Source organism: Sporomusa malonica, from assembly GCF_900176355.1.
Taxonomy (GTDB): domain Bacteria; phylum Bacillota; class Negativicutes; order Sporomusales; family Sporomusaceae; genus Sporomusa; species Sporomusa malonica.
The window spans coordinates 345,020-402,690 of the sequence record NZ_FWXI01000001.1; the positions used below are offsets into that span (position 1 = coordinate 345,020).

At 45.0% G+C, this 57,671-nt stretch carries 58 protein-coding genes (1 of these 58 cut by a window edge); 48 read left to right on the forward strand and 10 right to left on the reverse strand.

What is annotated here, in order from left to right:
* Positions 1 to 326 precede the first annotated feature (326 nt).
* From hutH to B9A22_RS01570, 3 genes are all read left to right on the forward strand, one after another.
* The gene (hutH, locus tag B9A22_RS01560; protein ID WP_084573834.1) at positions 327 to 1,856 is read left to right on the forward strand and encodes a histidine ammonia-lyase; all 1,530 of its coding nucleotides are present in this window, start codon (positions 327 to 329) and stop codon (positions 1,854 to 1,856) included.
* A 136-nt stretch (positions 1,857 to 1,992) separates the two neighbouring features.
* A complete protein-coding gene (locus B9A22_RS01565) occupies positions 1,993 to 2,445 on the forward strand; it encodes a histidine utilization transcription antiterminator HutP (RefSeq protein ID WP_084573835.1) in 453 nt (150 codons plus the stop codon).
* A gap of 152 nt (positions 2,446 to 2,597) precedes the next feature.
* On the forward strand, positions 2,598 to 2,810 hold the full coding sequence (locus B9A22_RS01570; protein WP_245823747.1) for a small, acid-soluble spore protein, alpha/beta type: 213 nt from the start codon (positions 2,598 to 2,600) through the stop codon (positions 2,808 to 2,810).
* A 241-nt stretch (positions 2,811 to 3,051) separates the two neighbouring features.
* On the opposite strand, the gene B9A22_RS24895 is transcribed toward B9A22_RS01570, so the two are convergent.
* Positions 3,052 to 3,597 carry a hypothetical protein gene (locus tag B9A22_RS24895; protein ID WP_139796120.1) on the reverse strand — a complete coding sequence of 182 codons (546 nt, stop codon included), beginning with the start codon at positions 3,595 to 3,597 and terminating at the stop codon, positions 3,052 to 3,054.
* A 781-nt stretch (positions 3,598 to 4,378) separates the two neighbouring features.
* Between B9A22_RS24895 and B9A22_RS25780 the strand changes: the two genes are divergently transcribed.
* The 6 genes from B9A22_RS25780 (at position 4,379) to B9A22_RS01600 (ending at position 10,239) form a co-directional block, all read left to right on the forward strand.
* Positions 4,379 to 5,551 carry a helix-turn-helix transcriptional regulator gene (locus B9A22_RS25780; RefSeq protein ID WP_217805846.1) on the forward strand — a complete coding sequence of 391 codons (1,173 nt, stop codon included), beginning with the start codon at positions 4,379 to 4,381 and terminating at the stop codon, positions 5,549 to 5,551.
* 278 nt (positions 5,552 to 5,829) lie between these two features.
* Complete coding sequence (locus tag B9A22_RS01585; protein WP_084573837.1) at positions 5,830 to 6,906, forward strand: hypothetical protein; 1,077 nt, start codon at positions 5,830 to 5,832, stop codon at positions 6,904 to 6,906.
* 20 nt (positions 6,907 to 6,926) lie between these two features.
* Positions 6,927 to 7,523, forward strand: a complete 597-nt coding sequence (locus B9A22_RS01590) for a hypothetical protein (protein WP_084573838.1) — start codon at positions 6,927 to 6,929, stop codon at positions 7,521 to 7,523.
* Positions 7,520 to 9,145, forward strand: coding sequence for a hypothetical protein (locus tag B9A22_RS01595; RefSeq protein WP_084573839.1), 1,626 nt, complete (start codon positions 7,520 to 7,522; stop codon positions 9,143 to 9,145). Before B9A22_RS01590 ends, B9A22_RS01595 begins: the two co-directional genes overlap by 4 nt.
* 17 nt (positions 9,146 to 9,162) lie before the next feature.
* Positions 9,163 to 9,387, forward strand: a complete 225-nt coding sequence (locus tag B9A22_RS24900) for a hypothetical protein (protein WP_139796121.1) — start codon at positions 9,163 to 9,165, stop codon at positions 9,385 to 9,387.
* A gap of 102 nt (positions 9,388 to 9,489) precedes the next feature.
* Positions 9,490 to 10,239: a BatD family protein gene (locus B9A22_RS01600; RefSeq protein ID WP_084573840.1), complete on the forward strand. Its 750-nt coding sequence runs from the start codon at positions 9,490 to 9,492 to the stop codon at positions 10,237 to 10,239.
* Between the two features lie 244 nt (positions 10,240 to 10,483).
* On the opposite strand, the gene B9A22_RS01605 is transcribed toward B9A22_RS01600, so the two are convergent.
* Positions 10,484 to 10,933, reverse strand: coding sequence for a MarR family winged helix-turn-helix transcriptional regulator (locus tag B9A22_RS01605; protein ID WP_176215342.1), 450 nt, complete (start codon positions 10,931 to 10,933; stop codon positions 10,484 to 10,486).
* A gap of 393 nt (positions 10,934 to 11,326) precedes the next feature.
* On the opposite strand from B9A22_RS01605, the gene B9A22_RS01610 reads away from it, so the two are divergent.
* The 4 genes from B9A22_RS01610 (at position 11,327) to B9A22_RS01625 (ending at position 13,270) form a co-directional block, all read left to right on the forward strand.
* On the forward strand, positions 11,327 to 11,506 hold the full coding sequence (locus tag B9A22_RS01610) for a hypothetical protein (RefSeq protein ID WP_084573842.1): 180 nt from the start codon (positions 11,327 to 11,329) through the stop codon (positions 11,504 to 11,506).
* A gap of 28 nt (positions 11,507 to 11,534) precedes the next feature.
* Entirely contained in the window at positions 11,535 to 11,930 is a 396-nt protein-coding gene (locus B9A22_RS01615; RefSeq protein WP_084573843.1) for an efflux RND transporter periplasmic adaptor subunit, read from the forward strand.
* Positions 11,931 to 12,072: 142 nt separating this feature from the next.
* Positions 12,073 to 12,684 carry an efflux RND transporter permease subunit gene (locus tag B9A22_RS01620; protein WP_084573844.1) on the forward strand — a complete coding sequence of 204 codons (612 nt, stop codon included), beginning with the start codon at positions 12,073 to 12,075 and terminating at the stop codon, positions 12,682 to 12,684.
* A gap of 64 nt (positions 12,685 to 12,748) precedes the next feature.
* Positions 12,749 to 13,270, forward strand: a complete 522-nt coding sequence (locus tag B9A22_RS01625) for an MFS transporter (RefSeq protein ID WP_084573845.1) — start codon at positions 12,749 to 12,751, stop codon at positions 13,268 to 13,270.
* 162 nt (positions 13,271 to 13,432) lie between these two features.
* Here the strand turns inward: B9A22_RS01625 and B9A22_RS01630 are convergent, their stop codons facing one another.
* The 3 genes from B9A22_RS01630 to B9A22_RS01640 form a co-directional block, all read right to left on the reverse strand.
* Positions 13,433 to 14,281 (reverse strand): lipase family protein, encoded by an 849-nt coding sequence (locus B9A22_RS01630; RefSeq protein ID WP_084573846.1) that lies wholly within the window; start codon positions 14,279 to 14,281, stop codon positions 13,433 to 13,435.
* A gap of 34 nt (positions 14,282 to 14,315) precedes the next feature.
* Positions 14,316 to 15,149, reverse strand: coding sequence for a lipase family protein (locus B9A22_RS01635; RefSeq protein WP_084573847.1), 834 nt, complete (start codon positions 15,147 to 15,149; stop codon positions 14,316 to 14,318).
* A gap of 83 nt (positions 15,150 to 15,232) precedes the next feature.
* On the reverse strand, positions 15,233 to 15,505 hold the full coding sequence (locus tag B9A22_RS01640) for a hypothetical protein (RefSeq protein WP_139796122.1): 273 nt from the start codon (positions 15,503 to 15,505) through the stop codon (positions 15,233 to 15,235).
* Between the two features lie 159 nt (positions 15,506 to 15,664).
* On the opposite strand from B9A22_RS01640, the gene B9A22_RS01645 reads away from it, so the two are divergent.
* The 10 genes from B9A22_RS01645 (at position 15,665) to B9A22_RS01690 (ending at position 27,440) form a co-directional block, all read left to right on the forward strand.
* Positions 15,665 to 17,203 carry an MDR family MFS transporter gene (locus B9A22_RS01645; protein ID WP_084573849.1) on the forward strand — a complete coding sequence of 513 codons (1,539 nt, stop codon included), beginning with the start codon at positions 15,665 to 15,667 and terminating at the stop codon, positions 17,201 to 17,203.
* Positions 17,188 to 17,760: a PadR family transcriptional regulator gene (locus tag B9A22_RS01650; RefSeq protein WP_084573850.1), complete on the forward strand. Its 573-nt coding sequence runs from the start codon at positions 17,188 to 17,190 to the stop codon at positions 17,758 to 17,760. The genes B9A22_RS01645 and B9A22_RS01650 overlap by 16 nt, the downstream gene beginning before the upstream one ends.
* Positions 17,761 to 18,071: 311 nt before the next feature.
* Positions 18,072 to 18,488, forward strand: a complete 417-nt coding sequence (locus B9A22_RS25180) for a hypothetical protein (protein ID WP_176215343.1) — start codon at positions 18,072 to 18,074, stop codon at positions 18,486 to 18,488.
* 788 nt (positions 18,489 to 19,276) lie between these two features.
* Entirely contained in the window at positions 19,277 to 22,267 is a 2,991-nt protein-coding gene (gene fdnG / locus B9A22_RS01660; protein ID WP_084573852.1) for a formate dehydrogenase-N subunit alpha, read from the forward strand.
* A 1-nt stretch (position 22,268) separates the two neighbouring features.
* On the forward strand, positions 22,269 to 23,087 hold the full coding sequence (locus B9A22_RS01665) for a 4Fe-4S dicluster domain-containing protein (RefSeq protein ID WP_084573853.1): 819 nt from the start codon (positions 22,269 to 22,271) through the stop codon (positions 23,085 to 23,087).
* Positions 23,038 to 23,799, forward strand: coding sequence for a formate dehydrogenase subunit gamma (locus tag B9A22_RS01670; protein ID WP_342747803.1), 762 nt, complete (start codon positions 23,038 to 23,040; stop codon positions 23,797 to 23,799). The genes B9A22_RS01665 and B9A22_RS01670 overlap by 50 nt, the downstream gene beginning before the upstream one ends.
* 36 nt (positions 23,800 to 23,835) lie before the next feature.
* A complete protein-coding gene (locus B9A22_RS01675; protein WP_176215344.1) occupies positions 23,836 to 24,564 on the forward strand; it encodes a formate dehydrogenase accessory protein FdhE in 729 nt (242 codons plus the stop codon).
* A gap of 228 nt (positions 24,565 to 24,792) precedes the next feature.
* Entirely contained in the window at positions 24,793 to 25,824 is a 1,032-nt protein-coding gene (locus B9A22_RS01680) for an ROK family protein (RefSeq protein WP_084573856.1), read from the forward strand.
* Positions 25,825 to 25,838: 14 nt separating this feature from the next.
* Positions 25,839 to 26,990, forward strand: a complete 1,152-nt coding sequence (locus B9A22_RS01685; protein ID WP_084573857.1) for an MFS transporter — start codon at positions 25,839 to 25,841, stop codon at positions 26,988 to 26,990.
* Positions 26,991 to 27,050: 60 nt separating this feature from the next.
* The gene (locus B9A22_RS01690) at positions 27,051 to 27,440 is read left to right on the forward strand and encodes a YkvA family protein (protein WP_084573858.1); all 390 of its coding nucleotides are present in this window, start codon (positions 27,051 to 27,053) and stop codon (positions 27,438 to 27,440) included.
* Positions 27,441 to 27,574: 134 nt separating this feature from the next.
* Here the strand turns inward: B9A22_RS01690 and B9A22_RS01695 are convergent, their stop codons facing one another.
* Positions 27,575 to 28,351: a DUF169 domain-containing protein gene (locus B9A22_RS01695; protein WP_084573859.1), complete on the reverse strand. Its 777-nt coding sequence runs from the start codon at positions 28,349 to 28,351 to the stop codon at positions 27,575 to 27,577.
* Positions 28,348 to 28,800 (reverse strand): MarR family winged helix-turn-helix transcriptional regulator, encoded by a 453-nt coding sequence (locus B9A22_RS01700; protein ID WP_217805849.1) that lies wholly within the window; start codon positions 28,798 to 28,800, stop codon positions 28,348 to 28,350. The genes B9A22_RS01695 and B9A22_RS01700 overlap by 4 nt, the downstream gene beginning before the upstream one ends.
* 223 nt (positions 28,801 to 29,023) lie before the next feature.
* Between B9A22_RS01700 and fliB the strand changes: the two genes are divergently transcribed.
* Complete coding sequence (fliB, locus tag B9A22_RS01705; RefSeq protein ID WP_084573860.1) at positions 29,024 to 29,941, forward strand: flagellin lysine-N-methylase; 918 nt, start codon at positions 29,024 to 29,026, stop codon at positions 29,939 to 29,941.
* A gap of 127 nt (positions 29,942 to 30,068) precedes the next feature.
* On the opposite strand, the gene B9A22_RS01710 is transcribed toward fliB, so the two are convergent.
* A complete protein-coding gene (locus B9A22_RS01710; RefSeq protein WP_084573861.1) occupies positions 30,069 to 31,298 on the reverse strand; it encodes a hypothetical protein in 1,230 nt (409 codons plus the stop codon).
* A gap of 294 nt (positions 31,299 to 31,592) precedes the next feature.
* On the opposite strand from B9A22_RS01710, the gene B9A22_RS01715 reads away from it, so the two are divergent.
* Positions 31,593 to 31,919: a DUF1904 family protein gene (locus tag B9A22_RS01715; RefSeq protein WP_084573862.1), complete on the forward strand. Its 327-nt coding sequence runs from the start codon at positions 31,593 to 31,595 to the stop codon at positions 31,917 to 31,919.
* Between the two features lie 281 nt (positions 31,920 to 32,200).
* Complete coding sequence (locus B9A22_RS01720) at positions 32,201 to 34,186, forward strand: LTA synthase family protein (RefSeq protein WP_084573863.1); 1,986 nt, start codon at positions 32,201 to 32,203, stop codon at positions 34,184 to 34,186.
* A gap of 2 nt (positions 34,187 to 34,188) precedes the next feature.
* Here the strand turns inward: B9A22_RS01720 and B9A22_RS01725 are convergent, their stop codons facing one another.
* The gene (locus B9A22_RS01725; protein WP_084573864.1) at positions 34,189 to 34,593 is read right to left on the reverse strand and encodes a hypothetical protein; all 405 of its coding nucleotides are present in this window, start codon (positions 34,591 to 34,593) and stop codon (positions 34,189 to 34,191) included.
* A gap of 145 nt (positions 34,594 to 34,738) precedes the next feature.
* On the opposite strand from B9A22_RS01725, the gene B9A22_RS01730 reads away from it, so the two are divergent.
* The 7 genes from B9A22_RS01730 to B9A22_RS01760 all read left to right on the forward strand — a co-directional run bounded on the left by B9A22_RS01730 (position 34,739) and on the right by B9A22_RS01760 (position 40,480).
* Positions 34,739 to 35,347: a peptidylprolyl isomerase gene (locus tag B9A22_RS01730; protein ID WP_084573865.1), complete on the forward strand. Its 609-nt coding sequence runs from the start codon at positions 34,739 to 34,741 to the stop codon at positions 35,345 to 35,347.
* 137 nt (positions 35,348 to 35,484) lie between these two features.
* Positions 35,485 to 36,006, forward strand: a complete 522-nt coding sequence (locus B9A22_RS01735) for a V4R domain-containing protein (RefSeq protein WP_084573866.1) — start codon at positions 35,485 to 35,487, stop codon at positions 36,004 to 36,006.
* A 17-nt stretch (positions 36,007 to 36,023) separates the two neighbouring features.
* The gene (locus B9A22_RS01740) at positions 36,024 to 37,319 is read left to right on the forward strand and encodes a diguanylate cyclase (RefSeq protein ID WP_084573867.1); all 1,296 of its coding nucleotides are present in this window, start codon (positions 36,024 to 36,026) and stop codon (positions 37,317 to 37,319) included.
* Positions 37,320 to 37,342: 23 nt separating this feature from the next.
* Complete coding sequence (locus tag B9A22_RS01745; RefSeq protein WP_084573868.1) at positions 37,343 to 38,107, forward strand: epoxyqueuosine reductase; 765 nt, start codon at positions 37,343 to 37,345, stop codon at positions 38,105 to 38,107.
* A 172-nt stretch (positions 38,108 to 38,279) separates the two neighbouring features.
* Complete coding sequence (locus B9A22_RS01750) at positions 38,280 to 39,044, forward strand: amino acid ABC transporter substrate-binding protein (RefSeq protein WP_084573869.1); 765 nt, start codon at positions 38,280 to 38,282, stop codon at positions 39,042 to 39,044.
* Positions 39,045 to 39,055: 11 nt separating this feature from the next.
* The gene (locus B9A22_RS01755) at positions 39,056 to 39,709 is read left to right on the forward strand and encodes an amino acid ABC transporter permease (protein WP_084573870.1); all 654 of its coding nucleotides are present in this window, start codon (positions 39,056 to 39,058) and stop codon (positions 39,707 to 39,709) included.
* Between the two features lie 12 nt (positions 39,710 to 39,721).
* The gene (locus tag B9A22_RS01760; protein WP_084573871.1) at positions 39,722 to 40,480 is read left to right on the forward strand and encodes an amino acid ABC transporter ATP-binding protein; all 759 of its coding nucleotides are present in this window, start codon (positions 39,722 to 39,724) and stop codon (positions 40,478 to 40,480) included.
* Positions 40,481 to 40,543: 63 nt separating this feature from the next.
* Here B9A22_RS01760 and putP read toward each other — a convergent pair whose 3' ends face one another.
* A complete protein-coding gene (gene putP, locus B9A22_RS01765) occupies positions 40,544 to 42,025 on the reverse strand; it encodes a sodium/proline symporter PutP (RefSeq protein WP_084573872.1) in 1,482 nt (493 codons plus the stop codon).
* A gap of 204 nt (positions 42,026 to 42,229) precedes the next feature.
* On the opposite strand from putP, the gene B9A22_RS01770 reads away from it, so the two are divergent.
* The 15 genes from B9A22_RS01770 to B9A22_RS01840 form a co-directional block, all read left to right on the forward strand.
* Positions 42,230 to 43,786, forward strand: a complete 1,557-nt coding sequence (locus B9A22_RS01770) for an ABC-F family ATP-binding cassette domain-containing protein (protein WP_084573873.1) — start codon at positions 42,230 to 42,232, stop codon at positions 43,784 to 43,786.
* Between the two features lie 138 nt (positions 43,787 to 43,924).
* Entirely contained in the window at positions 43,925 to 44,692 is a 768-nt protein-coding gene (locus B9A22_RS01775) for a formate/nitrite transporter family protein (RefSeq protein ID WP_084573874.1), read from the forward strand.
* Positions 44,693 to 44,902: 210 nt separating this feature from the next.
* Positions 44,903 to 45,706: an FAD binding domain-containing protein gene (locus B9A22_RS01780; protein WP_084573875.1), complete on the forward strand. Its 804-nt coding sequence runs from the start codon at positions 44,903 to 44,905 to the stop codon at positions 45,704 to 45,706.
* Positions 45,697 to 46,149 carry a (2Fe-2S)-binding protein gene (locus tag B9A22_RS01785; protein WP_084573876.1) on the forward strand — a complete coding sequence of 151 codons (453 nt, stop codon included), beginning with the start codon at positions 45,697 to 45,699 and terminating at the stop codon, positions 46,147 to 46,149. Before B9A22_RS01780 ends, B9A22_RS01785 begins: the two co-directional genes overlap by 10 nt.
* Positions 46,149 to 48,425 carry a xanthine dehydrogenase family protein molybdopterin-binding subunit gene (locus B9A22_RS01790; RefSeq protein WP_084573877.1) on the forward strand — a complete coding sequence of 759 codons (2,277 nt, stop codon included), beginning with the start codon at positions 46,149 to 46,151 and terminating at the stop codon, positions 48,423 to 48,425. Before B9A22_RS01785 ends, B9A22_RS01790 begins: the two co-directional genes overlap by 1 nt.
* A gap of 64 nt (positions 48,426 to 48,489) precedes the next feature.
* Positions 48,490 to 49,794, forward strand: coding sequence for a nucleobase:cation symporter-2 family protein (locus B9A22_RS01795; protein WP_084573925.1), 1,305 nt, complete (start codon positions 48,490 to 48,492; stop codon positions 49,792 to 49,794).
* 140 nt (positions 49,795 to 49,934) lie between these two features.
* Positions 49,935 to 50,744, forward strand: coding sequence for a selenium-dependent molybdenum cofactor biosynthesis protein YqeB (yqeB, locus tag B9A22_RS01800; RefSeq protein WP_084573878.1), 810 nt, complete (start codon positions 49,935 to 49,937; stop codon positions 50,742 to 50,744).
* A 26-nt stretch (positions 50,745 to 50,770) separates the two neighbouring features.
* Positions 50,771 to 51,526 (forward strand): selenium cofactor biosynthesis protein YqeC, encoded by a 756-nt coding sequence (yqeC, locus tag B9A22_RS01805; protein ID WP_084573879.1) that lies wholly within the window; start codon positions 50,771 to 50,773, stop codon positions 51,524 to 51,526.
* On the forward strand, positions 51,523 to 52,128 hold the full coding sequence (locus tag B9A22_RS01810; protein ID WP_084573880.1) for a nucleotidyltransferase family protein: 606 nt from the start codon (positions 51,523 to 51,525) through the stop codon (positions 52,126 to 52,128). Before yqeC ends, B9A22_RS01810 begins: the two co-directional genes overlap by 4 nt.
* Positions 52,129 to 52,262: 134 nt before the next feature.
* Positions 52,263 to 53,264 carry an anaerobic sulfite reductase subunit AsrA gene (asrA, locus tag B9A22_RS01815; protein ID WP_084573881.1) on the forward strand — a complete coding sequence of 334 codons (1,002 nt, stop codon included), beginning with the start codon at positions 52,263 to 52,265 and terminating at the stop codon, positions 53,262 to 53,264.
* The gene (asrB, locus tag B9A22_RS01820; protein ID WP_084573882.1) at positions 53,261 to 54,055 is read left to right on the forward strand and encodes an anaerobic sulfite reductase subunit AsrB; all 795 of its coding nucleotides are present in this window, start codon (positions 53,261 to 53,263) and stop codon (positions 54,053 to 54,055) included. The genes asrA and asrB overlap by 4 nt, the downstream gene beginning before the upstream one ends.
* A 13-nt stretch (positions 54,056 to 54,068) precedes the next feature.
* Positions 54,069 to 55,016, forward strand: a complete 948-nt coding sequence (gene asrC / locus B9A22_RS01825; protein ID WP_084573883.1) for a sulfite reductase subunit C — start codon at positions 54,069 to 54,071, stop codon at positions 55,014 to 55,016.
* Positions 55,017 to 55,092: 76 nt separating this feature from the next.
* On the forward strand, positions 55,093 to 56,040 hold the full coding sequence (locus B9A22_RS01830) for a hypothetical protein (RefSeq protein ID WP_139796124.1): 948 nt from the start codon (positions 55,093 to 55,095) through the stop codon (positions 56,038 to 56,040).
* 33 nt (positions 56,041 to 56,073) lie between these two features.
* Positions 56,074 to 57,351 carry a 4Fe-4S dicluster domain-containing protein gene (locus B9A22_RS01835; protein ID WP_084573885.1) on the forward strand — a complete coding sequence of 426 codons (1,278 nt, stop codon included), beginning with the start codon at positions 56,074 to 56,076 and terminating at the stop codon, positions 57,349 to 57,351.
* A gap of 105 nt (positions 57,352 to 57,456) precedes the next feature.
* Positions 57,457 to 57,671, forward strand: partial view of a radical SAM protein gene (locus tag B9A22_RS01840; RefSeq protein WP_084573886.1) — the start only. Its footprint extends 679 nt past the window's final position; 215 of the gene's 894 nt are visible here — the first part of the coding sequence; it begins with the start codon at positions 57,457 to 57,459; its stop codon lies off the right edge, out of view.

Consider the following 57,671-nt stretch of genomic DNA (forward strand, 5'->3'; position numbering starts at 1 on the left):
ATATTTCAGAACGGGTTACTCCCCTGTGAAATGAGTAAATAAGCATGAACGAATTTATTGCAAAAAAATAAAAAAGCAGCTAAATAATATTAGGCTTGACTTTAGCAGTTTTGTCAACTATTATGAATATAAGTTGCCTTCCTTAGATGCGAGAGATGAGAGTGTGGCAGGCAAGCTGGTTCGATATAAAGTAGTTTTACCGGTTTGTATGAGGATGCAATTTTTACTTGAATAGCTTGCCCATAGTTATGAGATATTAGGGGGTAAACTCATTAATGAGTGTTATCCTCTTTTTTATTTTCCAAAAAAAATGGAGGTATAGAGTTATGATATTATTAGACGGATATGCTTTAACTTTAGAGGATGTTGTAAAAGTAGCCAGAGAATATGAGGAAGCAGGCTTAAGTGATCAAGGCCGTAAACAGATTGTGGATAGCCGTGCAATCGTGGATAAAATCTTGGATGCCGAGAGTCCGGTATATGGCATTTCCACAGGTTTTGGTGATTTCAGCCAAATCTTTATTTCTAAAGAGAAAAGAGAAAAATTGCAAAAGAATCTAATTCTTAGCCATGCTACCGGCGTGGGCGAGCATCTGCCGGAAGATGTTGTTCGTTCAGCTATGCTGCTGAGGGCTAACTCATTGGCTAAAGGATACTCGGGGATTAAGCTCTCGACGGTGGAGATGCTGCTGAACCTGTTGAATCGGCGCATATGTCCGGCTATTCCGGCGAAAGGCTCGGTAGGAGCCAGCGGTGATTTGGCGCCTCTTTCTCATATGGTGTTAGTCATGCTGGGAGAAGGGCAGGCATATGTCAACGGTAAGTTAATGAGTGGGGCTGAAGCGCTAGCGGTGAGTGGGCTAGAACCGATAGCCTTGGGAGGTAAAGAAGGACTAGCCTTAATCAATGGTACCCAAATAATGACTGCTGTCGGATGTATGGTCTGGCAGGATGCCGTGAATCTAATGAAGAGCGCCGATGTTGCAGCTGCTTTGTGTATCGAAGCCTTGAGGGGGACCCGCACTGCTTTTGATCCGCGCATTAGTCAGGTTAGACCTCATATCGGTCAGGTGGCTACCACTGAAAATATGCTGCGATTAACGGAAAACAGTCCCATTATTGAGTCACATGTCAATTGTTCCAAAGTACAGGATGCTTATTCTTTGCGCTGTGTTCCTCAAGTACATGGCGCTTCCAAAGATGCTTTACGGCGCGTGGAAGAAACCCTTACCATCGAGATCAACGCCGCCACCGATAATCCGTTAATTATGCCAGATACAGGTGAAGCCATTTCTGGCGGTAATTTTCATGGACAGCCGATTGCACTGGTGATGGATTATTTGAAATTGGCCTTAGCTGAAATTGGTAACATTTCTGAACGGCGCACCAATCGCTTGCTGGATGCACATTTGAGTGAACTGCCGCCGTTCTTGACTGCCTATCCGGGAGAAGATTCAGGGTTAATGATTACTCAGTATACGGCAGCTTCTTTAGTATCAGAGAATAAAGTACTGGTCCACCCGGCAAGTGCTGATTCGATTCCTACCTCGGCCAATCAGGAAGATCATGTCAGCATGGGAACGATAGCGGCCCGTCAAGCGCGGGAAATTCTGGAGAATGTCCGCTATATTCTTGCGATTGAGTGTTTGGCAGCTGCGCAGGGTATTGACTTCTTAGCCCCGCTAACCCCAGGTGTTGGTACAGGTGCAGCACATAAAGCCATCCGCCAAGCGGTACCACACTTGGACGAAGACCGGATACCGGCACCAGATATCCAGAGTATATATCAGTTAATCGCCGATGGCTCCCTGATTAAAGGTGTAGAGACTGCTATTGGTCCCATGAAAATCTATTAAGCGATTACGCATGCTATAATACTAGGAACAGGAGCAACTCCTGTTCCTAGTTTAGTTGATTATATACAAGGATTTAGAAAGAAACTGTTATTATGAGTTTCTTCAGGTAAGATGGTGAGAGAAAGGTGGATGAGCTATGTTTAGTATAGAAAAAAACGGTAGCCTGGGAAAATTGGCAATTCTAACGATCATGTCTTCTGGTGAGGATGAAGCGGACTTGAAAAGACAAGGGGAGAAGTTTGGCTATCGGCTGTATAAGGGTAAAGTAGGGTCAATGGATTCTGCCAAAATTTTTGCGGCAGTAGAGACGGCAGCCAAGAAAGAAGGTTTAATTGACGAGCGTTACCGGGAAGAGCATGCCCTCTATCATTCTGTATTTGAAGCCTATAACGGCATGTGCCGAGGACAGATCGGGCTTGGCACCGTGTTGCGCAGTGCCGGCTTATTGTTTTGTATTGTTCGCGGCACTAAATTGCCGGGAAATAATAATGATGGTGAGTGGATCGCGGTGGCTTTATACGGTAATATGGGGGCGCCGATTAAGGGTTATGAACATGAAGTACTAGGCCTGGGAATTAACCCAATTTAAAGTCTCAGAGAAAAGCTAAGTTAGGTTTTACTATTCAATCCAGCTCAAGTCCGTGAAACACCTATTTCCATTACTGTTGCTAACTCTTATAGAATCTTTTTTGATATTATAGCAAATAATATACTTAGGTTCGCCTTCAAATAAATAGGGAGGTGCTTCTATTGGGAAAAGGTGTAATGTCGGAGAAATTGAAATATGAATTAGCCCATGACTTAGGTTTTGCTGAGAAGGTCGAGGATAGAGACTGGAGCGACGTTACGACGGGGGAAGTTGGTTCCATGGTTCGTGAAGCCATTAAGCGAGGAGAACAGGCGATGGCCGAGGAAGCCAGGGCCAGTGGCATAGTGCACCAAAACGCACAGTAAATAAGGACGTGAAGCCGAAAGTTTTAATCCAGACTTTCGGCTTCTTTTTTAGAAATAGATTAGGTAAGAGAATTACTGAAAAATGCAAAAGGATATATTTCCCCTTTTGCCAAAGAAATTTAGTCTTTCCCATAAAAAATAAGCAGGAGCTATATGCCATTGTTGTAACATGACAACAATATCTTGAGGAATAGCAATTGCAACAAAAAAGCCGCTTTAAATGCGGCGGCAATCGAATAGTCTATTCACTTTTTTCATTATCTTGATCTTCGGGTAATGGCTTGGTTGCTGCTGGTTGTAAATTTGAAGAATAGCTAGCTGATTTGATTTCGGAACGTGCGAAGATTCCCTCTTGCCACATTTGATAGCCATATGCTAAAACACCATCGAAAGTAACAATTAACGCGTTTTGTAAAGGAGTAATACCGACCTCGTGAAAAAGCCCTCTACTGCCAAGAAAATAGACATGAAATAAATATATGAATCCAAAGTTTAGTACTGTATCTATTATAATATATCGCCAAAATCGACCATATAAAAAATTGAACAACCACATAGTAATGACGATATTTAATCCGAAAATAATATATGAAGGTGTTCTTAGTGGATAAGCAGTTTCTCCATAAATAAACCACCCAAGATTTTCTCCTAACTCTACTGCTAATACACTAGTAAGTGCAGAGAATAAAGCGATAGGCATCCACCTTTTGATATTTTCTTTCGGCATAAAGAATAAAGTTAACCAAGGTAAAATCAACATCGACCATAAAAGTACTTGATTACTCATTATGTAGTCCCCCGGATTTTCAGTATAATATATTATTTCTAGGCATGAGCCCATTTATTCTTTTGGTAATATTTCCAGTAGACTTCAAGGCATCCAAGACCATGCCCGAAATTGATACTTTGTTAATATTCATTTGTTGATTGGTATTATATGGCCCCCCAATAGCTTTCGCAGTAAAATTGGTCGCAACACGTATTCTAAATCAATTTTTCTTCCTGGTTTTGCAAATATTATAAAAATCGTTTCATGGCAGGTGAGGCATGATGGATATTCTTTAATACAACACCAAGCTTTCGAAAAGCGGGGGTGCTCAATTCTTTTTTTACGATATTATAGGGGGTACGGTGTAATACAAGCTCTGGCCTTGATGTGAAGCAAAGGGACGTTCATTTTGCTTCACACAGCAGATTATGATCAAATAAATCAAATAAATCAAATAAGAAGGAAAAGGATAGCCAAAACCCGAAGTACACTGAATTACAAAAAAGTGAGGATTGCGATGCGAATCGAATTAACAGGATTGAAGGGTAGGCTTAGTCAACAAAATCTGTCTGTACTGTGTTTTTCCCTGTTTTTCGGGTGGTTGCTTGCTTTTCCATTTGAAGGACCGGTATTATATGCATTATCTGCGGAACGGCAGATCAATGCAGTTGGTTTGAATTTGACATCTGTGTTTTCCCATTTTATAGGCTTGATAACAGCTGGGCTGTTTGTAAATAGTCTTTATCGGGCAAAGCTGGTGCAGAGACTGGTTTGCATAATATGCTTTGCAGGTACCATAATGTTCATATTGTTGCCAGAACTGTTTTGGCTGCCGGTGTTGACGGTGATTTCCTTTTTTTCCGGTTGGGTAGTAGCAGCTTGGGGCTATTATGCAAAATATCTTTTCCAAGGCTTTGACAAGGTCCGGCTGTTTTCTGATATCTTGATTTATTCCAATATATTTTTAGTAGTGGCGGGGATGCTGGCAAGAAATGTTTCAGCATTCGCCGGCATGACCTTCATCCTGATGGGATTGCTGGTTTGTTTCACTTTTGCCCGCTGGCTTGTTGACAAGCCTTCTGATTCACCTGAGACGATATCGCTGACTATCAATCGATTTGGTCTGCCTTTTCTGTTGTTATGCATGTTCGTATTTGTCATTACGATCAATTCCGGTATTATGTATCAAGTTGTTTATCCAGCTTATGTAGGTTTTGATTTATTGATAAGTTTTTACCAAGTAATTCCGTATATTGTTGCAATCTGGCTATTGCGTCTGCATGCGACTAAAATTCGACAGTTCCATATTCTCTATATCGGCTTGGCTTTATTGGGGTTAGCATATGCTTTTTTTATCCTGCTTGACCGCTCGCTAGGCAGTTTTTTAGTTGTTGACACACTGATGCTGGCCGCCTGCGGCGTGAATGACCTGTTCTGGTGGGGCATCTTAGGCGCTATGTTGAATTATGCCTCTAACCCAGCGCAGATATTAGGAATCGGTCTATCGATGAATGTTCTTGGTGTTTGGTGCGGCGGTTTGTTGGGTACACACATTATGGCTACTCAAAAGGGGCATCTTGTTGCTGCTGGTATTGCATTAGTCATTATCTTTATTGCCATGTTCATCATTCCTGTGCTCAATAAAAAATTGCTCCACTTACTTAAGGAGCATGTCTTTTTAATGCGCTTAGCTGTGATGATTGAAGGCGAACAAGATATGATGTTTGACAATTTAAAAATAGATAAACGTTTAACAGACCGGGAGATGGAGATTATCCAGTTGCTGTTGAAAGGGTATACCTATAAGGTTATGGCAAAACAATTATTTATTAGTGAAAATACATTGAAGACCCATATAAAGAATATTTATGTAAAACTAGAGATTCACTCACGGATGGAGCTGATCCAAATATTAGAGGGTGAATTGCCGAAAGCGGAAGTCGGGGCGACTCGAGAGCGCCCCTCACTGTAACCGGCGCAATTCGATAATCACGACTTTCAGCATAAACAATCAAACCAGCCGGCAATTTTGCCGGCTGGTTTTTTTGACTACCAAAATGTAACCTTCGAAGATAATGTATTTCCACAAGGCCACAGAGGTTGCCCGAGGACTGAGAGGGAGGGCATATTACGGCAAAATCCTGTTTTTGAGGCAAAATCACCCGAAAAAGGTGATGGGTTATGCCGTGAATCGCCTTTATAATAATAAAGTAAAGAGAAAATTAGGCCGAATAAAAAAGGGGGATGGTAATGATCCCGGGAATTGGCTGCAAGCTGATGCGAATATTTATTACTCTGCTTGGCGCGGCGTTTATGCTACAGGCCGTAGGTAGTGTTGTGCTGGGGTTATCAGGTGAGCGAACACTGGCGGTGATCACTGCTATCAGGCGAGAGCTTGGCGAACGCGGCGAAAGTGTTCCCAACCGGTATACCTATATAATTAGCTATACGTTTACAACGCCGGACGGTCAGGTTGTGGACGCTTCCACCCGTCGCATCGGCAGTTCGGTTTATGTTAAAGCAACCGGCCAACAGCAGGTTCCGGTCAGATATTTTCAGCAACTCCCTGTGTTTAACCAATTGGAGCAAGATACCCGATTGTCCTGGGGGTCTGCCATCTTGTTGGCGGCAGGTGTCTTTCTTGTTGTTGCCATGAATAGGCCATGTGGCAGCGAGAAGTTTGCCTCCGCTAAAGTCTGCAGGAAACACGGCACTGCACCGGCCATGCCGCAGCCTGGCAAACCTACAGGCGGTTTGATTGGGTTTTCACCCAAAATCAATGATCCGGCGTTTGTCCGCTATGTGAACGATACAAGCCGCTGGGCGTTTCTGTTTTCATTTATTCTCGCAGTTATTGTTATTGCCGTGTTCTATATTTATGGTGAAACCAGCCGGGAAATGAGCAATCCGGAGGCACTGTACATCGGGTTTGGTATTGGCGGCATGTTTATCGCTATCGCGGCCCTGCAAGAGACTGGCAGACAGAGAACCAAGAACTGGGACGGGGTGGTGGTTAACAAAAAGATCGAGCAAAAACAGCGCAAGCGTGACTATGGCAATAACGACTATGTTTGGGAAGCGTATACCCTGTACGCGGTTGCCATTCGCAGCGACGCCGGCGAGACATACACCATCAGTGCGGAGGATGACGTCACACGCTATCAGTATTATCAGATCGGCGACAGGGTGAGGTATCATAAAGGGCTAAACTCGCATGAAAAATACGACAAATCAAAGGACAACATTATTTTTTGCAATGCCTGTGCCAGCCTAAATGACATCCAGGACGACGTTTGCTTTCGCTGTAAGTGTCCGCTATTGAAGTAAATTTGTGGAGGGCGAGACTCATGCCTAATAATATGACGCGAGAGCTTAACAAAACTGAGTGGGAAATTTCTGTGCCAATTTTTTGCAACCCCATCATTTTGCGCCAGCTGGCAATCGCAATAGGCCTGCCGTTCGGTTTTTTGGTTGTTTTGCTGATTTCTTCCAGCAAAAATCCATTCACCGCAGATTCGTTATATGCCCTGGGACTAATTGGTGCTTTGTTGTTATTAACATATATCTTCATTATGACCGTGTATGGCGGGAATTACGCTGCAGCGTTCGTGATCGACGACAAAGGCATACGCTGTTATACACAGAAGAAACAGGCTAAAACAAACCGGATCATAAACGGGCTGACTGTTATACTAGGATTGCTGTCCCGTAATCCTGCCGCCGCCGGCGCTGGACTGTTGGCCCAGTCACGGCAGTCGGTCTTTCTAAAATGGAGCAGCATTCAAAAGGTGGACTATCAGCCCAAACGGCACATCATCATGGTAAGAGGTAATGTTGCCGAATCGATAGCGGTCTTTTGTACGCAGGACAACTATGGGGAAGTGGCGGCACTGATATGCCAGCAAGCCCGGACAAAAAATAGTGGAATGGAGGGATCAACATGATCCGGTTTTTTTTCAGTCAGACCTTCCGGCGTCGCGCCAGCATCTTGACGATTCTTGCGCTGGCAATATCCAGCCTGTTTTTTATGTCTCCTGCCAATGCCGCGGAAGTGCTTTACTTCTCAGCAGGTGATGGGAAATCGTTCATCCAATACTCCACCCGCCTGGACCTGACACGTGATTTCTACAGCATGAACATTGGGGGCGGCATACGGCCCTATTCATTCAGCATGACCAAGCCGATTGTGACCATAACGCCATTTTATCCGGGGGCGCAAGTGGCCTTTAAAGTGATTCCCAAGTCGGTTGGCACCACCATACTCACCATTAAAGACACGAAAGGAAATTCTATTAACCGCGAACTCGTGGTGTATGACCCAGGCGCACAGCCGCTTAGTCTCGGTGCGCTACCGAACGCAACCAACCCGGTGGCTGTGGGTCAGGGGCGTGGGTTTGGTGTGTTAGGCGGCAAAGCACCGTATAAAGTTGTGTCTGCTAATCCTGGCATTGCCCGTGTTGAACCCAGCGGTGTCATCTACGCGGTCTGGGGAGTGGCATCCGGGATGACCCAGATTACCGTCACTGATGCGGCTGGTGCAAAGATACAAGGCACCGTGTACGTCGGCATGATCAAATCTCTCGTTATATCAGCAGACTCCACACTGTTGCCGGCAGGTAAAGGTGAGCTCACCATCAGCAGCGGCAATCCGCCGTACACGGTTACAACCAGTTCAAATCTGAACGCAACCTTAAAGGGCAATGACTCCTATGGACGTACCATCTATACTCTCACCGCCAAGTCAGCCGGGGCGGGAACGGTGACTGTCAAAGACAGTAAAGGGCTAACCGCAAGCCGGGCAGTTACTGTCAAAGAATGGATCAGCCTGTCGTTTCCCCAGTTGACTGGAGATCTGCGAACCATAGATGTGGGACAAACGACGAAACTGGTCGTCACAGGCGGAACTGCCCCGTATACCGTGACTGCCGATAAACCAACCGCCGTGACTATCCAGCAGCAGGGAAGCGGACAGTATACCGTTACCGGCTGTCAGGCTGGGGTTGTTAGCATTACCGCCAAGGATGGCAGCGGCGCAACCCGCAGTCTCTCGCTCACTGTGCGCGCTCTTCCAACACTGACGCTGGCCGCACCAGATACGCTGCTGATCGGCACTACTGGCAATCTGACACTGGTTGGCGGCGCAAGTCCGTTTAACGTATCAATATCCGGCAATCAGGTCGTACTGACTAAAGTAGCTGATAAGAAATACACACTTACTCCTAAACTGCCCGGCAAGACGGCGATCACGGTAAAAGACAGCAGAGGCACAATGGTGCAAAAAAACATCACCGTTACCGCCCAGGTGTTAAAGTTAGAAGGCTCTACAAGCCCGCTGGAAGTCGGCTCTACCCGCCCCTTTGACATTAAAGGCGGCGTCGGGCCGTATACTCTAACCTTGACCAATGCAAACGCTAAGGCAGTGCTGTATACGACAACCACGGCATATACCCGATACAATATTAGCGGCGTTACTCCTGGCATGGTGGATCTTATTGTCAAGGACAGCCAGGGGGCAACAGCAACTGCCAAACTGACCATACAGGCGCAACAGCCAGCCAAAGCATAACTGTGCAAGTGCCAGCAGTGAATCCGTTACGTGTCCAACTGTCAGAGAACACTTTGCGACGTGGCCAGAATCTAGAAGTCCGTCTAATAGGCGGAACCGGTCCCTACCGGCTGCAGCAAGAGAGCAGACCACCGTTGCAGCTTCGTCAAACCAGCGCTGCTAATGTGTTTTTGGCTTCAAGTATTTATTCAGGCCTGTCTGCATCCGGGCGATTGTCGCGAGGGGACAGTATGCAACGGTAAATTTTGTTATCACGAATTAAGTGAAACCTCTCTGTTCTTTCAAAGATTCATGAGACGGCCAAGGGAAGAAGATCACTTGCCGACGAGAAAGGAAGGATTGTAATGATGAAAAAAGGTCCTCTGGTTCTGTACCTGTTCAGCATGCTGCTGGCAACGACTCTGCTGCTGGGAACATTTACCGCTCCCGCCTACGCCCAAACATCTGATTTGCGATTAGAACGCCATTCGTTCCGACCAGGCGAAGAAATCAAGGTTCATTTTGTCGCTTCAACGAACTATCCCGCCAACGCTTGGGTGGGCATCGTTCCCAGCCATATTCCTCACGGCGACGAGAAGGTAAATGATCAGCATGATATATCCTATCAGTATTTGCATAAGCGTACCCAAGGAACACTAATATTCCGTGCCCCCGCTAAACCTGGAGGCTATGATTTCCGTATGCATAACACGGACAATATGGGGAAAGAGATCTGCTTTGTCGGGTTCCGGGTGGAAGCTGGCATGGGTCAGGGTACCCCGGATCCCCAAAAATCCGGTTTATATCAAGGTGCTACTGGCATAACGTTGCCCAAGAACACGTTTAAATCAGGAGAAAAAATCACGCTAAGATTCCAGGCGCCGGCGGGTCTGGCAGATAATGCGTGGATTGGGATTATCCCCTCGCGTATCTCGCATGGCAGTGAAGCGGTAAACGACAAGCATGATATTTCCTATGAGTATATTAACGGCCGGAGAAGCGGCACGATGACCTTTAACGCGCCAAGTAGCCCCGGTTCCTATGATTTCCGGATGCATGACACCGACAATAACGGCAAGGAACTTGACTATATCAAATTCGAAGTCAGGCGCTAGCGCTTCGAGATTAGCTGAACAGATGAATAGTTGGCCGTACCGGCTAACTATTCATCTGTTTTTTTATCCTGTTAGAAAGTATAACTTTCTTCTGGATAAGGGCAACATCGACTTCCGCTTTCGCCAGAGGCTCGGCGCAAGCCGTGTTTTCTTTATGATCGTGAGACCAGGGTGTCATTGTTGGAGATGTTTCTGGTTCTTTGCTTACTGCTTGCCAAACTGAAGGTTCTTCCTACTGTTATCCCTATTTAGTATTTTGCTCAAATTGATTTGTTTTGCTAAGAATGTTAGACCCAACTTTTTCAATCAATTTTAATAATGTTTCTCTTTCTTTGCGATCAATATTCTCTAACATTATTTCATTCCAAGAATCTAAAATTCCAAACAAAATGTTTTTAATAGATTCCGCCTTGTCGGTAGCATATAGATTATAAGCACGTTTATCGTTCTCGCTTATCTTCCTAATGACATAATTTTCGTTTACTAGCTTTGCAACAGCTCTAGCCGTTGTAGCTTTATCGATTTTTACGATATCTGATAGTTGCTCCTGACTGATGCCATTATTTTTAAATAAACTAATAAGAAAAATATATTGACCGCTACCTAGATTATATTTTTTTAATTCTGAGTTGAAAAATATTTGACTGTACCTATAAATCAAAGAAATATGTTTTCCAAATCTGTCTTTTTGCAAAATAGCTACCTCCAAATTTTTATATATTTACAATTTTCCGTAATGGATTTATTCATAATGCCCCTACGCCTAATCTGGCTCCGGTCATGCCCGTGATCAATGTGATTAATAGTTTTAAAGAAGGTTTCATTTGCAACTATATTGGAATTATATAAGTAATTTCTAACATAGTAAAGAAAAATTCATTCAAAGTAGCTGTGTTAGCAACTACTTTGCGCTATGATTTTAGTTGAGCGTGCAACTTATTGCTCATAATTTCTTTAATCTAATTCTAATCTTTGATTAATGATGGTTAACTTAGTGCGGATATTCTTTTAGTATTATCGGTAGTTTTTTCCATATATCTTGATGCTATTAATTGAGAAAAAGAATTTTTTTTACAGGAGGTTTAGTATGAACAAATGCCAGCAATATTTCGTAATCATTATCCCGATTATCATGCTCATGACTGCAGTACAGCCGGTGCTTGCTGCGGTGGAACTGTCGGTAGAAGATTGTACTGCTTTGGCTTTAAAGAATAACTATGAAGAACACCTGAAGCAAAACTGGAACAGGCCATGGGTTTGCCGGTGAAATAGAGGGTAAGCAGGAGGAATGATAATTGGATATCAAGGGTTCGAAGAAACTGTATGTTGGTTTGATTTTTGTAGTTGCTTTGTTTGGCATTGTTGTTATCCGCAGCGGAATGTTGTCCAAAACTCAGATAAGTAATGCCAACCAGGCCGTAGCGGTAAAGGCTATGCAGGTAGTAACGAGGGATACGCCTATCAACAGTGAATTTGTGGGACAGGTAAAAGCAAAAAGTGAAGTAAAAGTCATGTCAAAGGTATCTGGTAATGTTGTGGCTAAAATGGCAAATGGCGGCGATAATGTCTATAAAGGTCAGCCATTGTTTCAAATTGACAATAAACAATATCGGTCAGCGATTAATTCGGCCAGAGCTACACTGAATAAGTCGCAGGCTTACCGAAACAGTAAGTGCTCAGCCCGGGGTTAAAAATACCATGTTGATGCCAAGCCGGGATATACTGGGTGGAGGCTCAAAGCCTAATGCCGGAGCCATATCTATTTCTCTGGATTCTTGGGATAAGCGGCAATAACCCGAATTACAGTTAAAAGACGAAATAAAACAGACAATCATGAACGGAGCTCAGTATCCGGAAGGCACAGTAATTGCATTTGCTCCCCCGAGCTTACCGGGATTGGGATCGGTTGGCGGCTTTACCCTGATGTTGCAAGATCGGAGTGGTGGTTCACTGAATGATTTGGACAGCATGGCCCCAAAATTCGCGGCGGCCGCCAAAGAACGTCCGGAGATTGCTACGATATCGTCTAATTTTAAAGCTAATACGCCAGGTTATGAATTTGAGGTAGACCGTGAAAAGGCTGAACAACTGGGAGTGGCTGTTGATGATGTATTTATGGCATTACAAGTATTCCTTGGTGGCAGCCAGGTTAACGATTTTAACAAATTTGGTCGATCCTATAAAGTTATCGTGCAAGCAGAAAACAAATTCCGTGGTGATGTGGATGCAACCCGTTTTCTTTATGTAAAAAGTTCCAATAACGTGATGGTTCCGTTAAACACACTACTTAAACCCAAGAAGATTAATGCGCCAACGATTATTACCCGGTTTAATGGGGTTAAGGCTGTTCAAATCAACGGCAGACAGGCAGACGGATACAGCTCCGGCCAAGCTATGGCTGCACTCGAAGAGGTGGCACAGCAAACTTTATCTGATGTCAAATGAGAAACATAAGGGAATTTTAGAAAAAAAGGTGTTTTCTTATGCATTACTCGTGTTTTTTTAATCTTTGCTTTATAGTGGTATTCTCTCATTCATAGTATTATTTGCTAAGGAAATCAGTATAGAAAACTCAGAGGTGTATTTCCTTGCCAACGCTTTAACCTTGATTGTCAGTAGACCATATGCGGGAAGAATTTTAGATAAAAAAGGGCCGGTAGATATTATGTGTATCGGATTCCTCACCTTATTTGCTGCCTTTATATGTTTGTTTTTTGCTGAAGGCTACATACTGTTCATATTGTCTGCTTTGTTCTTAGGAATAGGGTTTGGTATTATCCATTCAACAGCAATAACTTTGGCAATTAACAAAGTCGATGCGTCCAGGCGCGGAGTAGTCAACGGAACGATATTAACAGCTTTTGACTTGGGTTTTGGGATTGGTTCAATGCTGCTGGGCGTCTTGGCAAATTATGCAGGGCTGAAAATTATGTATCTGGCAAGTGGGTTTATGGTTCTTATACCGTTTAGTATTTTTTACATAACACATATGATAAAAAACAAGGAAATAGAGGCTATAAATAATTTTTGATAGAGTAGACTTAGCTTCAGATGGGGTTTTAACCCCACCTGAAGGTTAGTCATCGGATAAATTGGTGCAGTGCTTCGAAACGCTAAAAAAATAATTATGCCCGGAACAGCAATGTTCCGGGCATAATTATTTGAAAAAGTTTGGTCAATTATTGGAGCCAAATTACTTATCTGAACTATTTTCACTGCATATTCCTTTAAACGGAACACATAATTCCGTATCGGGACAAAACCCCGGATTTTCATAGCATAATGCTTTGGAAAAATCAGGATTTATGTGACTAAGGTTATTAAAATAGCAGCTAATATAATGATTACGGGCTAAACTATTCAGTTGAAAAGAGATCGGATACTTAATGCTTACATGTCGATAATATAAGCCTTCCTCAGTAAACGGAGGTGGATACGCTTGAGCTGGTAAGGTAGGAATGATGTCATGGACATTGAAAATACGAATGCTATTTTTTACTATTTGGTTGAATCGGGAAACAAAGTCAGGGTCGCCGGTACGCGGAGAGCCATAAGTATACACGATAGGATTCTTAAACCCGGTGTTCACTGCAACATCTAAAGCCGCTAACACTGCCAAAGGTCCTCCTAAACTGTAACCGGCAATTAATAGTCTTTTCGTTGTAGAAATTTTGATTAATTTTCTGATCAACATGTCTCTTGTTGATTGATAAATACATGTAAATCCACGATGAGTTTTCCCCACATTTCTGACAAAAGGATATGGTACTTGATATAAGTCTTGGTCCGACTCATTGTCCCTAAATGAATCGGTTCCTCTAAAAGCTATAACTATTTCATTGCGTGACTCTGCGACAAAACCGAATGCTTCTACTACTGGATCTTCAACGCCGGCAAGAGCGCGAACGATATATCGAAGCTTAAAGTCTTTTGGTAAGACTAGCTCTTCCTGTTCAAAAAGCAGATTTGCCTGATGACACATTGCCGCAAGTAATATTGCATCTTCACTATTAAAAATATGCTCTACGCCTAAGGTATCCATTAATGCAGCTCCTCTCTTATATACAAGGCATCGGTCACTTGCATGTTCCTTGGAATGGAAAACACATTTCTGTATCGGGACAAAAATCTGGATTTTTATAGCATAATGCCTTGACAAAATTAGGATTCATTTGGCTGAGATTTTTAAAATAGCAGCCAATCGCATCATTACGCGGGGTATTATTCAGTTGGAAAGTGAGCGGATATTTTGTTTTCACATGTTGATAATATAATCCCTCCTTTGTAAAAGGAGGCGGATACTCTTGAGCTGGGAAAGTAGGAAAAGAGTCATGAATATTAACAATTCGCATACTGTTTTTTACTACTTGGTTGAAGCGGAAAGCAAAGTCGGGATCTCCAACACGTGGACTACCATAGGTATAAATGATAGGGTTTTCAAACCCGGTGTTCACCGCAATATCCAAGGCAGCCAGCATTGCCAAAGCTCCTCCGTAGTTGTGACCAGTAACAAGCAGCCTTTTTGTTGTGGATAGTTTGTTTAACTCCCTGATTAATTTGTTTCTTGTTGATTGATAAATACATGTAAATCCACGTGAGGTTTTGCCCCCATTCCTAACAAAAGGATATGGGACTTGAAGTATATCATACGCTGAAATAAGGTCGGCAGGATATGAAGCGTATCCCCTAAACGCTATAATGATTTTATCTTTTGACTCTGCAATGAAACCAAATATTTCTTCCTTTGGATTCTCTACGTTGGCAAAAGCACGAATGGTATATCGAAGTTCAAAACCTTTTGGTAAGACAAGCTCTCCCATTAGAAATAATGGATATGTCTGATAGCTCATGGCTGCAAGCAATATCGCATCTTTACTATTAAAAATATTCTTTGTGCCAGGGATAACCATATATAATAACTCCTTTCTTATAGGATAATAATATGCTTTTGTTAATAATGAAGATTAGTTTTAAGTGCCAGTAATGAGGTTTTTTAACACTGCCCTTCACACACGTGAACAATCCGTGACATACCAATGACTTCGCCAAAATAATTCAATGAAGGATCTTCTTCGGTATTGCCTGCATTTGCAAATTCAGAAAGATATGATTCCTGGCCCCATCCAACCAATTGATTTCTGTTAAATAATAAAAATGGTAATGTTAAAAATTGGTTGTTTAGTAAAATATATTTAATTAATCCCAAAATTGTTACACCTTGGGGCCGAAAATCTTCGCCAGCTTCTTGTGCTCCGTCCCACTGCACTGATGGAAGTAAGATAAAGAACTGTTGGGCAAAATATTATTAAATGAGCCTGCCGGGAGGCTGGATACCGGACTCATTACGCTCCCCGTCTTGACTTGATAGTCAAATTTTACTATCATAGTACTTAGTAAAATTTGACTATCAGCGGGGGAATGTTTTATGACTCATGATGACACTCGAAAGTCTGTGATTGGAGGATTGTTACTAGGAATATTAATGACCTCCATGGATAATACCATAGTAGCCACGGCAATAGGCAAAGTCGTGGCGGATTTAGGCGGGCTGGATCAGATTATTTGGATAACTTCGGCTTATCTGATAGCCAGCATTCCCAGTATGCTGATTTTCGGTCGGTTATCAGATATGTATGGACGAAAGCTTTTCTATATTACCGGGTTGACCTTATTTATCATTGGTTCTCTACTGTGCGGAACGGCCCAAAACATGTTACAGCTTAGTATTTATCGCGCCATTCAGGGACTCGGGGGCGGTTCGATCATGCCTATTGCCTTTACTATCATTTTTGATAGTTTCCCGCCAGAGCAGCGTGGTAAAATGTCCGCATTGTTTGGGGCAGTATTTGGTTTGTCAAGTATTTTGGGTCCTCTCATCGGAGCTCTTTTTGCCGATTATTTAAACTGGCGGTGGATTTTTTACATTAACTTACCTTTGGGAATAGGTTCTATGATTCTCATATATAAATTTTATTTTGAGTCTTTTGAACATAAAAAACAAAAGGTTGACTGGTGGGGAGCCTTATGTATGGTTATTTCACTTGTCAGCTTGTTGTTTGTGCTTGAACTGGGCGGGAAAAAATTCCCTTGGGATTCTGCGCTCATTTTAGGATTACTGGTTTTATCTGTTGTATCCTTTATTGTATTTATTGCCATAGAGCGGAAGGTTTCATCACCGATCATTCCGTTGGATCTGTTTAAAAACAAGCTGTTTTCAGCTACTCAGGCTGCTGGCTTTTTCTATGGTTGTGTATTTATTCTGCCAATCGTATATATTCCCATATATGCGCTTGGTACATTTGGCGGTTCGGCAACCAATGCCGGAATGATACTTATGCCCATGATGCTAAGTTCTGTGATCGGAAGCCAAGTCGGGGGATTTTCCCTACGAACTCAATCCTATCGTAATCTTATGCTGCTATCGGTGAGCGTATTATTCAGCGGGATATTTTTACTCAGTACGTTAAAGGCGACCACATCTATATTCATAGTTGCCGCATATATGTCGATTACCGGACTGGGTATTGGCATCTCATTTCCTGTGTTGACTACAGCCGCTATTCATGGATTGGACATTCGTCAACGTGGTTCGGCCAATTCGCTGGTTGTTTTCTTTCGAATTATCGGTATGACAATTGGACTTACGCTGTTAGGCAGCGCGCAAAACATAGAGATGCATGAAAAATTAGCTAAGCTTGTGCCTCCAGACTTTTCATACTTAAATCAATTTGATGAAATCCGCACGCTTTTGCAGCCGGAGACACGACTGAACCTGCCTCCGGAGATTTTGAATAGCATGTTAGCTGTGTTGACGGAATCAGTTGTTCATATATTTTTCTGGGCACTTATTTTTATACTGTTCGCTGCAGCATGTATTATGTTAATGGGTAATTCTAAGATTACTGATTCGCAGTTTCCTGTAGAGGCACGCAAGGAGGCCAACGAAGCATGTCAATCAAACTAATTGTTCTGGGCATCTTGATGGAAGGTCAAAAGCATCCTTATGACATGCAGCAGATTATGATCAAGCGAAATATGTCAAGGTACATTAAATTACAAAAAGGATCCTTATATTATGCCGTAGAACAATTAACAAAAAATGGTCTGACCGAAGTTGTCGACATTGTGAAAGACAGTTCACATCCCTATAAGACAATTTATCGTATTACAGAAGCAGGCGTAGAAGAATTTCATAAATTATTACTGGAACAGTTTTTAAACCGTGATAAAATCTATAATCCATTACATGCTGGTTTAGCATTTGCCTATCAGGGAAATCAGTCTCGAATAGCAGAAATGCTCGAAAACAGAATTGAAAAATTGGAATCAAATCTAGTGCTGATGCAACAGGAATATGCGAATAAGGTCCCGTTTGTCCCACGGAGTGCTCTTTACATCATTGCCAGTGCCATTGAGCACGGGAAAACAGAATTGAAATTATTGTACAACTTACTTGATGATGCCCGGAATAATCGGTTAGGTGAAATTGGTCAACCGTTTACTTTTGGTATCCAGGAATAAACAGAAAAAGTATGAGACAGGTCCAATATTATTTAGGGTTTACATGGTGCTGGGAAATATATTAAAGACACTTGGGGATGTTCCTTATTTGGCATATCGTTTGAACTGAAAGCACTAGTACGTCTTTTTGATTCTTTGTTTAATCCCTCACCTTTTAAAGGGCGAACCCTAAGAGATAAGGGGATGGTAGTTGAGTCAAAAAGACATTACCATCGTCCCCTTGTCCGCATGACCTTCATATATCAAATGAGTAAAGTGCAACATGAATAGTGACCCGAAGTTCTTTGTGACTTCGGGTTAGTTTCTCTTGCTTGGGAGTATATAACGTTTCGGAATTAAAAGAAGATGACTTTGAATTATTGCAAAAGTTTTCAGGAATTAACTCCATACGTTTATACCGGATAGATCCTGTTCATGCCAGTTATACGTCCAATGTTGTTAGCGTTATCTATCCCAAGGAGACGCCAGTCCTAGATATTATGGATTTACTACCAAAAATGAGTAGGTGGCTTGACGGAACGCCGCAAAATATGGGAAACTGGATATCTAAAGAATGGCTTATACAAGAACTGACGGCTATACAGAATCAACCAGTTCCAGTTTCAAAAGGAGGTATTCCACTGGAACTTGCGAATACGGTGTTACAGAATAACCGGGAACTAATCGTAGTCGGTTTTGATATATTACAAGTACCAAAATATAAAATGACAATTCGCATTAAATTTTAGGTGTCGAGCTAAATAAAAAAATTTATGAAAAGAAACTAGCCCGCTTTAACTATGCTGTGGCTAGTTCTTTTTTTTATCTTAAACTATTAAGAATTTCTTTCGTTCCCTGTCGAGTTATCAATCGCCTCTACAGCTTTGTTAGAAAATGTTAACTCATCATTCAACGTCAGTATTTTAATGTTCTCCGAAGCACTTACAGATTACAGGCTATATAAAAAAACATTCTAAAAATCACGCAAAGTTTTTTGAATGGATATTCGATTTTTATTAGCATAATGCTTGGTAAGTGTGTAATCAATATTAGCACATTATGTCGATTTTTATTAAATATGTAAAATGGACAGTTCAGTAAGGCCATGTGCCGGTTCAGAGGGAAAATTTTGATTATTTTTAATAGTCGAAGGTATAATTTAGCCAGCAGGCGATTGGAATCTATTGGATGGAGTATGTTGCTGAAAAAAAGTGGTGCAGCATATACAGTGATTCGATTTAACGTGAATAGTACGATGTTCTAACAAACAATGAGCGCAGAATGAAAGGAGATTAACATACCTTCATAGTGAAAAAAAGTAACTATATTGGCAGTTAATTTCACTAGTATTGGTATGTCAGTTTGCTATCATTTTGTGGCTTCGGCTTCGCACTTCACATAAAAGCAAGTTTCAGAATGTGGAGTGCTATACAAAATGAAAGAGCGAATTATGAAGGAGGGAGAAAAATCTAGTCAGTGTATCGACAATGTAGAAATTAGAATGATTCGATTTAATGATGAAGGAGGGAATTGCGAAATGACTTTATCCAGACGTCAGTTTATCAAATTATCAGTTTCAACAGTTACTGTGCTTTCAGCTAGCTTGCCTTTTGAAGCAGAAAAGGCTCGTGCAGCCGGTTATGACCTCAAGCTTCGCGATGCGAAAGAAAACCCTAGTATCTGCCACTTCTGTGCAGGGGGCTGTGGACTGATCGTACATGTTCGTGACGGAAAAGTAATTAATATTGAGGGTGACCCCGACAACCCGACAAATAAAGGAAGTTTATGTCCTAAAGCCTTGGCTTGCATACAAGTGCGTGAGAACCCAGTTCGTCCCCTCAAACCTCTCTATCGTGCCCCAGGGGCCAAAGAATGGCAGCCGATTTCCTGGGATGAGGCTATTGAGAGAATCGCCCAAAAGATTAAAGAGGTTCGTGACACTACATGGATAAACGACGGGACTAACCGTACTGATGCCTTAGGGATGTTAGGCTCAGCGGAGGTAGATAATGAGGAAAGTTATCTGCTGACTAAGTTTATGCGTACAATGGGTAGCACCTACATTGAACACCAGGCCCGTATCTGACACGGTCCTACGGTGACAAGTTTGTCACCTACATTTGGTCGCGGTGCCATGACAAATTCATGGCCAGATATGGAAAATTCGGATTGGTTTTTAATTGCGGGTTCCAATTGCGCCGAAAATCATCCAATTGCCATGAAATATGTACTCCGGGCGCAGGCTAAGGGCGCAAAGGTTATCGTAGTGGATCCACGTTTCACGCGGACAGCATCGAAAGCTGATCTCTTTGCCCAAATTAGACCTGGTACTGATATCGCGTATTTAGGTGCCATCATCAACTATATCCTGCAAAACAATCTTTACAATAAGGATTATTTACTTAATTTTACGAATGCGACCTGCAAAATTAAGCCGGAATATAGCTTTAAAGATGGACTCTTTACAGGCTTTGACAGTGCCAAGAAAAGCTATGATAACAGCAGTTGGGGATATGTTCTGGACGAAAGTAACCAACCGGTTAAGGCTGAATTTCTTGAAGAGGACGGAACCGTATTCTCTATCTTAAAAAAACACTATAGTCGTTACACCCTTGAAATGGCAGCAGCCGTTACCGGCATTCCGGCAGCAACAATCAAGCAAATTGCCGATACAATGGCCAAAGGCGGCACTGGCTCCATACTATATGCATTAGGCATGACACAGAAAACTACAGCCTCACAAGGAATTCGCTGTTATGGCATTATTCAGTTTCTACTTGGTAATATCGGTAAGGCCGGCGGGGGCGTCAATGCGTTAAGGGGTGAGCCCAACGTACAAGCCTCAAGTGATATGGCTAATCTTTCCGATATTATGCCCGGATATATTCCTACGCCGATTGATGCTGATACTACCACTGCAGCATATGGGAAACGAAATGGTGCCTTTAATCAAAAGCATTTGATCTCTATATTAAAAGCTTGGTTTGGTGACAAGGCTACTGCCGAAAATGATTATTGCTACAACTATCTGCCACGGAGGCAGACTGGTAAAGACACAAGATATATTTCGATGCTTGAAGATATGGTTCGCGGTCAATTCAAGCTACTGCTCAATGTGGCCATCAATCCGCTGGTCAGTATTCCTAACAATCAGGTTGTGGCCGCTGCGTTGGCCAAATTAGAGATGATGGTTAATGTCGATATTTTCCAAACCGAAACAGCCAATTTTTGGAATGCGCCTGGGGTAAAGCCTGAGGACATCAAAACAGAGGTCATTATGCTGCCAGCCGCTTATCTTTACGAGAAAGCCGGCAGCATGACCAATAGCAGTCGTTGGATACAATGGAAGACGGCAGCCGTTAATCCTGAGGGAGAAACACTTCCAGACCTGGATATTCTTGATTTGCTCTTTAAGAAAGTAAGGGAACTTTATGCCGGCAGCTCCAACCCTAAAGATGCTCCTATCCTGAATGCTGTATGGGATTATGGCCATGAACCTGATCCTGAAAAAGTGTTGCAGGAGATTAATGGCTATAATATGAAAACCGGTAAATTGAATGCAACGCTAGGTGAATATCTGGCTGCGCCAGTAGGTGAAGTTTCGTCCGGATGCTGGATTTATGCCGGCGTATTTGGAAACGGCAACCTGGCAAAACGGCGGGGCACCAAAGATCCAAGCGGCTTAGGGATGTTCCATGATTGGTCATATGCTTGGCCGGCTAATATACGTATCCTGTATAATCGTGCGTCCTGTAATGCGCAAGGCCAGCCGGTGGATGAAAAACGCAAGCTTATCTGGTGGGATGCTTTCAAGGGACAATGGGGAGGCAACGATATACCTGACGTTATCGACCGTACCAAGGGACCTGATACACCGGAAGGAAAGCCGGCTTTCCGCATGAATGCCGAGCGAATGGGCCGCTTGTTTCTTGCTCCGTTTGCGAATAGACCAGTAGGTGCGGAGATTCCGACCGCTGTCTCAGCGATGCTCCCCGATGGGCCTCTGCCTGAACACTTTGAACCTGTTGAAAGTCCTACCGGCAACGTCCTGCATCCAAATACATCCGCCAACCCGTGCGCGCCAGTGCGTGAAGTTTTAAAAGGTAAACAAGATATCGGCACTAGTGATAAATATCCTTATGTATTAACAACCTACGGTGGTGGTACCGAGCAATTTTGTTCCGGATCACTCACCCGGAATCTACCTTGGCTGAATGAACTTAGGCCGGAGACTTTTGTGGAAATGGGTGCTGCCCTGGCCAAAAAATTGGATATCAAATACGGCGAGATAGTGGAAGTGTATTCGGCGAGAGGTTCTATTAAAATTAAGGCGTTAGTGACCGAGCGAATTCAGCCGCTGAAGATTAACGGCAAAGAAGTTCACACGTTAGGCATCCCGTTCGGTTGGGGACACATAGGAATAGCAACCGGGCCGGGGGCTAATGCATTGACTCATGGTGCAGGTGACCCTGCCGCAGGAACACCTGAATACAAGGCCACGCAGGTTAATGTAAGGAAGGTGAAATAAGATGGCTGATAAGATGAGCGCTTTATTTGACGCATCCAAATGTACCGGCTGCCAGGCTTGTTCAGTTGCCTGCAAGCAGTGGAACGAACTGCCGGCAGAGAAGACGACCCATACCGGCAGCTATCAGACCCATCAAAACTTCACTCCAAAAACCTGGAGTTTTATTACCTTTAATGAAGTATGGGAAAATAATAAGATGGAGTGGCTGTTTCTTAAGAAACAGTGTATGCACTGCGCTGACGCTGCTTGCGAAAAAGCTTGTAACAATGGTGCTATTTCCCATACTGACAAGGGCTTTGTTGTCATTGATAAGCAAAAATGTATTGGCTGTGGCTATTGTGTGGCCAACTGTCCCTTTAATGTGCCGTGTGTTGATCCAAAAACCAACAAGTCCACTAAGTGCACCGGTTGTCCTGAGCGGGTATCCAATGGTCTTCGGCCTGCTTGTGTTCAAGCTTGCCAGCCTGAAGCACTAACATTTGGATCCAGGGATGAAATCATGGGAATGGCTAAAAAACGTCTTGACCAAATTAAGCCGAAACATCCCCAGGCCATGATCTATAATGCTCCTAAACTAGAGGGAATCAATTTTACATATATTCTCCTCAGAGATCCTAAGTATTACGACTTGCCGAATGATCCAACAGTATCGTCAGCAATTAGCATATGGAAAGATATTATCCGTCCGGCCGGACAACTCATGAACATCGGTGCAATTGCCGGTTTTGCCGCTATATTTGCAGTAAGCAAAGTCATCGGAAGCAAACATAATGATCATCATGAACATCAGGGAGGCGGAAAAGCCGATGCTAATAGATAATAATTATGTTCATCGTCATGAGAAAGGCTTTATTATCTGCCACTGGATGAACGCAATTTCGTTCATTATGCTGTTTGTGACTGCCCTGCCGCTGTATACAGATACGTTTAAGTTCCTGTATGATGTTTTTGGCGCATATAATCTTCAGATAATGCATCGTGTATTTGCTGTGATTTTTATCGTGACACCTTTTTTAGGTTTTTTCATTGCCCGCAAAGGCTTTTCACTTTGGGCAAAAGAGATTTTAACGGTCAATCCTGCTGAGGATATGGCATTTATGAGTAAATTCCCATTGGAATTGATCGGCCTTCATCCGGAAGGAGTACCGAAACAAGGTTTCTACAATTCTGGTGAAAGAATGAATTCAGCGCTGCAGATAGGTATATGGCTTCTGCTTGTTGCTTCCGGTCTGGCTCTCTGGGTCGGTAACTCCTATTTGTCACGAGAAACTATGGCTTGGATGGGCCCGTTACACAGTGCTGCTGCAGGTTTGGGCTTTGCCGCATTCCTGGCACATCTTTATCTGGCAGCGGTTGCTAACCCTGATTCCTTACGCGGCATGAGAAAAGGTAACATCCATGTACGCTACGCCAAAGCACATCATGAAAAATGGTATGAAGATCTGATTGCCCGCGGCGAATTTACTCGTGAAGAAGCGGAAAAAGCAATAAAGGCCGATGCAATGGGCAAAAGCGCCTCTGGTTCCATGTAAATGGTAGCGGAAAGTGAAGCAAGAGGAGAAATTACAATGATAACTCGCACGGAATTTGCTGATATTTTAAAGTTGCTTAAACAGAAAATTACTCTTATTAATCTAGATTATTATGGTGATTTAATACATAAACTTTGGCACGAGCGAGTAGTAAAGAGTGAACCTGCTTTGTCAGAAACTGAGTTTCCCGTCAAAGCCGCAGCTCAACTAGTAGTCGAAGTTATCAGCAATCGCGAAAATCATGTGTTATCAAGTATTCAGGCCGAAGAATTAGTGCAGCAATATTTAGCCCAACAGTCTATTCATGTATACTGGCAGCAAACTGGTATTGTTCCTGAACACGGCGATATGTATATACATTTATCCTGTAAAATTGCAGTAGAGAAACTGGCTGATTTAGTAACAGGTATTATCTCATTAGAAAATTGGGATAAAAATGTATGTCCGGTTTGTGGCGATGTCCCTGGGTTTGGCTGTTATGACAAACCGGAAGGAAAGCGTTTATTAGTGTGCGGGGCTTGTTTGACGAAGTGGCGCTATAAGCGTATTGGCTGTGCTTTTTGCCAAGAGGAAGAACCCAAGCAATTAAAAGTTGCAACTGCTGATGAATTTCCCGGGTGGATAGCTGCGGTATGTCAGACATGCAACGGCTATCTTAAAACAGCAGACTTACGTATGTTGGCGTCTGAGCCTAATTGGTATGAGGCGGTAATGGAAACGCTACCTCTTGATTATGCTTTGACACGCGACAGCAAAAGTATGTAGAACTCTACAAAAATATGGTAGGCCACCCCTTAGTAGACAGGAAGTATGATTAAACGTACAACTTGTTACTAAGGGGGTTTTTTATATGCCCAGATCCTCAGTGAGGGTATAGATGTTGGATATTTCTTGTAATATAATTGTTGACAAAAAACAAAACGACGTGGTATCTTAATAATAAATACAACACTTTTTATAAGTATTATAAAAAGTGTTAGGGAGGGGGACAATATGCTTCCAATAGCTAACAATACGATTAGAGTTAAGCAGATCAATGTTGAGCTTGTCAAAACTGCTTTGAAGGCTTTGACAGTTGGAACTAAATTAACTATAGCAAATGCAACAGGGTTAAGTGTAGCAACGTGCGGCAACATTCTAAATGAGCTATTAGAACGTGGAGAGGTTATTGAAGCTGATTTAGAGCAGCCTAATGGTGGCCGTCCGGCCCAGCGTTTTATGTATAATGCAAATTATTCTTATATTGCTTGTATCTTTGTGAGTAATGAAAAAGGAGTCTATAGAACTATTCATGCAGTTACCAATTTAACAGGTGAGATTATTGAGGAAAATTCGGCTGAGGTAGAAATCATCAACTATGAAGTCATAGATAATCTGATTGAAAAACTGATTTACAATTACGAGAATATCAAGGCTGTCGGAATTGGCATACCAGGGATTATTCATAGAGGCGTAATTGGTGCTGGCGATATTGAAGAGCTGGTAAATCTTCCATTAGCTACCCGGTTAAAAGCTAAATATAATCTAAAAATTACAGTTGAAAATGATATGAATCTAACCGCATATGGCTTTTATAAAAAACAGAATTATGATGAAGACAAAACGATTGCGGTTGTAACTTTTCCTCAGGATAATTGTTCCGGTGCAGGGATAATTGTTGATGGGCATATTATTAAAGGCAATACTAACTTTGCAGGAGAAGTGTCCTATTTGCCTTTTGATCATTCACGAGAAGAGCAAATAAAGCAGATAAATAGTGCAGATGTTTTTTTCCCTTTAATGGTGAAAACAATTGCATCAATTATAGCAATTATTAATCCTGAAACCATTGTAGTAACAGGAGGCTTAATCCGGTCAGATATGCTTGAAGAGCTTTCTGATGCTTGCCGGAAAATAATACCTCATGAGCATATGTCACAGATAATTATACAAGAGAATATGCAGGATGATTATATAAATGGCTTGGTTTCTATTACCTTAGAGAGTCTGACTTGTGATATTCAACTAATAGAAAAAAGAATGTAAGGAATTGCAACATAATGAGAATTAGGCATTCTGAATGTCCCGTACCAGGTTTTTGGGAACAACTTTCCACACGGGTAGCATTTTTTATTGCTGGATTTGGGATCGCAGCATGGGCACCTCTTGTTCCCTACGCTAAGAATCGCCTTGGTATTGATGAGGGTGTTCTGGGACTTCTTTTGCTGTGCCTGGGTGCAGGATCTATTATTACCATGCCCCTCGCTGGCGCACTTGCAGCGCGCTTTGGTTGCCGTATGATGATTTGGGTTGCTAGTTTGCTTATCTGTGTTTCTTTACCACTGCTTGCCATGGTCGCAAGCGTTCCGGCACTCATCATTACACTGCTGATCTTCGGTGCTGCGATTGGTGCGGTCGATGTGGTAGTCAATATCCAAGCCGTGATTGTTGAGAAAGCCAGTGGTAGAGCAATGATGTCCGGGTTTCACGGGTTATGGAGTGTTGGAGGTTTCGTTGGCGCAGGTATTGTTAGTGGCCTTCTCGGGGCAGGCGCATCACCGCTGGCAGCAGTGTTTTGTGTCATAGTGGTGATTGTAGGACTTTTATTAACTTTCGGAAAGCACTTGCTGCCCTATGGGAGTGAAGAAAAGGACGCGCCGTTGTTTGTTCTTCCTAAAGGAATTGTCCTTTTCATTGGAGTTTTGTGCTTCATTGTTTTTCTTGCGGAAGGATCGATGCTGGATTGGAGCGCCGTATTTTTGTCTTCGCAGAGAGGGGTTGATTTTTCTCATGCAGGACTTGGCTATTCCCTGTTTTCAGTTGCGATGACGATAGGCAGGTTGAGTGGTGATCGTGTTGTTCAGGCATTTGGCGGAAAAAAGATACTTATCTTCGGGGGGATATGTGCGGCGTTAGGATTTACCATTACTATATTCATTCCAACTTGGATAGCCTCGCTTATTGGCTTTGGGCTGGTCGGGTTAGGCGCTTCCAATATTGTGCCGGTATTGTATTCGGTACTGGGCCGACAGAAAGTCATGCCGGCAAACTTGGCGGTCTCAGCTGTTACGACCCTTGGTTATTCAGGCATTCTGGCGGGTCCGGCACTCATTGGTTTTATTGCTCATACAACGAGCCTCTCCTTCGCTTTTTTATGTGTCGCCGCAATGCTGCTGATTGTAGCAGTTAGTGCTCGTGTCGCAACTGAATAGTCTAGGCGACTGTAATTTCGTAGTTCACATTAGAATAAAACCATTAGGTTGGTGATAAACATGGTAAAAGGAGCCCAGATTTTCCGGTTTGGGGCTTGGCTGAAACTCTTGCGGGATAATGCGGTAATTTTATATTATGCATGGCGTCATCCGTTAACCCCTCAATATGTAAAAGGCTTACTGGCAGCGCTGCTTGTCTATTTGGTCAGCCCGATTGATCTACTGCCAGATTATCTGCCATTTTTGGGAATTGCAGATGATGCTGCGCTTGTCACTGGGGCTATGATGTATTTGACTCATTTGTTGCCTAGTTCAGTACTTGATGAAAGTAAACGCCAGAGCGAGAAATGGGGCAGGCGGCTGCCTTATATTTTCGGTATGCTGGCGGTAGCGGCAGTGGCCTGGATTGTGTTGGTTATAGCTATATTTAAGAAAGTTTTTTTTGAATAAACATGGGGTGCATTAGATTTCTATCGCCCATAGCTTGATTTCTTTGACAAAAAAAGGATCGTCAAAAGCCACCTATTGGCTTTGGGCGATCCTTTTACTTGCTGGCAATCGATTGAAGAGCTATTCTGTCAGTATTAATTCCTGTCTCGAATTTTCAGCCACTCATCTCTTGTCAGGAAACTCTCTTCCACATTGCCTTCCATTTCAAGATACATTGTGTAAGGGACACTGAATGAAAGGATATCCTTATCTACTTGTTTACGGGCAGAAACATCGATAAGTCCGACGACCGCTTTCGGCTTAGCCGATTTCCCCTCATGCAAGGGAAGGATGCAGAGGCTATGGCAGCCGGCGCCCCAAGGGATGATAACATTATCACCGCCATGTCTGGCATAGTTTGCCAGCACTGTCAAGGCAGAAAGCTGATCAGGTGTAGTAAGAAAAACTACCACTTCAGGTTTTTCTTCAGGCAGAAGATTCTCCAGCGGTTTAAAAATTACGTATTCAGTAGGCACATCGTAATAGGGGAGGGCATCGGCAAAGGACTTGGCGAATTCAGGTGTTTTCTTGTATGCTTCACCGTGGCTTAGGGCAGGCCAATTTTTTACTATGTTTTTACCCAGCTCGCTTTCGCAGAATTCTCTATTGCCCGAAGACAGGAAATATTCTATACCCCCCGGCATACCGATGTAAGTATTACCAAAGCCGAGCCCAGCACCGCCGCCGATACAGCCAAATGTTTTGCGGTCGAAAACCGCTGTCCGTCCCTTGGCAGCTGCATTCAGCATGGACACTACACAGCCCCAGCGGCCTTCTTTGAACTGTAAAGCTTCTGCGGGTTTTTCTGCAGCGAATATAATGGCTACGGGAGAATACCTTAGATTAACGGCTGCCGCGATCTTACTTGTCATTGTGATCCACCTCTCATTTTTTTTAGTAGAATTACTAAAGATTCTTTTTCTTGTGCAGAGAGATTCGAAGCTATTTCGGTATTAGCCTTGAGCGATAAACAGGAAACACTGTGCTCTAACCTCCGGCCTGCTTCTGTCAGGCTTATCATGAAAACCCGTCTGTCTTCCGGATGGGGCGCGCGGTTAACCAATCCCTGGTTTTCAAGACGATCAATGATGCCGCTGATGGTCGTGCGGTCCATTTCCATAGCTGTTCCCAACTGGATTTGTGACTGTTCGTCTTTTTTCCAGAGAAAAGCCAACATTGAGAACTGAGGTGGTGTGAGATTATGAGATGAGAGTTTCTCGCGAAAGATTTGAAAGGCTCGTTGGTGACACTTAGAAAGAAGAAAACCAAGGCTTTCTTCGATGTCATAGCCACCAGTTTTATTACTGTTCAATGTATTCAATTGACCTCCTTTCCTTATTTTGGTTAAATTATATCACTGTTATGATTGTTTGTATACTGATTATTTTTTCTGGATTGACTTAGATATACACATCCATTTCTCTGTAGCCTGCTACAACGGTCAGCAGACTACAGAATTTTATATAGCAGGCAGGAGGAGTTTTATCAGCGGCAGATAACTCTTTATAAGAATATAGTAAACTAGAGTGGGGATGGATTAAGTCGTGTATATTTATACTGATATAGTTGGACAGTTTTCCTGTCAAATGTGTGGAACCTGCTGCCGCAATCACTGGCAGGTCACTATGGACGAAGCCAGTTACCGCCGCAATGAGGCGCTGTTTACAGCCGGCGGCCGTAAGGCCGAGTTTGCTCAGGCATTTATTGCTTTTGACGGTCAGGGCGGTTATGGCGAATACGCCTACATCGCCAAACAAGCTGGAGGTGGCTGCTGGTTTCTGGACGAAAGCAACAGCTGCCTGTTGCACAAAGAGGCCGATCATAGCCACCTTGACGCTGTTTGCCAGACCTTTCCACGATACCCCATGAGTACAGCACGGGGAATTGAACTGACGTTAAGTTTTAGCTGTCCAGCAGTATTGAAGCTGGCTGACCGAACTGAACCGCTTGCTATTATCAAATCTGACAGGCAGCCGATTGATTTAGTTGATAATAATTATGCGGCTGAAGTTTATCCTGCGCAGCAGTCATTAAGGAAACCGCTTCATTACTATTTTGAATTGGAGACACATTTTATTGATATTTTGCAGTGCCGGACTATGCCGCTTAGCCAGCGCTTAGCTTTTCTTGCCGAGACAGTCAAGGCGGTAAACAGTCTAGTTCAGGATGAGACAATCGCGCGAGAGCTAACTGCATTATTTAATCGCAATTATGATTGGTTGGACGAACTGGCTGTTGCTGCTGTAGCGCAGCCTGTATCTAGCTTCGGCACAGGATTACTTGAAAACTTTTTTGTAAGCTTTGTCTTCAAAAAGCCTTTTTATCTATATGGATTTGAAAAAACACTGAATTTGTTTGATCATATGTGGGAACAAATCGTCAATGCAGACGACATTGCTAAAGCCATTATGAAACTTGAGTTTCAATATGGTCATGACCGCCAGTCTCTGTGGCGGAAGTAAGGTGATTCCCAAATGGTATGAAAAATGAGATTGCTTCACATACATTCGCAATGACTAAAAGGGATAATCCTTCCTGGTCATTGCGAACAATAGTGTGGCAATCTCATTTCACACAACTGTTTTTTTACTACCGCTTTACAACAGTATATGTGCTGAGTGTAGTACCATTTTGGTCAACAAACTTAATGTGAATAGGGTCATCGAAGTTTAAGGCTAAGCGGTCGATGGGAATTACATCATTGGTTTTAGTCAGTGAGAGTCTGTGGTTCTCCAGCGGGCTTTTGGTCCTGATGGTGACGGTCAGGTCATTGCCTGTCTGGACAACCTTTTCAATACCAATGCCATAGCCTCGTTCAGTTACTGAACCGATATGAGCATAGAGGACTACCTGACGGCCAAAATCAATTGAGTCAACCTTATCGACAATGATGCCAGGGAGGTCTGCGGCAGCGGCCGATTGAGGCTTGGACAGCAGGACACCGAGTTTCATATCTGCCGGATAGGTACTTTGATTCCAGGTCCAGCCAGCAAACGAATCGTTGGTGTAAAGTACCCGTTCGTTGGCAGTGACCACTGGACCGGTAGCAGCGCCTAATGTTCGATAACCATATAGGCTGGCTGGACGATAGGTAGCCGGGTAATTACCATTACCGATGCCACGGATGGTGGTAATAACCCACTTTCCACCGCTTCGCTCTAAATCAACCTTGAATTTTTGACCACTGGTTTTTACTTCGACAATAGCTTTGCCACCAGTAACCGATAATAGGGTAAATGTGTCATTGTATGCATCAAAGCCAAATGTGCCAGCATTGTCTCTCACAACATCAACAGGGTCGCCACCATGAATAACGCCGCCGCTATCACCGCCGGTAATGATTTCTTTTACGCTATCGATTTTCCAGCTGTCATTGTCCTTGGTTAAACGGACTCTAAAGGTTTTGCCATTGTCTGTACGAACGGAGACAACTGCCTCGGTCGAACTTTGCCATTGTAGCGAAAAGCTGTCATGCCGGTCAAAACCATATGCTGCTGCAGCTGCTTTGACGGCGGCAACCGGTGAAGATGAAACAGTTTGATTTTCATTAGGGCGGTTTTTATCCTCATCTGTGTTGCGGTCAGGGGTACGGTCTTTGGTAGTTTCCGCAGCGGGGACATTGGTGGGCGTTGTCTGGTCAGGAGAAGCCGCTTCGGTGATCGGGGCTGGGGAGGCCACCACAGTATTTTCAGCAGCATGAACCTTGGAGATGGGGAGACCAGGCAGCAGAGCCGAGGTTACAACGGCGGCGCCAGCAAGGGCAGCCACTAGGTGCTTGTATCTGCGTTTGGCATTTTTTCTACGGCTGTTGTGCTTCATGTTATTCTCCTTTCGTTACCAAGGTTTTTGATCCTGTAAGAAAGTGTAACTTTCCGTCTGGATAAGGGCAACATCGGCTTCCGCTTTCGCTAAGGCTCGGCGCAAGCCGTGTTTACTTTATATCCTGATAGAAAGTTTATTTAGTTTTTTGTTAGTGTCTTCTAAAATAAGCGCCAGCAACCGAGTTAGTTTATGGTGGATTAGCCAAGTCTGCGCGTTATTTGCTTTTATTGACAGACAAGGATACGAGTGCTAACCTAGGATAAAATGGGAAGAAAAAAATCGGAGGGTACTATGCCGCAGATTATTATTAAAGGAATGGAACTAGATAAGATCAAAGATATAAGTAAACCACTTGTTGACGAGCTTCACGTTATTATTGGCTGTCCACGCGATTATTTTACTTTAGAAGCCGTGAACAGTGTTTTTATTATGGACGGCAGGCAGCAAGAGATTACTCCTCTTGTGCAGGTAAACTGGTTTGACCGTGGGCAGGAAGTGCAGGATCAGGTGGCTGCTGCCATCTATCGGCATGTTTTAAGTGCGGGGTACTGTCATGTTGAAACTTTTTTCGTAGTCTTACAGGAAAATAGGTATTACGAAAATCAGAATCATTATTAGAGCATTTAGGCGTAAAAGAGTTTTTGGGTATACTGTTGTGGCGTGAACAGTACAGCTGAAGCTACAGAGCCTGTTCTCTTGTCTCCTTTTTGGAGACCGGAGAACAGGCTCTGTGTTTTTATTTTTTCCTCTGGTGTAAGATCTTTGCCGAGCAAAGCAGGAATTTAGCAAAAAAAGTAGAATATGACCGAAGTTTTGAATAGTGTACACTATTGGATTTATGTCCTTGTTAGATATATAGCTAATAGTGCCCTAGTTTCTTTACTGTAGGAAGGGTTGGGTTGATTATCAGGCTGGTTAATTGGGACGAATTTTATAGTGAATTGCAGCAGGATTGCAAACTGTTCATTTTTATTTTGGGAGTATTTTGCCTATTTCGCGTTGGGTTTATTGCAGTCATGCACTCTTTTCTGAGTGAGGCCGCAACAATAAGCGACATTGCTGCTGCGCTATATTATGGTTTTCGCATTAGTTTAAAAAGCGCCGGGTTAATGGTGCTTATGCCGCTAGTTTGCTGCACTGGTCTCAGACTTTTTCTTCCTTGGAAGAGGCTGAGTCATATTCGGCTTTACCTGGGGGCAGTATATGTTACCTTACTCAGTTTTTTATTTCATGCACGCATTCCCTATTATCAAGAGTTTCGTATGGCGTTTAATCAACTGTTGTTTAATACGCTAAATGACGATGTATCGGCCATTGTCCATACTGTTATTGAGCAGTATAACCTGCCTGTCAGGGTGCTGCTGGCTTCGGCTACGGCGTTTTTGCTGTGCAGATTGCTTAGGCGTTGGTTGGCATCCAAAACATATTCGTTTCCCCGGTTGTCTAAATGGTATCACAATATTGCTCTGCGCGCCGCGCTGCTTGTTGCCATTTACTATCTCACAATTTTTATCCGTTTTGGCGGCAGTATGACCTTTGCCCATAACATTGATTGGGAGAACTCGGGGATAACCAAAGACCAACTGCTGAATGAAGCCATCTTAGATGATGTGCAGGCCTTGTACCGGGCCTATATTTTGCATGAGCGGGTGTCGGCCTCCACCGGGCTGGATATGGATCCAGGTCGATTGGCTGACTATGGCGGTTATATGGCCGGGCATACGGTCAAGTCGGCTAACTTAGATGATTTTTTACGTAAAACAGTGGTAGGTGGGACAGACGCACCGCCCAGGCAGGTATTCTTAATTATTGCCGAAAGCTATGCCAACTGGCCGCTGCTGCCACAGTACAGCAATCTCAATATTGCCAACGGACTCAAGGGAATCATTGCCCAAGACGAGGCTGCCTATGTCCCAAACTTTTTACCTAATGGTATGAGCACCATCTCTGGTGTTATGGGGGTAGTTACTGGTTTGGCTGAGGCCAACCTGTACCTGAATTATTTGCCTGAATCGTACAAGGAGCCGTATGCCACTGCCTTAGCACCGCAGATGAAACGCCTGGGGTACTCGGCCGACTTCTGGTATGCTGGTCCTAATTCCTGGGAAAAAGTAAGAGATTTCACGCTGGCCCAAGGATTTGATTCATTTTACGGTATGGGTGATTATGACAGCACAGGCGGTAATGTCTGGGGTTGTGACGACTATTATCTCTATGAGGCTGTGCTTGGTCATGTAAAAAGTGACAGGCCTGGTTTTCACGTTATTCTTACCGTGTCCAACCATTCACCTTACACAGTCGATCTTGCCCGGGAGGGGTTTGACCCGGGTATTGTTGCGGCTGGACTGCCAGAGAAGCTTAGGAATGATCCGGAATTTATCAAGAAACTGGGGCATTTCTGGTATGCCGACAAAATGCTGGCCCAATTTGTCAAAGAGGCCCGTAGGCAATATCCGGACAGTTTGTTTGTCATTGTCGGCGATCACGCTGACCGGGTCAATATCGAGACAAATCCTCCCCTGTTTGAGCGCTATGCTATCCCTTTTGTCGTTTACGGCAAAGGCATCAGCAAAGAATCTTTACCTGAGCAAACCGCCGGCAGTCATATCAATGTCACGCCCACTTTGCTGGAACTTGTTGCCCCCAGTGGTTTTGAGTATTATTCGCTAGGACACAGCCTGACTAAAGGCAATGACTTTGGCATGAATTATGGTTTCTGGATTTCGCCAGGCCATATCGGCAAAGCTGAGAGCGAGTATAGCGAGAACCACTTGACTAAAAGCGGTCTGATACCACCTGCTCAGGATAAAATCCGCCAGGAGATTGATTCAGCCAGAGCTATATCCTGGTGGCGGATTAAATATGGGAAGCAGCTAAAGCTATGAACTTAGTTAAATCTGCCGCCAAAGGAAAAGTAAAATTTTCTATCTGTGGCGACATCTTTTTCGTAGATTCTTTTATATAAGGCTGTCTCATGATCCCTGGTAACATATTGCAAGCCAATATTGGCCTGAGACAAAAATGCATCATACCTAGTCCCCTCAAACATGATATCAGAAAAGGCCAGGAGTTGTGGGGTGATAGGATAGTCAAATTTACGGGAGAAGCTGAAAGTAAAATTGGAGTAATCGTCAACAAAGCTTATCTGCAGCTTTGAGCGGGTAGAGTTGAAGTTAGTATCCAGCCTATGCTGAACATATTTATTAACAATGTCGGTTGCCGTAGTCTCTTCACAAATGGCAGGCAGGGGTAATAAAGTCAGGGTAAACACCGCGGCAGCAAACAGAAACATTACCTGGTTAACCTCCTAGTAATTATGTCACCTTGTATTCGTGATGAGGGGTAATTTATCCTTCACTGCTGTCGAGTGAGTTTCGTTTTATCTACCGGTGTGATATACTAATATTTGGATAAAAAACAGGAAGAGAGTGAGACTTATGAAAAAATATCTAGTTGCTTTTATTGCAATGGTAACACTTTTAGTACTCTTGACTGCCGGGTGTGCTGGCAGCAATGTTACTTTGCCCAATCAGACTGAAACAACTCCCAAGCAAACGCAAACTGAAGGTACAAGCAAGAAGAATAGTGTAGCATTATTTGAAACATCAAAAGGAATTTTCCGCATTGAGTTGTCTGAGGATAAAGCGCCGCTGACTACCAAAAATTTTATTACACTTGCCAATAAAGGGTTTTATAACGGGCTGATTTTTCACCGGGTCATTGAGAATTTCATGATTCAGGGCGGTGACCCTAAGGGGAATGGCACAGGCGGTCCAGGCTATACCATCCCTGATGAATTTCACCGTGACCTCAAGCATAACGAAGGCGTAATTTCCATGGCGAATGCTGGCCCGAATACTGGCGGGTCACAGTTCTTTATTACATTGAAAGCTACACCTTGGCTTGATACCAAACACGCTGTGTTTGGTAAGGTAATTGAAGGCATGGATGTTGTTCACGCCATTGGTAAAGTCAAGACAGGGGCGCAGGATAAGCCGTCAGAGGATGTTGTCATTAAGAAGATTACAATTGAACAAGCCAAGTAATTGTAAAAGGCCGGAGAATAGTCCGGCCTTTCTAAATGTCTAAGGAGTGTCAATAAATCTAACGACAATTAGAGGGAAATAGAGTTTTTGGGTAGAATGTTGCAAAGAGTAATCATTCTGAGGGGGAGGGATGTGTCATGCCAGTAGAACGCCGCTATCCTTTTTCCTGGCGGTTGTTGGGTGACATTCCTTTAGGCAGGCCTAATCTAGGGGTTAATACGCGCCTGGAGGTGTACCGGCTGATGCAGTTTGCTCTACGTGATGTGCTGGAGCGGCAAGTAGGCATTGAGCAGACTGATAGAATTTTTTACGAGGCGGGATACTTCGCAGGTAACGAATTTTACCGTCACTTTATTGGTGAGGTCAAAGATTTCCATGAATTTATCAGACAGGCGCAGATTGCTTTGCGCGATATGGGAATAGGCATCTTGCGGGTCGAGAAGGCTGATTTGGAGCAGTCGAAGTTTATCTTGACTGTTGGGGAAGACTTAGAGTGCTCAGGGATGCCTGAGCTTAATTATGAAGTTTGTGTCTACGATGAGGGCTTTATTGCCGCGTTGATGGAGAGTTTTAGTGGTAACAAATTCAAGGTAAAAGAGGTTGACTGCTGGTGCACTGGTGAGCGGGTATGCCGCTTTAGTGCTGAATTGGAAAAATGAGAAGAGTGAAATAGATAATGAGCAAGCAGGATAGTGACAAATTCCAGTTACTCGACATGGCAGTGAAGTCCTTGCGCGAAAGTGTATTTGAGGGCCGGGCAGCGTGTGAGATTACGGAAGAGCTCAAAAGGCACGAGGGATTTAGGAAACTCCATGATGACTTGACTCATCTACAGCAATTTGTGCTACTTATGGCTAACGGCGATTTGTCCAAAGATATTTATATTAAAGGCTATTTAGCGGGGGCACTTAAGACACTGCAAGCTAATTTGCGCCACCTGACCTGGCAGGCTCAGATGATTGCCGAGGGAGATTTAACACAGCGGGTAGACTTCATGGGTGATTTTTCCTCAGCCTTCAATGCCATGGTGGAATCTTTAGCAGAGATTATTGGTGAAAACAAAAAAGTTGAACAGGGACTAAGAAGTAGTGAGGAGAGCCTTAGAAATCTCTTTGAATCAGCGCCGTTTCCTATGATTGTTACCTCATTTGCGACTGGGCAGATCCTGTTTGTAAATAAACCGGCTGTTGAGTTTTACGAGTTAGATTACCAAGCGGTATCGACAGTAAAGACGACGGATCTTTATGTTGATAGTACTGCAAGACAGCAGATGCTGGCGACACTGCTGGGCGAGGGACAGTTTAACGGGTTTGAGACGCAAATACGAACAAGGAAAACAGGGCAGTTGAAGTGGGCCTTGATTTCGGCCAGATTCACCCAGTTTTGGGAGGAAAATTGCCTAATCAGTACGCATATAGATATTACTGAGCGCAAGCAAATAGAGGAAGATCTCACCCGTTTGGCGGCTATTGATGAATTGACAGGTATTTATAATCGGCGCTACTTTCTGCAATTGGCAGCAACGGAATGGGAACGGGCCTGCCGGTACAAACGGGATATCGTGGTGCTTGTTTTAGATATTGATCATTTTAAAGTAGTTAATGATACCTATGGACATCCTGGTGGTGATCAGGTATTGCGCGCATTGGCAGACAGTTTTAGTCAGATGCTTAGGCAGCAGGATGTTTTTGGACGGATTGGCGGCGAAGAATTTGCGGTGCTCTTGCCAGAGACCGGAGTGGATGCTGCCCTGCAGGTGGCTGAACGTTTGCGGGTGGCTTTGCAGCAGCAGACAATTCAGCTTGAGGACGGCCAGTCTCTCAGCATTACTATAAGTATCGGCGTGGCCGCGACCAAGGATACTGACAAAAACTTTGGCGATATGCTGACTAGAGCTGATAAAGGTTTGTACTTAGCGAAAGGATCAGGACGCAACTGCGTGAAACAGTATAATGATGAGGCAATTGCGTGAAGTGACAACAGGGAGGCGAAACCGTGGAATTACAAACAATTGAACAAGCGGTTGGCGAGTTTATTGCCAGAACGCCGCTTAATGCTGCGGCTGAAATCGGACTGGCGAAAATCTATGACAAGCCGCTCATTGGCATAGCCAGTGCTGAAGATGTCTTATTTGATAAACTAAAAGACGAGAATATTGTCGGTCCTAACCATATGTCGCCGCGTGAGTGGCTGCCAGCTGCCCGGTCAGTGATAGCATACTTTCTGCCATTTACCCAGGCTGTGCGTGAAGCAAACAGACAAGGGCAACTGCCTGCTGCTGAATGGCTGTATGCGCGGATTGAAGGCGAAATGGTCAACAATGCATTACGCACATTTCTTGTAGAATGGGTTACTCAGGCTGGCTATCAGGCCGTGTCGCCAGGGCTGGATGCGCGGTTTGGGGTAGTTAGCCGCAAGAGCAACTGGTCAGAACGGCATGCAGCTTATGTGGCTGGTTTGGGAACCTTCAGCCTTAACCGATCATTGATTACCAAAGCGGGGGCAGCCGGGCGACTGGGAAGCGTCATAGTTACAGCCGTCACTCAACCAACGCCCCGCAGTTATCAAACCTATGACGAGTATTGCAGCAAATGCGGTGTCTGTATCAAGCGCTGTCCGCCTAAGGCCATCGACGATAATGGCAAAGACAATGAGATTTGTGCTAAGTTTTTGGACGGTACAGCAGAGCGGTTTAAGCCCCGGTATGGCTGTGGAAAATGTCAGACGTCCGTACCGTGTGAAGCAGCCTCACCTGTTTAGGTGATTTTGTCTTCACTTAAAGAACAAAACAGTGCGATTAACGCCGTAAATACGAGATTTTTACTACAAAACACCAAGCCGTTTGCTAAAACGGCTCTTTTTATTACTTCCAAACTTTAACGTGTTAAAGTAGAATAGAGATAGATTTTGAGGGAGAGTGGAGGAATAAAGAGTGAAAAAATTAATAGCAGCTATGTTAGTGTTACTGCTCGCAGGGTTGTTGGTGGCCGGGTGCGGTGGAGCCGACAAGAAAAAAATTGTGGTTGGCCTTGACGACAATTTCCCGCCCATGGGTTTCCGTGATGATAAAAATAACATTGTAGGTTTTGACGTGGATATGGCCAAAGAAGCCGCCAAACGGTTGGGTATGGAAGTGGAGTTCAAGCCCATTGACTGGAACAGCAAAGAAGCCGAGCTGAGTGGTAAGCGGGTTGACATGCTGTGGAATGGCCTGACAATTACTGAAAAGCGCAAAGAGAATATTCTCTTTACCAAAGCATATATGGAGAATCGCCAAATTATCGTTGTGGCTGCTAATTCGCCGATTAAGACAAAGACTGACCTGGCAGGTAAAGTAGTTGGCGGTCAAGAAGGCAGCAGCAGTATTGAAGCCATCGAAAAAGATGCGGCAACCATGAAATCCTTTAAAGAACTTAAGAAGTTCGGCGACAACGTGGCTGCGCTCATGGATTTAAAGACAGGACGCCTTGATGCTGTTGTTGTAGACGAAATCGTCGGCCGCTATTACATAGCTAAAAAACCAGGCGAATACACGATTATCGCTGATAACTTCGGTTCAGAAGAATATGGTGTAGGGCTGCGCAAAGAAGATAAAGAACTCTTAGCTAAACTGCAAAAAGCCATGGATGAAATGAAAAAAGATGGTACTTCGGCTAAAATTTCCAAGCAGTGGTTTGGCGACGATATTGTAAAGTAAGGAAGAAATAAATGGACTACGTAATCGGAATATTGCCGCCCCTGCTGGAGGGGACGGCAGTAACCCTGCAAATGTTTTTTTCCACTATCGTGCTCTCACTGCCGCTCGGGCTGCTGCTGGCTCTGGCCCGTATTTCCCGGTTCAAGGCACTGAGCGGCGCAGTCGGGGTGTATATCTGGCTGTTTAGAGGGACACCCCTTATGCTGCAGCTGCTGTTTATCTATTTTGGCCTGCCGTTTTTGCCCTATATCGGCATTAGGCTGCCTGATTTTCCGGCTGCATTACTGGCGTTTGTACTAAACTATGCTGCTTATTTTGCTGAAATATTCCGGGCTGGCATCCAGTCGATTGATCGTGGGCAGTATGAAGGGGCCAAGGTATTAGGCATGACCTATGTGCAGACAATGCGCCGCATCGTTTTGCCGCAGGTGATCAAAAGAGTGCTGCCGCCAGTAAGCAATGAGACCATCACGCTGGTCAAAGATACCTCACTTATTTATGTTCTGGCCATGAATGATCTGCTCAGGACAACCAGGGCGATTGTACAGCGGGATTTCAACACCACGCCCTTTATTGTGGCTGCTGTTTTTTACCTGATTATGACGCTGGTGCTTACCTGGGGATTCCAAAAGCTCGAAAAAAAGTACGCTGTATATGACGACTAGGAGCAAAGCGCGATGAATATGATTAAGGCAGTAGACATTCATAAGAAATTTAATAACCTTGAAGTGTTAAAAGGCATATCGCTTACGGTAAACAAAGGCGAGGTCATTGCCATCATCGGCCCCTCCGGTTCAGGTAAAAGTACTTTTTTACGCTGCCTTAACCGGCTGGAAACCATTGATCAGGGAACAATTGAGATTGAAGGCGATGTGTTGGTTGCAGGCAGCGCTGATGGAAAAGTCCAGTATGCCGCCGAAGCCGAGGCAAGGCAGATTTGCCGCCGGATGGGAATGGTATTTCAACAGTTTAATCTGTTTCCCCACCTCACTGTGCTGGAAAACGTGATTGAAGCCCCGATTACTGTCAAAGGCGTTAAACGTGAGGACATTGTGCCGCAGGCTGAAGAGCTTTTGCGCAAGGTAGGGCTGGCCGAGAAACGGGATGTGTACCCCTCAAGGCTGTCTGGCGGACAAAAGCAGCGGGTAGCCATTGCGCGGGCTTTGGCGATAAACCCTGACATCATGCTGTTTGATGAACCTACTTCAGCGCTTGATCCTGAACTGACAGGCGAAGTATTAAAGGCCATGCGCAAGCTGGCTGAAGAGCATATGACCATGATCGTAGTTACCCACGAGATGGCCTTTGCCAGAGAAGTAGCCAACCGCGTTATCTTCATGGACAATGGCGAGATTGTCGAACAGGGGACGCCGGAAGCTGTTTTTGGTTCACCGTCGCAGCCCAGGACGAAGGCATTTTTAAATCGAGTTGTATAGAAAATAAAAGCGAGATTGCTTCGACTTGTGAAGCAATCTCGCTTTTGTGTTCATTTTACTTATTTAGATCTTGCTGTGATTTACCTTTTTGAATTCAGCAAGGATTTCTTGTGCTGGCGGGGTATCGAAAATACTTACAACATAAATGGCCAGCGCGGACAAAATAAAGCCAGGAACAATCTCATACAGTCCAAACAGGGCCAGTTGCTTCCAAACAAGCACTGTAATACCACCGACGACAATCCCGGCTAACGCACCGTTTCTGGTCATACGATTCCAGAATAGCGACATCAACAATGCGGGGCCAAAAGCAGCACCAAAGCCAGCCCAGGCATAGGAGACCATATCTAATACAAAGTTGTTGGGGTCTAAACCGATGAGAACTGCGACAATAGAGACGCCCACGACAGTCATACGGCTAATCCAGACCAGTTCTTTTTCACTGGCGTCTTTATGAATTAAGGCCTTATAAAAGTCTTGCGAGACAGCCGACGCAGTAACCAAGAGCTGGGAAGACGCGGTACTCATGACAGCGGCTAAAACGGCCGAGAGGATCAGACCAGCAAAGAAGCTGGAGAACAGGTCATGGGTCATAACCATAAATACGGTCTCAACCGCCGAACCTTCAAGTGGTGGCTTTAGATATACCCGGCCAACCATGCCGACTAAGACTGCAGCGGTTAATGACAGGATGACCCAGGTCATGGCAATGTTGGTGGCTTGCTTGATTTGCGATGATGAGCGGATGGCCATAAATCTGACCAATATATGTGGCTGGCCAAAATAGCCAAGCCCCCAAGCTAAGAGAGAAATGATAGCAATAAGCGATAATGGTTTACCATCAGGCGTGGTAAATGGGTTAAACATCTCAGCATTAAGGGTAGAGAGCGCTGCAACCGTAGTAGCCGGTCCGCCCATCATGAAGGACGCAGTAACCGGTACAGCCAGGATGGCAAAGAACATCATGACCCCTTGGACAAAATCTGTCCAGCAAACTGCCATAAAACCGCCAAGAAAGGTGTAAAAGACTACGACAAAAGCGCCCAACACCATAGCCCAGTTATAAGGTAGGCCAAAAACGGTACTAAATAGCTTGCCGCCGGCGACAAAACCTGATGACGTATAAATTAAGAAGAAGATAAGGATAAATACGGCAGATATTACCCGGAGGATTTGAGAGTTATCCCGGAACCTATTCTCGAAAAAGTCAGGCATGGTCAGTGAATCGTTGGCAATTTCGGTGTATTGGCGCAGCCGCTTGGCGACAAATCGCCAGTTTACCCAGGTTCCCAAAATCAGGCCAAGGGCAATCCAGCCTGCCCCAACACCAGCTACATAGGCGTAACCTGGCAAGCCCATAAGCATCCAACCACTCATATCTGAGGCCTCCGCACTCATGGAGGTAACCCAGGCACCCAATTGGCGGCCGCCTAATATGTAGTCCGACATATTTTGCTCTTTCCGCCAGTAATAGATGCCGATAGACATCATGGCACCCAGATAGACGATAAAGGCACAGATGACGCCGATATTCATTTCTAACATATGTTTATCTCCCCCCCTTACATTGTATGAAAATTATACCGCTAAAATGCAAAAATGTGCAATAGGCAGGGATTTATAATTGAAAAGTATATATTGTTCGGACATAAATATTTTAAGGGGGTTAACCTAAATTGGGTTTTGACAGGTTGGGAGGCTATAGGCTAAAATATAGAGGTATTTGCTAAATATCGTGAGGAGTATAAAATGAGTGTTTTAACTGTTGAAAATGTATCACATGGCTTTGGCGCCCGTGCAATTCTAACTGAGGCTTCGTTCCGTTTGTTAAAAGGCGAGCACGTCGGGCTTATCGGCGCTAATGGCGAAGGAAAGTCTACCTTTTTAAATATTATTACTGGCCAGCTGTCACCAGACGAGGGGAAAGTCGAATGGTCTAACCGCGTAACTGTCGGCTATCTTGATCAGCACTCTGTCCTGACTAAGGGTAAAACCATCCGTGACGTGCTGCGGGAAGCTTTTCAGAAGATGTTTGACCTTGAGGCTGAGATGCTGGGTCTCTATGACAAAATGGGTGACGCTGCCCCTGAAGAAGTTGAGAAGATGATGGCAGATGTTGGCGAGCTGCAAGACATGCTTGAACACGGCGGTTTCTACATTCTTGACGCCAAAATTGAGGAGGTAGCCAACGGCTTAGGGTTAGGCGATATCGGCCTCGACCGGGATGTTGCTGATTTAAGCGGCGGCCAGCGTACCAAGGTGCTCTTGACTAAGCTGCTGCTGCAAAACCCCACCATCCTTATTCTGGACGAGCCGACAAACTACCTTGACTTTGAACATATTGAATGGCTGAAAAGATATCTTAAAGAATATGAAAATAGCTTTATCCTGGTCTCCCATGATATTCCGTTTTTAAATGAAGTTGTTAATGTCATTTATCATGTTGAAAACGCTGTTCTTACCCGCTACACGGGCGACTATGAGCAATTCCAGCAGATGTATACTATGCGAAAAAGCCAGGAAACCCGGGCTTACGAGCGGCAACAGCAGGAAGTTGACCGCTTGGAGGACTTTATTGCCCGCAATAAAGCCAGGGTGGCTACGCGCGGTATGGCCAACAGCCGCCAGAAGCGTCTGGAAAAGATGGAGATTCTGGAAAAACCCCGGGAAAAACCTAAGCCGACATTCCAGTTCCGCGAAGCCCGGACGCCCAGCCGGTTTATTGTTGAGGCTAAGAATTTGGTGCTTGGCTATGACGAGCCGCTTACTAAGCCTGTTGACATTACACTTGAGCGTGGGCAGAAGGTTGCCATCAGGGGCGTTAACGGCCTGGGTAAATCAACCCTGCTGAAAACGTTACTGGGTTACATCCAGCCTGTTGATGGCAAAGTTATCCTGGGAGACTACCTTCACCCCGGTTATTTTGAACAGGAATCCAGCCGTAACAACAGTAGAACAGCTATGGAAGAGGTTTGGGATGAGTTCCCAGGACTGACTAACTTTGAAGTTAGGGCAGCCTTGGCTCGCTGCGGTCTCACCAATGAGCACATCACAAGCCAGATGATGGTATTAAGCGGCGGCGAGAACGCCAAAGTCCGGCTATGTAAGCTGATGCTTAAAGACATTAACTGGATGGTGCTTGATGAGCCGACCAACCACCTTGATATTGAAGCTAAGGCCGAACTCAAAAGAGCGTTGATTGAATTTAAAGGTACCATTCTCTTGGTTTCCCACGAGCCTGACTTCTATGAAGACTGGGTAACTGCTGTGTGGAATGTCGAGAATTGGACAACTAAAATAGTATAGATAGGAATTAGGCGGTTTGTGAGCATTGTCACAGACCGCCTTATTTATTTGCGTTATAATTGCATCAGTTGCTGGAATAATTTCATGTAAGGACTGGATAACGTAACTAATAGCCAGCTAAATGAGCGGAGGGAATCTATGTATTATGATGATATTACCAAACTAAGCGCTGCAGCGCAAAAGAAAACGGAGCTTCTGCAAAACAGCAAACCTAAATACCTGCTTGCATCAGCCTTAGCTGGCATGTACGTGGGGTTTGGCATCCTGCTCATCTTTACCATCGGCGGTCTGCTGTCACCGGAAAATCCGGCAATTGCAAGAATTATTATGGGTCTATCGTTTGGCATAGCGTTAAGCCTGGTAGTTACTGCTGGGTCAGAACTATTGACAGGCAACAATATGATTATGACTGTCGGTCAGTTGGAGGGAAAAGTTACTGTACAAGATTCACTCAAAATATATCTGTACAGTTTTACCGGCAACCTGCTGGGGGCCGTAATTCTTGCCTGGTTGTTTGTGGCTGCCGGATTGGCTACAGGTAGTACCGCAGCCTTTATCGGTAAGGTTTCTCAAACCAAGATGTCCTTGCCATGGACTGAACTTTTTGCCCGCGGTATATTGTGCAACACGCTGGTCTGCCTCGCCCTCTGGTGTTCATTCCGGCTCAAAGACGAAGCTGCTAAGCTGATTATGATCTTTTGGTGCCTGTTTGCCTTTATTACTACTGGCTTCGAGCATAGTGTTGCTAACATGACACTGCTTGCGGTGGCTCTGCTTGCGCCTGGCACAGCAGCTGTTTCCTTAGATGGCTTTATCTACAACATTGTTGTTGTGACATTAGGCAATTTTATCGGGGGCGCACTGGTAGTTGGGGGATCCTATTGGTATATTTCAAAAAAAGATTAATGATTGGAGTAACAACAACACTATAGGGATGCTGAAAAAAATGGAAACAGAATCGAAAAATCGGTTCTGTTTTTTATTGGTTGTTCGAAATTTCCAATGAAAATGCAAATTGAAGTCGTAAAAATGGGTTTTCACAATTACACCTATATGATATAATTCGAACTATATTGACTAAAACCAAACCGAACGTTCGGCAATGGAGGGTAAAAATTGTTCACCTTGCTTAACATAGCGCAACCGGAATCGCTGCAGGATGCCTATAAAATTGTGACCGCGAAGAAGAGTAACGCCATACTTGGCGGCTGTACCTACCTCCGGATGGGTTCTCAGACTATTCATACCGGAGTCGATTTAGCTAAACTTGGCCTCCATTATATCAAAGAACATGACACTTTTATTGAGCTGGGTGCAATGGCAACATTGCGTGATATTGAAACAAATGCTGCCCTCAACAAATATTTTAACGGCCTATTGCCTAAAGCTGTGCGGAGTATTATCGGTATACAGTTCCGCAATAGTGCCACCGTTGGTGCGTCGGTATTCTCACGCTATGGATTTTCCGATTTTATCACTGCCTTACTGGCACTTGATACTGAAGTGGAATTATATAAAGGCGGACGTATGGCATTAGCTGAATTTCTGGATACGCCCCGCAGCAAAGACATTTTAACCAAAGTAATTATTCATAAAACAAACCGCACTGCCTCCTACCAGGCACTGCGCAACTCGGCTAGTGATTATCCCATTTTGACTGTTGCCGTATCACATAATGCCGGGGACTGGAACATTGCTGTAGGCGCAAGACCCACTCGTGCTAAGCTGGCTGTGCAGGCAGCTGCGCTGCTCGCTGGAGCAGGTGCTGATGTGACACCGGCAATCCTGGAACAAGCAGCTCAAATGGCAGCAGCAGAATTGCCATTTGGCGCTAACATGCGCGCTTCAGCCGAATACCGGTGCGCCATGTGCAAAACATTAGTGAAGCGGGCCATCGCGGAGGTAGCAGCATGCAAATAGAGCTTTTCATCAATCACCGGCGTGTAGCCTTAGAGGTTCAGCCTGATGATTTCCTGGTTGATACACTGCGAAAACAGGGGATGTACAGTGTAAGAAGAGGTTGTGATACAACCTGCTGCGGCCTGTGTACCATCTGGATTGACGGCCGCCCGACCCTGTCTTGTTCGACGCTGTCGTTTCGCGCCCATGGCAAACATATAACAACCATTGAAGGGCTTCAGCATGAGGCTGAGGATTTTGCCAAATTTATGGCTGCCGAGGGTGCTGATCAATGTGGTTACTGCAGCCCAGGTTTTATTCTGACCGTTCTTGCTATGAAACGGGAACTGGTTAATCCTACCGAGGCCGACATTATCCACTACTTGACCGGCAATCTGTGCCGCTGCACCGGCTATCAGGGGCAGCTTCGGGCCGTCAAAAAATACCTGGGGGTAGCATCATAATGAAATGTGTAGGTAAAGGTCTAGCTAAAATTGATGCTATCGCCATTAGTACTGGCAAACCGGTATATACCGAAGACTTGGCGCCCGCTAATGCGCTGGTCGTAAAAATACTAAGAAGTCCGCATGCATTTGCCAGGATTAAAGCGATTGATACAACGAAAGCCAGTACTGTCAAAGGCGTAGAATGCATTCTTACCTACAAAGATGTGCCAAAAGTACGATTTACGCTGGCTGGACAGTCTTTTCCTGAACCGTCACCATATGACCGTCTGATTCTTGATCGCGTGGTCAGATATGTGGGCGATGAGGTGGCAGTTATTGCCGCTGTTGATGAAAAGGCAGCCAATGCCGCCATGAAATTAATTAAGGTTGACTACGAAGTTTTTGAACCAGTGTTTGATATGGAGCAGGCCATCGGCCATAGTTCGGTTGTTCATCCTGAGGATGATCTGTTATGCAATTTCCCTATCGGGATGGACAAGCCCCGCAATATTTGCTCGTCTCATAAGGTTGAAGTGGGAGATGTTGAGCAGGAGCTTAAGAACTGTGACATAGTGATTGAAGAGGCTTATTATACCCAGGCGCAGGCGCATGCCATGATGGAAACCTTTCGCGCGTTCACCTACCTTGATCATACCGGTAGACTCGTGGTTGTAAGCTCAACTCAAATCCCATTTCACATCAGGCGGCAAGTAGCCCGGGCCTTAGAACTGCCAGCAAGCAAAGTGCGGGTTATTAAACCACGTATTGGCGGCGGTTTCGGCGGTAAACAAACAGGTTCAGGCGAGGTGTTCGCTGGCCTTGTCACGCTCAAGACCGGCAAACCAGCCATGTTTATTTATAGCCGTACCGAAACCTTCAGCTGTACCACCAGTCGTCATGCCATGCGGCTTAAGATCAGACTGGGTGCTGACAAAGATGGTTTTATCCGTGCCCTTGATATTGAAAACTTATCAGATACCGGGGCCTATGGCGAACATGCGCCTACGACATCTATGGTGTGTGGCGATAAAACGCTGCCACTCTATAATAAAACCAGGGCAATCCGCTATCTAGGTCAAGCTGTGTATACTAATAAAATGCCAGGCGGTGCACTCCGAGGCTACGGCGCTACCCAGGGAACCTTTGCGCTGGAATCAGCTGTCAACCAGCTGGCTGCCAAGCTTGATATGGATCCAACTGAACTCAGACTTATGAATCTAATCAAAGAAGGCGAAACCTGTCTTGCCTATCAAGGCAAAGTGCTGGGCAGCTCAGCGCTTGACCGCTGTATTCAAAAAGGTAAAGAACTGATTGGCTGGGATGATAAGTTTCCCCGCCAAGTGCTTGCAAACGGCAAAGTACGGGCTGTTGGCATGGCTGTTACTATGCAGGGCTCAGGCATTGCCGGTATTGATACAGCCTCTGTCGAAATCCGGCTGAACGATGATGGCAGTTACACCCTGCTGACAGGCTCAACCGATATGGGGACAGGCAGTGACACTGTGCTGGCGCAAATTGCTGCTGAGGTGCTTATGACCACGTTGGACAACATCGTTGTGCATGCTGCCGATACAGATACCTCACCCTATGACCCCGGTTCCTACGCCTCAAGCACAGCCTATGTTACCGGCATGGCAGCGCTGCAAGCAGCAGAAAAGCTGAAAAAACAGATTATTAGCCATGGGGCAAAAGTGCTAGGTGTCGAGCCTGAGCAAGCCGAATTTGATGGTACTAACCTTACTTCGCTTGATGGCAGCAAGATCATGACCCTGGCTAAGCTGGCAGAGCTGATGGTATTAGGGGCAGGCAAGCAAGAGTTAGTAGGTCATGCCACTTACGGCTCACCCATCTCGCCGCCGCCATTTATTGCTGGCTTTGCCGAGGTCGAAGTTGACCCGGAGACAGGGTGTATTGACCTGATTGACTATGTGGCTGTAGTTGACTGTGGCACAGTGCTGAATGCTAACCTGGCACGTATTCAGGTAGAGGGCGGCATTGCTCAGGGTATCGGCATGGCTATGTATGAAGATGTCAGGTATGACGAACGGGGTAAGATGCAGACAGATACCTTTATGCAGTACAAGATTCCCTGCCGCAAAGACGTCGGCAAGATCACAGTGGCTTTTGAAGCAAGCTATGAACCCACTGGGCCGTTTGGCGCCAAGTCTGTTGGTGAGGTTGTTATCAATACACCGCCCCCGGCAATTGCTCATGCTGTGTACAATGCGGTGGGAGCTAGTGTTAGGCATTTACCGATAACGCCTGAAAAGGTGTTCATGGGTATGAATAAATAAAATATACAGTATATAAGGAGGACAATTCGTGCAAAACAACCAGCTGAAACATCCGGTCGACGAGATGCTGCCCTTTGGGCAACTATTCACCTACGGTCTGCAGCATGTTCTGGCCATGTACGCCGGAGCTGTGGCTGTACCACTCATCATTGCCAACGCGTTAGGCTTAAGCAAAGAGCAGCTTATTTACCTCATTAACGCCGATCTGTTTACCTGTGGTATCGCAACACTCATCCAGACATTGGGCTTTTGGAATATGGGGATAAAAATTCCTATCATTCAGGGCGTAACTTTTGCCGCGGTAACCCCGATGATTATCATTGGTAAGACACATGGTTTGACTGGTATCTACGGATCAATTATTGTTGCCGGTATTGTAACATATTTAATGAGTCCATATTTTAGCCGTCTTATCCGTTTCTTCCCGCCGGTAGTTACTGGTACCATCATTACCATCATCGGCGTTACCCTTATGCCGGTGGCCGTCCGCTGGGCAGCAGGCGGTAACCCGGCAGCCAAGGATTTTGCCGCATTCCCGTATATCTGTATGGCCTTTGTTACCTTAGTGCTTGTGCTATTCTTCTACCGCTATTTTAAAGGTTTCTTAAGCAATATTGCCGTTCTTCTGGGACTACTCAGTGGTACTGTCATTGCGTCTGCATTTGGTATGGTTAACTTTGCGCAAGTTCCTAAAGCTGCTTGGTTTGGCATTACCACACCATTTGCCTTTGGTATGCCGACCTTTGACTTTGCATCAATTTTGGCCATGGTATTGGTCATGCTGGTCGTTATGACCGAAACCACCGGCGATTGTATTGCGGTTGGCGAGATTATTGAAAAGCCTGTTACCCAAGAGGATTTGACCCGCTGTCTGCGGGCTGATGGCTTCTCGACAATGCTGGGCGGTATCTTGAACAGCTTCCCTTACACCGCTTTCGCTCAAAACGTTGGTCTGGTCGGTTTGACCAGAGTGAAGAGCCGTTTTGTTGTGGCAGCAGCTGGTGCCATCCTGGTAGTACTTGGTCTGTTTCCAAAACTGGCTGCTGTTATTGCCGCTATTCCCAGCCCGGTGCTGGGCGGCGCAGGTATCGCCATGTTCGGCATGGTTGCCGCCAGTGGCATCAAAACCTTGTCCAAAGTTCAGTTTGACGGTACTCACAACATCATGGTTGTTGCCGTTAGTATGGGTGTTGGTATGATTACTCTGGCAGTACCCAACTTTTACCACAACTTCCCTAGCTGGGCTCAGGTAATCCTCCACAGCGGCATTACAGCCGGTAGTGTGGCGGCCATTATCCTGAACGCTGTCTTAAACGGCACAGACAAACCTGGTGAGGCAGCTATCGGCAAGCAGGAATACATCGGCTAATTCGCGAAAGAATAAAGGCGACAGCCCCTAGTGGTTGTCGCCTTTACTATGTCAAGGGGACTATGTCAAGGGGACGGTTCTTTTGACACAATTGACTTTGTGCCAGTAGACTCGTTCTGCTGACAACCTAGGAGAATTATATGAATAACATAGTCATAATCAGAGGCGGTGGAGACATTGCCACAGGAATTGCCCACCGTCTGCATCAGAGTGGCTTTAAGGTTGTAATTTTGGAAATTCCTCAGCCGACAGTTGTACGGCGAACAGTTGCTTTTGCTCAGGCTGTAATCCAGAGCTCGCCGATGGCTGTAGAAGGTGTAACAGCCAGATTATCCCTGCTGGATGAAGTGAAGGAAGTATTGTCAAGCAACCAAATTCCTGTCCTGCTGGCTCCTGAGCATCCCTCGGTCAAACAGGTCATTAGTACCCTTAAACCACTAGCTGTAGTTGACGCCATTATTGCTAAGCATAATCTCGGTACGCAAATAACTGATGCAACTATCGTCATCGGCGTTGGCCCAGGATTTACAGCAGGGACAGATGTTCACGCTGTGGTTGAGACCATGCGAGGCCATGACTTAGGGCGGGTTATTTATCAAGGGAAAGCTATTAAAAATACGGGTGTTCCAGGACAAGTTGGCGGCTATACCCTAGAGCGGCTGATAAAAGCTCCGGTGGCCGGTGTATTTAGCGGCTGTCGTCAAATCGGCGATGCAGTAGCTGCCGGTGAGGTTGTCGGTCATGTTGGCGATACTCCGGTTGTGGTGGCTATTACCGGTGTAGTGAGAGGTTTACTGCAAAACGGCCTCATAGTGAGACCAGGAATGAAGCTTGGTGACATTGACCCGCGTTGCTGCCGTGAGCACTGTTTTACGATATCAGATAAGGCCAGAGCCATTGGTGGTGGGGTATTGGAAGCCATACTGCATTTGGGAGGAAAGCATGAATAAAGAAATTTTTATTCAGGTGGTGTAATATGCTGTGGGATGCATTGAAGATTAGCCAGCCAAGCGTTGTTGCCTGTGTTGGCGCCGGCGGCAAGACATCGCTGATTCAGTCACTGGCTGCCGCGGCAAGTGTACGGGGCTGGCCTGCTCTGGTCACTGCAACGACTAAGATGTTCTATAGCCAGGTAGACGGTTATGGGTTAGTGGTGGCTGATGAGTATTCTGTTGGAATAACAGAGGTGGCTAATGTACTCCAAACAGGTAAAACGGCAGCCTGGTTTGCTGGGCGGGATGGTGAAAAGGTACTCGGAGTGCCGCTAGCGTGGATAGACAGTATGGCTGCTGACATTCCCAATGCCTGTATTCTTATTGAAGCCGACGGCGCGCGCCGTTCTCTTCTCAAGGCGCCAGCAGCGCATGAGCCGCTTATACCTGCCTGTACGACTGCAACTGTTGGTGTATTAAACATGGGCGCTATTGGTCAGTCATTAGCGGAGACTAACACCCACCGGCTAAGTTTGGTGTCAAATATCATCAAAAAACAGGCAGGCGAGACGATCGAGTGGCTTGATTTAGCTCTGCTGGCAGCGCATGGTCAGGGAATTTTTCAATATGCGCGAGGAACTAAGGTTTTGCTGCTCAGCGGGGCTGCGGACATGGCTGCCAGGTTGGCAGCCAAACAAATTGCCGGCTATAGCAAGCTGGCTGGAATCGGTATCGCCCGTGTTGTTGTGACTCAAGGTTATGGCCGCGCCATGCGGCCAATCGAGGTGTATGAGCTATGAAGGCCAGAATTGCCGCGGTTATCTTGGCTGCAGGTACAGCCAGCCGCATGGGACAGCAAAAGCTGCTATTGCCTTTGGGCGGCAAGCCGTTACTAGCCCATGTGCTCAGTACTGTGCACGAGATGCCGTGGGCTGATTGTGTTGCCATTATTGGTGAACCTCAGGCTGAGCTGACAGAATTGTGTCAACAGTATCATATTCGTTCTGTCTTTAACGCTAAGCGTCAGAGTGGGCAGGCATCATCAGTAACCTTGGCTTTAACAATGCTACAAAAGCAGTTAGATGGTATTGTCTTTTTTTTAGGCGATCAGCCGCTGGTTTCGCAGGAGTTGGTTCAAGCCCTTTTATCTAAGTTTGAGCAGGTGGGCTGTAATCAGTCGATTATTGTGCCCTGCTGCCAGGGACAGCGTTATAACCCAGTATTGTTCGGAAGTCACTGGCGGGTCGGTTTGGCAGGCATTACAGGCGATATGGGCGGGAGACAGGTTGTTCGCGAGAATCCGGAATGGGTTAGTGAGCTGGACTGGCCGCACCCTGAGCTATTTTACGATGCGGATACTTGGCAAGACTACCAAAAGCTAAGAAAGTTGTCAGAGGAATAATTGTCTCTAGACAACTTTCTTAATTTTAACACGTTCGATAACACCAGGCGGTTTGTGATTGATATCACAGACCGCCTGGTGTTATTCGTGTAACATGAAGCTAAAAAAAGGATAAAAGGGGGCGGAGACAAGCAATGTCGTATAAAATGACAACAGCACGCTTTAATCAATACCTTCAAAACTGGCAGCAGGACTACATTATTTATGCACCGGTAATATTTCCCGGGAAAGGTAGTTTTACCAACACTGATTCTGTCAGATATAAAGAAGTCAAAATGATTGAGGAAATCGACTTTGGACAGAAGTCGGATTATTCGGCCAAAGAAATCGTGCTGCCTATTACCCAAACATTATTTTACTTTACGGAAGATAATTGGGCAGAACCTAAGATCAGTGATAAAAAACTGCTGATATTTGCCCGGAGCTGCGATATCCATGCCATCAAACGCCTGGATGACATGTATCTGCGCAATGGTTTTGAAGACCCTTACTATCAGGCTTTTCGCGAAAAAGTACGGTTTGCCCTAATTGAATGCCAGGAGAGTTTTGCCAACTGTTTTTGCGCCAGCATGGGGACAAATAGTACGCACGAGTATGATTTGTTTGTCAGGCCAGCTGGAGAATTTGTCTATGTCGGCGTCAATAACTCCGAGTTTATCTGTTGTGGTGAGCAGGAGATTCAGGTCGAGCCTTGTTTTATCCAGGAGAACGCCGTTGCTGTAACAGTTCCTGACCAGCTAGCGCTTACTGAAGTGGCTGAAGCACCTTTATGGAAAGAATATTCGACCCGCTGTCTGGGGTGTGGACGCTGCAGCTTTGTCTGCCCAACCTGCAGCTGCTTCTCGATGCAAGATATTTTTTATAAAGACAATGCTAATGCTGGTGAACGCCGGCGGGTGTGGGCTTCATGTATGGTTGACGGGTATACCGACATGGCGGGCGGCCATGGCTTCCGCAAAAGTAAGGGAGATAGAATGCGTTTCCGGGTTATGCATAAAATCGGAGATTATAAAAAACGGTTTGGTTATCATATGTGTGTTGGCTGTGGTCGCTGTGACGATATCTGTCCAGAATATATCTCGTTCACCAATTGCATTAACAAACTGGCTAAAGCAGCCGAGGAGGCTAACGCATGAGCAATATTTATCGACCGTTTAAGTCTAAAATTTTGAAAATTGTTCTACACACTGACATTGACTATACCTTTTACATGGAATATACCGGTCCTGTTAAACCTGGACAGTTCTTTGAGGTCTCTATTCCCAAATACGGCGAGGCTCCTATCTCGGTAAGCGATATTGGCGAAAACTATATCGGACTAACTATCCGCCGGGTTGGGGTTGTGACTAATACCATTCATGAGCTCAAGGAAGGCGACTCCTTATTCTTACGCGGCCCTTATGGTAACGGCTTTGATGTTGATTTATATAAAGGCCAAGATATTATTGTAGCTGCCGGTGGCACTGGTTTGGCACCAGTCAAAGGAATTGTCGACTATTTTGCGGCTAATCCAACTGAGGCTAAATCATTCTCACTGCTTGTTGGCTTTAAATCTCCCCAGGATATTCTGTTTAAGGCTGACCTGGAAAAATGGCAAAAGAGTATCAATGTTGTAATGACTGTAGATCAAAGTAATGACAATGTTTACCGGGGAAATACCGGACTTATTACTACTTATGTCAAAGATATCCCTGTGTCCAATTTCAGCCAAGCCCAAATCATCATCGTTGGACCGCCGCTTATGATGAAGTTTACCGTAGCCGAGTTCTTGAAAAACAAGGCTGCTGAAGAAAATATCTGGGTCTCTTATGAGCGGAAAATGTGCTGTGGTGTAGGCAAATGCGGACACTGCAAAATGGACGATACCTATATTTGTCTTGAAGGCCCGGTGTTTAATTACGCCAAGGCCAAAATGCTGATGGATTAGGGAGGCAAGGAGCATGGATATTAACACCAAAGTTTTAAAAAAGAATGCGTTTCGGGTTACCAAAGAGCGCTATAAAACAGCAGCCAGAATACGGGTGCCCGGCGGGCATCTTGATGCTAAATACCTGGATGTTATCAGGCAGACAGCTGAGCTTTACGGCAATGGCACAGTACACCTGACTACCAGACAAGGGTTTGAGATCCCCGGGATAGCTATGGACAAGATTGCTGAAGTCAACGCTATGCTGCAGCCGATCATTGAAGGCTTGAATATCAGCCAGGTTAGTCTAGGAAGCGGCTATCCGGCGGCAGGTACACGCAATGTATCAGCCTGTATCGGCAGTAAGGTTTGTCCTTTTGGCAACTATGATACCAGTGCCTTTGCCCAGCGTATTGAGCAGGTTATATTTCCTAACGACTACCATGTGAAAATTGCTCTCACCGGCTGTCCCAACGATTGTATTAAGTCCAGGATGCAGGACTACGGTATCATTGGTATGAATGAGCCGCAATATGACGCTTACCGTTGTGTCGGCTGCCAGTCCTGTGTTACCAACTGCAAGAAAAGAGCTGCCGGTGCCCTTAAGTTCGAAAATTTCAAAGTTGTCCGCGATAACGAAAAATGTATTGGTTGTGGCGAATGCGTGATTAAATGCCCTACAAGTGCTTGGACAAGAAGCAGTACCAAACTGTATCAATTAGTCATCATGGGCCGGACAGGCAAGAAGAATCCCCGGATTGCCCAGCCATTTATCCGGTGGATTGACGAAGCAAGCATTATAAAAATATTGAAGAATACCTATGCCTATATTGACCAGTTCATTGACAAAGAGGCCCCAGGCGGTAAGGAGCATGTCGGCTATATTGTTGACCGGACGGGATACCCGGTGTTTAAGGAGTGGATCTTAAAAGATATCATACTTAATCCTGAAGCCCAAGTAGCCGAATCCACTAACTGGTAAGCTAAAGCAGTAGGGATGGATCAGGCGAAATACCTGAATTGGTAATGCCAGTCCTTTCTGCTATAATAATGATATTATGAGCGAACTTTTATCTGCTATCACAGCAGCATACACAGTATTGGAAAAAGCACTACCTTCCATATTTATTGGATTGTTCCTTGCTAATCTTATGTCAAATGGCGGGGGTTCGACTAGAGCCAATCAACTTTTGCCATTAGTTGAGCGGCTGACAGGGCTACCCAGAACTGCGGTGCTGGTGATGCTGCTCTCTCTGGCCGACCGAACGGCTGGCATGGTAGCATTAGAGGCAGCCAGAAAACAGTTTGATTTGGCTGACAGGCAGGTAATTGCCATAAACTTAGCAGCTAAGGCACCAGCGGTGACTCAGTTTTTTATATTCTCATTTATTCCACTCATGGTGGCTCTGTTTCCGCGCTCGGCAGCCATTCGATTTTTAGCAGGGTATTTTGCAGCCTTTATCATGATCTCCATTATTGGCGTGGTTCTGCTTAAGCTGTGGTCTGATCGCAGATTGGACAACGGAGCGGCTAAAGACAGTGGGGACACTGGAGACAGTCTCGGTACATGTCTACATGCAGTTGAGCATGCTTTTAGGCAGACCTTGCAGCCGTTTATCAGGATTGCCGTATGGATGTTTTCTATGTCAGCTATTGTTATGCTGTTAGTTAAGAGCGGAGCACTGCTAGTGTTCGCCGATGTTTTGTCTTTAAGTGGTGGTCTGATTGGAGTGAACGTCATACCGCTCATAGGTGCTGGGCTTATTAGTATGATCGGCGGGGTGGCGGCTGTGGGCGCAGCCTGGCAGGAAGGAATACTTGATCCTGAAAATATTGTGCCGCTGCTGTTCTTGATATCCATTGCTCACAATATTTATGACCTATTTGCCTCATCGCTGCCGCGTACTATCGCGGTATTTGGACGAAATTTGGGAGTAAAGGTTGGTATTGCTGGTTTTTTTGTTACCGAAGGGGTAATGCTTTTATTCTTTATTCTTGCATTGTGAGGCGTAATTGCTTAAGCGTAGGAGGTCTGAGCCTTGGGGCATATTGTTAACGGTGAACGTGAATACCGGTTGCTACAGCAGCGCCTTGATCAAAACATAACTGGCGCACCATATTCGCCGGTCTTTATCAAAATACTGAAATTGCTATTTTCCCCTGCTGAGGCCACTATTGCCAGGCAGATTCCGCTGCGCCCCACTTCGGTCGCCGCTTTGGCACGAAAAACCGGCCTTCAGCAGGAAGAACTGCAGCAGAAGATCCTCATAATGGCGGAAAAGGGTTTAGTCTTTGACTTTGAATACCAGGGCCAGAGTCATGTCGTGTTAGCGCCTGTTGTGATTGGCTTTTTTGAATTTGTCTATATGCGCACCCGTGACGATTTACCCATGGGCGAGCTGGCGCAGTTGTTTGAAGAGTATATGTATCGCGATGACAAATTTGCCCGTGATGTATTTCAAGAGAATACTCAGCTAGGGCGCGCCTTGGTACAGGAAGAGGCGCTGCCGGCCGGTGACTACTCGGAGGTGCTTGACTGGGAAAAGGCCAGTCATGTTATTCAGTCAGCCAAGACGGTCGGGCTATCGCTGTGCGCCTGCCGCCACAAAGCCAGTCATCTGGGAAAAGCCTGCGCAGCGCCGCTTAAGACCTGCCTAACCTTTAACAATGGAGCCGATATGCTGATAAAGAAGGGAATGGCCGAGCAGTCAAGTATCAGTGAGGCTATGGTTTTGCTCGAACAGTGTAAACAGGCCGGTTTGGTGCAAATTGCCGACAATGTACAGCGCTCGGTCGGATTTATGTGTAATTGCTGTGGCTGCTGTTGTGGCATGATTCAAGCGATTAAGACCTTCGATTTAAGGAGTGCTGTGATTACTTCTAACTGGGCAGCTCACATTACTGCAGACAAATGTACTGGCTGCGGCCTATGCGTCAAGGGCTGCCCAGTGGACGCAATTGGACTTGAGGTAGGCAGTACCCGCCCGATAGCTGTGTGTGATTCCAGCCTGTGTTTGGGCTGCGGGGTATGCTACTCAGCCTGTAAACGGGGCTGCATTAGTATGAATGGCCGTAAGCAGCAGGTCGTGGTGCCTGAGACAACTTTTGACCGTATGGTAACGATGGCGATTGAACGGGGAAAACTGAGCAACTTTCTTTTTGACGACCCCTCCCGGTTAAGTCACCGGGCGCTAGGGCGTATTGCCGCTGTGATTGAAAAATCAGCTCCTGTCAAAGCGTTTATGGCAGTCAAGCCAATACGCTCAGCCTTCTTAAGCGCCATTGCCGCAGGGGCCAAAAAGTATACAGAGCGGTAATTGCCCAGAGTTGTCCAAAAGGCCGTTCCTTTTGACAACTCTTTTTATTTTTGATACATTTGAGTTGTCTTATATTTCCAATGAATTAGATTAGGGGCGATGTATTTGTATTTTGATCATGCTGAGGGGAATGTCTTTCGCCCGCCAAGTGAAGCCTACAGTTTTATCTTACGGGTGACGATTGGGTGTTCGCACAACGCCTGCACGTATTGCAATATGTATCGGTCAGTTAAGTTCCGCACCCGTCCTATGGACGAAATAATCACCCAGATTAACGCCGCCAAACCGTATGCCCAGCATATCCGCCGCATATTTTTGGC

Coding starts and splice junctions, on each gene's coding strand:
- B9A22_RS01760 (WP_084573871.1), top strand. CDS start 39,722: ATGAATATGATTAAGGCAGTAGACATTCATAAGAAATTTAATAACCTT.
- B9A22_RS01635 (WP_084573847.1), bottom strand. CDS start 15,149: ATGGTTATCCCTGGCACAAAGAATATTTTTAATAGTAAAGATGCGATA.
- B9A22_RS01790 (WP_084573877.1), top strand. CDS start 46,149: ATGAAATGTGTAGGTAAAGGTCTAGCTAAAATTGATGCTATCGCCATT.
- B9A22_RS01730 (WP_084573865.1), top strand. CDS start 34,739: ATGAAAAAATATCTAGTTGCTTTTATTGCAATGGTAACACTTTTAGTA.
- B9A22_RS01645 (WP_084573849.1), top strand. CDS start 15,665: ATGACTCATGATGACACTCGAAAGTCTGTGATTGGAGGATTGTTACTA.
- B9A22_RS01755 (WP_084573870.1), top strand. CDS start 39,056: ATGGACTACGTAATCGGAATATTGCCGCCCCTGCTGGAGGGGACGGCA.
- B9A22_RS01600 (WP_084573840.1), top strand. CDS start 9,490: ATGATGAAAAAAGGTCCTCTGGTTCTGTACCTGTTCAGCATGCTGCTG.
- B9A22_RS01680 (WP_084573856.1), top strand. CDS start 24,793: ATGCTTCCAATAGCTAACAATACGATTAGAGTTAAGCAGATCAATGTT.
- B9A22_RS01695 (WP_084573859.1), bottom strand. CDS start 28,351: ATGACAAGTAAGATCGCGGCAGCCGTTAATCTAAGGTATTCTCCCGTA.
- B9A22_RS25780 (WP_217805846.1), top strand. CDS start 4,379: ATGTTCATATTGTTGCCAGAACTGTTTTGGCTGCCGGTGTTGACGGTG.
- asrC (WP_084573883.1), top strand. CDS start 54,069: ATGGATATTAACACCAAAGTTTTAAAAAAGAATGCGTTTCGGGTTACC.
- B9A22_RS01585 (WP_084573837.1), top strand. CDS start 5,830: ATGATCCCGGGAATTGGCTGCAAGCTGATGCGAATATTTATTACTCTG.
- B9A22_RS01685 (WP_084573857.1), top strand. CDS start 25,839: ATGAGAATTAGGCATTCTGAATGTCCCGTACCAGGTTTTTGGGAACAA.
- B9A22_RS01785 (WP_084573876.1), top strand. CDS start 45,697: ATGCAAATAGAGCTTTTCATCAATCACCGGCGTGTAGCCTTAGAGGTT.
- B9A22_RS01670 (WP_342747803.1), top strand. CDS start 23,038: ATGATCATCATGAACATCAGGGAGGCGGAAAAGCCGATGCTAATAGAT.
- B9A22_RS01665 (WP_084573853.1), top strand. CDS start 22,269: ATGGCTGATAAGATGAGCGCTTTATTTGACGCATCCAAATGTACCGGC.
- B9A22_RS01735 (WP_084573866.1), top strand. CDS start 35,485: ATGCCAGTAGAACGCCGCTATCCTTTTTCCTGGCGGTTGTTGGGTGAC.
- B9A22_RS01715 (WP_084573862.1), top strand. CDS start 31,593: ATGCCGCAGATTATTATTAAAGGAATGGAACTAGATAAGATCAAAGAT.
- B9A22_RS01675 (WP_176215344.1), top strand. CDS start 23,836: ATGATAACTCGCACGGAATTTGCTGATATTTTAAAGTTGCTTAAACAG.
- B9A22_RS24895 (WP_139796120.1), bottom strand. CDS start 3,597: ATGAGTAATCAAGTACTTTTATGGTCGATGTTGATTTTACCTTGGTTA.
- yqeC (WP_084573879.1), top strand. CDS start 50,771: ATGCTGTGGGATGCATTGAAGATTAGCCAGCCAAGCGTTGTTGCCTGT.
- B9A22_RS01690 (WP_084573858.1), top strand. CDS start 27,051: ATGGTAAAAGGAGCCCAGATTTTCCGGTTTGGGGCTTGGCTGAAACTC.
- B9A22_RS01710 (WP_084573861.1), bottom strand. CDS start 31,298: ATGAAGCACAACAGCCGTAGAAAAAATGCCAAACGCAGATACAAGCAC.
- yqeB (WP_084573878.1), top strand. CDS start 49,935: ATGAATAACATAGTCATAATCAGAGGCGGTGGAGACATTGCCACAGGA.
- B9A22_RS01830 (WP_139796124.1), top strand. CDS start 55,093: ATGAGCGAACTTTTATCTGCTATCACAGCAGCATACACAGTATTGGAA.
- B9A22_RS01775 (WP_084573874.1), top strand. CDS start 43,925: ATGTATTATGATGATATTACCAAACTAAGCGCTGCAGCGCAAAAGAAA.
- asrA (WP_084573881.1), top strand. CDS start 52,263: ATGTCGTATAAAATGACAACAGCACGCTTTAATCAATACCTTCAAAAC.
- B9A22_RS01595 (WP_084573839.1), top strand. CDS start 7,520: ATGATCCGGTTTTTTTTCAGTCAGACCTTCCGGCGTCGCGCCAGCATC.
- B9A22_RS01610 (WP_084573842.1), top strand. CDS start 11,327: ATGAACAAATGCCAGCAATATTTCGTAATCATTATCCCGATTATCATG.
- B9A22_RS01620 (WP_084573844.1), top strand. CDS start 12,073: ATGAACGGAGCTCAGTATCCGGAAGGCACAGTAATTGCATTTGCTCCC.
- hutH (WP_084573834.1), top strand. CDS start 327: ATGATATTATTAGACGGATATGCTTTAACTTTAGAGGATGTTGTAAAA.
- B9A22_RS01630 (WP_084573846.1), bottom strand. CDS start 14,281: ATGGATACCTTAGGCGTAGAGCATATTTTTAATAGTGAAGATGCAATA.
- B9A22_RS01590 (WP_084573838.1), top strand. CDS start 6,927: ATGCCTAATAATATGACGCGAGAGCTTAACAAAACTGAGTGGGAAATT.
- B9A22_RS01795 (WP_084573925.1), top strand. CDS start 48,490: ATGCTGCCCTTTGGGCAACTATTCACCTACGGTCTGCAGCATGTTCTG.
- B9A22_RS01565 (WP_084573835.1), top strand. CDS start 1,993: ATGTTTAGTATAGAAAAAAACGGTAGCCTGGGAAAATTGGCAATTCTA.
- putP (WP_084573872.1), bottom strand. CDS start 42,025: ATGTTAGAAATGAATATCGGCGTCATCTGTGCCTTTATCGTCTATCTG.
- B9A22_RS01810 (WP_084573880.1), top strand. CDS start 51,523: ATGAAGGCCAGAATTGCCGCGGTTATCTTGGCTGCAGGTACAGCCAGC.
- B9A22_RS01770 (WP_084573873.1), top strand. CDS start 42,230: ATGAGTGTTTTAACTGTTGAAAATGTATCACATGGCTTTGGCGCCCGT.
- B9A22_RS01650 (WP_084573850.1), top strand. CDS start 17,188: ATGTCAATCAAACTAATTGTTCTGGGCATCTTGATGGAAGGTCAAAAG.
- B9A22_RS01725 (WP_084573864.1), bottom strand. CDS start 34,593: ATGTTTCTGTTTGCTGCCGCGGTGTTTACCCTGACTTTATTACCCCTG.
- B9A22_RS01740 (WP_084573867.1), top strand. CDS start 36,024: ATGAGCAAGCAGGATAGTGACAAATTCCAGTTACTCGACATGGCAGTG.
- asrB (WP_084573882.1), top strand. CDS start 53,261: ATGAGCAATATTTATCGACCGTTTAAGTCTAAAATTTTGAAAATTGTT.